Annotated in this window: 43 protein-coding genes and 3 pseudogenes (1 of these 46 running past the window's edge); 27 read left to right on the top strand and 19 right to left on the bottom strand. The window is 56.9% G+C overall.

Annotated elements, in window-relative coordinates; translation table 11 throughout:
• Positions 1-167: 167 nt before the first annotated feature.
• The 4 genes from RBH20_RS18480 to RBH20_RS18465 form a co-directional block, all read right to left on the bottom strand.
• On the bottom strand, positions 168-959 hold the full coding sequence (locus tag RBH20_RS18480; RefSeq protein ID WP_306711422.1) for an IclR family transcriptional regulator: 792 nt from the start codon (positions 957-959) through the stop codon (positions 168-170).
• 272 nt (positions 960-1231) lie between these two features.
• Positions 1232-2038, bottom strand: a complete 807-nt coding sequence (locus RBH20_RS18475) for an enoyl-CoA hydratase/isomerase family protein (RefSeq protein ID WP_306711419.1) — start codon at positions 2036-2038, stop codon at positions 1232-1234.
• A complete protein-coding gene (locus tag RBH20_RS18470) occupies positions 2035-2430 on the bottom strand; it encodes a 3-hydroxyacyl-CoA dehydrogenase NAD-binding domain-containing protein (RefSeq protein WP_306711417.1) in 396 nt (131 codons plus the stop codon). Before RBH20_RS18470 ends, RBH20_RS18475 begins: the two co-directional genes overlap by 4 nt.
• A gap of 155 nt (positions 2431-2585) precedes the next feature.
• Positions 2586-3764 carry a CaiB/BaiF CoA-transferase family protein gene (locus RBH20_RS18465; protein WP_306711415.1) on the bottom strand — a complete coding sequence of 393 codons (1179 nt, stop codon included), beginning with the start codon at positions 3762-3764 and terminating at the stop codon, positions 2586-2588.
• Positions 3765-3954: 190 nt separating this feature from the next.
• Here RBH20_RS18465 and RBH20_RS18460 point away from each other — a divergent pair, with 190 nt between their 5' ends.
• The 5 genes from RBH20_RS18460 (at position 3955) to RBH20_RS18440 (ending at position 9711) form a co-directional block, all read left to right on the top strand.
• Positions 3955-5061, top strand: coding sequence for a TAXI family TRAP transporter solute-binding subunit (locus tag RBH20_RS18460; RefSeq protein ID WP_306711413.1), 1107 nt, complete (start codon positions 3955-3957; stop codon positions 5059-5061).
• 29 nt (positions 5062-5090) lie between these two features.
• Complete coding sequence (locus RBH20_RS18455) at positions 5091-7097, top strand: TRAP transporter fused permease subunit (protein WP_306711411.1); 2007 nt, start codon at positions 5091-5093, stop codon at positions 7095-7097.
• A gap of 75 nt (positions 7098-7172) precedes the next feature.
• A complete protein-coding gene (locus tag RBH20_RS18450; RefSeq protein ID WP_306711409.1) occupies positions 7173-8342 on the top strand; it encodes a thiolase domain-containing protein in 1170 nt (389 codons plus the stop codon).
• Positions 8339-9289, top strand: a complete 951-nt coding sequence (locus RBH20_RS18445; protein ID WP_306711407.1) for a hypothetical protein — start codon at positions 8339-8341, stop codon at positions 9287-9289. Before RBH20_RS18450 ends, RBH20_RS18445 begins: the two co-directional genes overlap by 4 nt.
• A complete protein-coding gene (locus RBH20_RS18440; RefSeq protein WP_306711405.1) occupies positions 9289-9711 on the top strand; it encodes a Zn-ribbon domain-containing OB-fold protein in 423 nt (140 codons plus the stop codon). The genes RBH20_RS18445 and RBH20_RS18440 overlap by 1 nt, the downstream gene beginning before the upstream one ends.
• Here the strand turns inward: RBH20_RS18440 and RBH20_RS18435 are convergent.
• Both RBH20_RS18435 and RBH20_RS18430 read right to left on the bottom strand, forming a co-directional pair.
• Complete coding sequence (locus RBH20_RS18435) at positions 9708-10184, bottom strand: CoA-transferase (RefSeq protein ID WP_373567986.1); 477 nt, start codon at positions 10182-10184, stop codon at positions 9708-9710. The two genes, RBH20_RS18440 and RBH20_RS18435, sit on opposite strands and share 4 nt — an antisense overlap.
• A 212-nt stretch (positions 10185-10396) precedes the next feature.
• The gene (locus tag RBH20_RS18430; RefSeq protein WP_306711403.1) at positions 10397-11647 is read right to left on the bottom strand and encodes an MFS transporter; all 1251 of its coding nucleotides are present in this window, start codon (positions 11645-11647) and stop codon (positions 10397-10399) included.
• A gap of 429 nt (positions 11648-12076) precedes the next feature.
• On the opposite strand from RBH20_RS18430, the gene RBH20_RS18425 reads away from it, so the two are divergent.
• The 4 genes from RBH20_RS18425 (at position 12077) to RBH20_RS18410 (ending at position 18531) form a co-directional block, all read left to right on the top strand.
• The gene (locus RBH20_RS18425) at positions 12077-12979 is read left to right on the top strand and encodes a TAXI family TRAP transporter solute-binding subunit (RefSeq protein WP_306711401.1); all 903 of its coding nucleotides are present in this window, start codon (positions 12077-12079) and stop codon (positions 12977-12979) included.
• A gap of 30 nt (positions 12980-13009) precedes the next feature.
• Positions 13010-15376 (top strand): TRAP transporter fused permease subunit, encoded by a 2367-nt coding sequence (locus tag RBH20_RS18420; protein WP_306711399.1) that lies wholly within the window; start codon positions 13010-13012, stop codon positions 15374-15376.
• A gap of 343 nt (positions 15377-15719) precedes the next feature.
• Positions 15720-17288, top strand: a complete 1569-nt coding sequence (locus RBH20_RS18415) for a long-chain fatty acid--CoA ligase (RefSeq protein ID WP_306711397.1) — start codon at positions 15720-15722, stop codon at positions 17286-17288.
• A gap of 103 nt (positions 17289-17391) precedes the next feature.
• Complete coding sequence (locus tag RBH20_RS18410; protein WP_306711395.1) at positions 17392-18531, top strand: acyl-CoA dehydrogenase family protein; 1140 nt, start codon at positions 17392-17394, stop codon at positions 18529-18531.
• A 78-nt stretch (positions 18532-18609) separates the two neighbouring features.
• Here the strand turns inward: RBH20_RS18410 and RBH20_RS18405 are convergent, their stop codons facing one another.
• Both RBH20_RS18405 and RBH20_RS18400 read right to left on the bottom strand, forming a co-directional pair.
• Complete coding sequence (locus RBH20_RS18405; protein ID WP_306711393.1) at positions 18610-19764, bottom strand: thiolase family protein; 1155 nt, start codon at positions 19762-19764, stop codon at positions 18610-18612.
• Positions 19765-20928 (bottom strand): acyl-CoA dehydrogenase family protein, encoded by a 1164-nt coding sequence (locus tag RBH20_RS18400; protein WP_306711391.1) that lies wholly within the window; start codon positions 20926-20928, stop codon positions 19765-19767.
• Between the two features lie 183 nt (positions 20929-21111).
• Between RBH20_RS18400 and RBH20_RS18395 the strand changes: the two genes are divergently transcribed.
• On the top strand, positions 21112-22002 hold the full coding sequence (locus tag RBH20_RS18395) for a 3-hydroxyacyl-CoA dehydrogenase family protein (protein ID WP_306711389.1): 891 nt from the start codon (positions 21112-21114) through the stop codon (positions 22000-22002).
• Between the two features lie 662 nt (positions 22003-22664).
• Here the strand turns inward: RBH20_RS18395 and rdfA are convergent.
• From rdfA to RBH20_RS18380, 3 genes are all read right to left on the bottom strand, one after another.
• Positions 22665-23306 (bottom strand): rod-determining factor RdfA, encoded by a 642-nt coding sequence (gene rdfA, locus RBH20_RS18390; RefSeq protein WP_306711387.1) that lies wholly within the window; start codon positions 23304-23306, stop codon positions 22665-22667.
• A gap of 670 nt (positions 23307-23976) precedes the next feature.
• Complete coding sequence (locus RBH20_RS18385) at positions 23977-24711, bottom strand: CBS domain-containing protein (protein WP_306711386.1); 735 nt, start codon at positions 24709-24711, stop codon at positions 23977-23979.
• 548 nt (positions 24712-25259) lie between these two features.
• A complete protein-coding gene (locus RBH20_RS18380; RefSeq protein WP_306711385.1) occupies positions 25260-26792 on the bottom strand; it encodes an aldehyde dehydrogenase in 1533 nt (510 codons plus the stop codon).
• Positions 26793-27148: 356 nt separating this feature from the next.
• On the opposite strand from RBH20_RS18380, the gene RBH20_RS18375 reads away from it, so the two are divergent.
• A complete protein-coding gene (locus tag RBH20_RS18375) occupies positions 27149-27700 on the top strand; it encodes a helix-turn-helix domain-containing protein (protein ID WP_306711384.1) in 552 nt (183 codons plus the stop codon).
• A 71-nt stretch (positions 27701-27771) separates the two neighbouring features.
• Positions 27772-29292: an aldehyde dehydrogenase gene (locus tag RBH20_RS18370; RefSeq protein WP_306711383.1), complete on the top strand. Its 1521-nt coding sequence runs from the start codon at positions 27772-27774 to the stop codon at positions 29290-29292.
• Here RBH20_RS18370 and RBH20_RS18365 read toward each other — a convergent pair.
• Positions 29286-31133 (bottom strand): hypothetical protein, encoded by a 1848-nt coding sequence (locus RBH20_RS18365; protein WP_306711382.1) that lies wholly within the window; start codon positions 31131-31133, stop codon positions 29286-29288. The two genes, RBH20_RS18370 and RBH20_RS18365, sit on opposite strands and share 7 nt — an antisense overlap.
• Positions 31134-31538: 405 nt before the next feature.
• Between RBH20_RS18365 and RBH20_RS18360 the strand changes: the two genes are divergently transcribed.
• Together RBH20_RS18360 and RBH20_RS18355 are read left to right on the top strand one after the other, a co-directional pair.
• Positions 31539-32063 (top strand): halocyanin domain-containing protein, encoded by a 525-nt coding sequence (locus RBH20_RS18360; RefSeq protein ID WP_306711381.1) that lies wholly within the window; start codon positions 31539-31541, stop codon positions 32061-32063.
• A 181-nt stretch (positions 32064-32244) separates the two neighbouring features.
• Positions 32245-33015, top strand: a complete 771-nt coding sequence (locus tag RBH20_RS18355; RefSeq protein WP_306711380.1) for an SDR family NAD(P)-dependent oxidoreductase — start codon at positions 32245-32247, stop codon at positions 33013-33015.
• Between the two features lie 460 nt (positions 33016-33475).
• Here the strand turns inward: RBH20_RS18355 and RBH20_RS18350 are convergent, their stop codons facing one another.
• The 4 genes from RBH20_RS18350 to RBH20_RS18335 form a co-directional block, all read right to left on the bottom strand.
• The gene (locus RBH20_RS18350; protein ID WP_306711379.1) at positions 33476-34498 is read right to left on the bottom strand and encodes a site-specific integrase; all 1023 of its coding nucleotides are present in this window, start codon (positions 34496-34498) and stop codon (positions 33476-33478) included.
• 362 nt (positions 34499-34860) lie between these two features.
• Positions 34861-35208, bottom strand: coding sequence for a hypothetical protein (locus RBH20_RS18345; RefSeq protein WP_306711378.1), 348 nt, complete (start codon positions 35206-35208; stop codon positions 34861-34863).
• Between the two features lie 1557 nt (positions 35209-36765).
• Positions 36766-37596 (bottom strand): hydroxyethylthiazole kinase, encoded by an 831-nt coding sequence (gene thiM, locus RBH20_RS18340; protein WP_306711377.1) that lies wholly within the window; start codon positions 37594-37596, stop codon positions 36766-36768.
• A 43-nt stretch (positions 37597-37639) separates the two neighbouring features.
• Positions 37640-38617: an IS1595 family transposase gene (locus tag RBH20_RS18335; RefSeq protein ID WP_306711376.1), complete on the bottom strand. Its 978-nt coding sequence runs from the start codon at positions 38615-38617 to the stop codon at positions 37640-37642.
• 147 nt (positions 38618-38764) lie between these two features.
• Here RBH20_RS18335 and RBH20_RS18330 point away from each other — a divergent pair, with 147 nt between their 5' ends.
• The 8 genes and pseudogenes from RBH20_RS18330 to RBH20_RS18295 all read left to right on the top strand — a co-directional run bounded on the left by RBH20_RS18330 (position 38765) and on the right by RBH20_RS18295 (position 49061).
• A complete protein-coding gene (locus RBH20_RS18330) occupies positions 38765-39691 on the top strand; it encodes a MarR family transcriptional regulator (RefSeq protein ID WP_306711374.1) in 927 nt (308 codons plus the stop codon).
• The gene (locus RBH20_RS18325; protein WP_306711372.1) at positions 39688-40491 is read left to right on the top strand and encodes a DUF6036 family nucleotidyltransferase; all 804 of its coding nucleotides are present in this window, start codon (positions 39688-39690) and stop codon (positions 40489-40491) included. The genes RBH20_RS18330 and RBH20_RS18325 overlap by 4 nt, the downstream gene beginning before the upstream one ends.
• Positions 40492-40808: 317 nt before the next feature.
• A pseudogene (locus RBH20_RS18320) lies at positions 40809-41318 on the top strand (IS6 family transposase); the annotation flags it as partial.
• Between the two features lie 1874 nt (positions 41319-43192).
• A pseudogene (locus RBH20_RS18315) lies at positions 43193-43702 on the top strand (IS6 family transposase); the annotation flags it as partial.
• Positions 43703-43757: 55 nt separating this feature from the next.
• Positions 43758-44636: an ABC transporter ATP-binding protein gene (locus RBH20_RS18310; protein WP_306711369.1), complete on the top strand. Its 879-nt coding sequence runs from the start codon at positions 43758-43760 to the stop codon at positions 44634-44636.
• Positions 44636-45427 (top strand): ABC transporter permease subunit, encoded by a 792-nt coding sequence (locus RBH20_RS18305; RefSeq protein ID WP_306711367.1) that lies wholly within the window; start codon positions 44636-44638, stop codon positions 45425-45427. The genes RBH20_RS18310 and RBH20_RS18305 overlap by 1 nt, the downstream gene beginning before the upstream one ends.
• Before the next feature lie 108 nt (positions 45428-45535).
• Positions 45536-47476, top strand: a complete 1941-nt coding sequence (locus RBH20_RS18300; RefSeq protein WP_306711365.1) for a COG1361 S-layer family protein — start codon at positions 45536-45538, stop codon at positions 47474-47476.
• 340 nt (positions 47477-47816) lie between these two features.
• Positions 47817-49061: an inorganic phosphate transporter gene (locus tag RBH20_RS18295; protein ID WP_306711363.1), complete on the top strand. Its 1245-nt coding sequence runs from the start codon at positions 47817-47819 to the stop codon at positions 49059-49061.
• Between the two features lie 322 nt (positions 49062-49383).
• Here the strand turns inward: RBH20_RS18295 and RBH20_RS18290 are convergent, their stop codons facing one another.
• A complete protein-coding gene (locus RBH20_RS18290) occupies positions 49384-49956 on the bottom strand; it encodes a DoxX family membrane protein (protein ID WP_306711361.1) in 573 nt (190 codons plus the stop codon).
• A gap of 195 nt (positions 49957-50151) precedes the next feature.
• Positions 50152-50611: pseudogene (locus RBH20_RS21370) on the bottom strand (inorganic phosphate transporter); the annotation flags it as partial.
• A gap of 741 nt (positions 50612-51352) precedes the next feature.
• On the opposite strand from RBH20_RS21370, the gene trkA reads away from it, so the two are divergent.
• The 3 genes from trkA (at position 51353) to RBH20_RS18265 (ending at position 54746) form a co-directional block, all read left to right on the top strand.
• Positions 51353-52687, top strand: a complete 1335-nt coding sequence (trkA, locus tag RBH20_RS18275) for a Trk system potassium transporter TrkA (RefSeq protein WP_306711357.1) — start codon at positions 51353-51355, stop codon at positions 52685-52687.
• Positions 52688-52769: 82 nt separating this feature from the next.
• Entirely contained in the window at positions 52770-54338 is a 1569-nt protein-coding gene (locus tag RBH20_RS18270; RefSeq protein WP_306711355.1) for a TrkH family potassium uptake protein, read from the top strand.
• Between the two features lie 144 nt (positions 54339-54482).
• Positions 54483-54746: a hypothetical protein gene (locus tag RBH20_RS18265; protein WP_306711353.1), complete on the top strand. Its 264-nt coding sequence runs from the start codon at positions 54483-54485 to the stop codon at positions 54744-54746.
• Here RBH20_RS18265 and RBH20_RS18260 read toward each other — a convergent pair.
• On the bottom strand, positions 54743-55615 hold the full coding sequence (locus RBH20_RS18260) for a universal stress protein (RefSeq protein WP_306711351.1): 873 nt from the start codon (positions 55613-55615) through the stop codon (positions 54743-54745). The genes RBH20_RS18265 and RBH20_RS18260 overlap by 4 nt on opposite strands.
• A 210-nt stretch (positions 55616-55825) precedes the next feature.
• Between RBH20_RS18260 and RBH20_RS18255 the strand changes: the two genes are divergently transcribed.
• Positions 55826-56263 (top strand): universal stress protein, encoded by a 438-nt coding sequence (locus RBH20_RS18255; RefSeq protein WP_306711349.1) that lies wholly within the window; start codon positions 55826-55828, stop codon positions 56261-56263.
• On the top strand, positions 56256-57671 hold the 5' portion of the coding sequence (locus tag RBH20_RS18250; protein WP_306711346.1) for an amino acid permease. It continues 858 nt past the right edge of the window; 1416 of the gene's 2274 nt are visible here — the first part of the coding sequence; it begins with the start codon at positions 56256-56258; the stop codon falls past the right edge of the window. Before RBH20_RS18255 ends, RBH20_RS18250 begins: the two co-directional genes overlap by 8 nt.

The following is a 57671-nucleotide window of genomic DNA, read 5'->3' as shown; positions in this document are numbered from 1 at the left end:
TGCGATTGTCGCGATTGCGTCGGCCTGTGGACCGTACGTCAAACGCGTTTGAGAACCGTGCAACGCTGTATTCTCCACATTACCACACTAAGCTCGCTTGTTGAGAAAGGCAGCGTAGTATCTCAATGCAATTAAATCCGATACCCGAAGATAGGCCCGCTTTGGCACTATGAGTGGGCGATAGTGAGCTCTATCTCATTGACGAGGCTCAAAAGAAGATTAGGATACTCGTCATCCATCGGCGACCCGCGCATTCGGTGGTTCGGACCCGAAACGACGATTGCACCGAGTACTGTTCCATCGGGCTTAGTCATAGGTGCAGCGACAGCATAGAGCCCTTCAGTGCTTTCTCCGACGCTATAGGCGACACCGCGTTCCCGAATGGTTTCGAGTTCTTCGACCAGCGCATCACGGTCTGTGATCGTGGCTTCAGTCGCACGAGGAAGGCCGTGACGGCCGATTATTTCGTCAACACGCTCAATCGAGAGCTGTGATAGAATTGCTTTCCCAGACGCGGTTTGGTGTAAGTACATCTGTGTGCCTGGCCGCGTTCGTGAGGGGACTCCATTGGCCCCTGCTTCTCGATAAAGAACGACTGATTTGCCATGCTGTTCAGTCATACACTGTGCCACCTCCCCTGTTTCAACGGCGAGTTCTCGTACCTTCGTCTTGATAATGTTTGTACTCGGGAACTGATCTCGGACATAGCCCCCAAGATCCAGAAACTGAAGGGCCAACTGGTATCGGTCACCTTCCTTGACAACGTATCCATGTGCTGCCAAGGTCGTGAGATGCTTGTAGACCGCACTCTTCGACAGCCCTGTTTCTGCCGCAATTTCGGTGACTCGACCACCATCATTCTCCTTCAGCGCATCAATAACTGTAAACGCAGTTCCTAAACTCTTGATCGGGGCATCAATCTCGCCGCCCTCCGTCCGGTCTGGTGTATCGTTGCTCACACCTTAGCAGTAGTCTGCAGTCATGTGAGTGTTTCCTATTCAGAAACACCTGCCCAGACTGTCTACCTGTAACCCCCCTATCAGCTGTCTAAAATCAAACCAATTGTAGCGACGATGCCTCATATCAAAGAACCATCCGTAGTGTGTTGGCTCGTGTACTCAACTGAATTCAGTGCTACTACCTCTTAGTCGCCGCTAGCTGTCAGAGAGCGGGCTGTTTAAGACCCAATACGGTGAAACATGCGTATCACACCGCATCAGTTCCAGCGTAGCTACTCGCCGGTAAACTCGGGGTCTCGGTCCTCGTAGAACGCTTCAATCCCTTCCCGCATATCCTTAGTGGCGAACAAAGAGGTGAACAACTCCAATTCGTAGTCCAATCCTGCATCTAAATTCATCTCCGCACTCGCAGAGAGGGCACGCTTACCGTGTTCAAGTGCTTTCGGACTCTTTTCTGCGATAGTCCTCGCGAGTTCCGAGAGACGCGCTTCAAACTCGCCCTCAGGATGCGTTTCCTCAACGAGACCAATCTCTTCTGCTTCCGTAGCGTCTACCAGCTCTCCAGACAGTATAAGCTTCATCGCCTGCCCCATTCCAACCACTTGTGGCAGTCTTTGGGTACCGCCACCGCCTGGAATAAGACCAAGGCCAATTTCAGGCTGGCCAAGCTTTGCTCCCTCCTTGGCGACGCGAATATCACAGGCCAACGAGAGTTCACACCCCCCACCAAGTGCGTGCCCGTTGATCGCAGCGATAACGGGGAGTGGGAAGTCTGCAACACGCTCGTAAATCCGTGGCTGGGTGCTCGCTTCCCGCTGGTCGAACTGATCGCGGTCCCGGAATTCGCTAATGTCCGCACCCGCCACGAATGCACCTCCGTCGTCGTCGCCTGTAATCACTAGCACTCGGACGTCCCTCTCAGTCTCCTCCAATGCGTCGATCGCCATCTTAACCTCCGAGCGAACCGTCCCATTTAGCGCGTTCCGCGCGTTTGGCCGGCTAATCGTAAGCGTAGCGACGTGTTTAGCGATCGTACCGAACTCAACAGCCACCGTTTCGTACTCGTCAAACTCGCTCATCGGTAATCCTCCTCAGCAGGCCGGACAGCTGCACCGCCCTCCCAGACGTAGATCCCCTCCCCAGATTTCTTTCCAGATTTGCCGGCACGAACCTTTCGACGGGGAATCTGGGATGGGCGGAACCGCTCACCGAACTCCTCAGTCAAGTATTCTGCAATGTCTAGAACTTCGAAGTCTGCGGGACCCTCGATGTTCTCTAAGGTAGTTTTGCGCTCTTCCTCTGAACATTTTCCTCGTTCGACGCCTTCTGTGAGGTTGTTCCCAATAGAATCAAGCCCATTCTGTACACGCTGTTGATCCACGTCGTTCAACGTTACATCATGGCCAGGACCGGCCGGAACTTGCGCGAGACCGTGACTCATGTTCCCTGCACTAATAACTGTGCTACGCATGGATTTAGGAGAATTTGGGAAACAAATAAACGTTACGCTCATTCGCCATCTGACGGCGACGGATCAAATAGTGGCGTCCCAATGACACTAGGAATCGTGTAATGACCTGCTCGAGACCGTTCCTGTTGAGAGTTGTCGCTGGATATTTTACCTGCTCAGACGATTTCATCGCTTTGGAACCGAGAGATTTCCTCATCGCTGTATCCTAACTCTGCAAGTATTTCGTCGGTATGTTCTCCGAGCATCGGGGGGGCCTGACTCGTGTCTGTTTCGAGACCCTCAAAATTCACAGGGTTACCAGGCGATTGAAAGGTTCCAAGGTCAGGGTGTTCCATTTCCGTAATCATGTCGGTGGCCTCAATATGGGGGTCGTTGACGATGTCCTCGACGGTATTCAGGGGTGTCGAGGGAACCCCTTCGGCGTTAAGGCGATCCATCCATTCTTCAGTCGTTCGCTGGGCAAAAATTTCATCGAGAGCTTGGTCGAGTTCAGCCCGATTTGAGACGCGGTCGGTGAATGTGGCGTATTCCTTACGGTCCAGCCATTCCTCGCGGTCGATTGCGTGGCAGAAGGGCTCCCAGTGTCCCTCGCTGATGACGCCGACAACGAGGAACCCGTCTGCTGTCTCAAACGCTTGGTACGGCATCAAGTTTGGATGGCGAGTCCCCATCCGCTGAGGATTCTCCCCGGTGGCGAAGAGGGTTGTGACGTGATAGAGCAGAAACTGGAAACTCGAGTCAAGCATCGCCAACTGGATGTGTTCTCCTTCCCCGGTACGCTCACGGTGGTAGAGAGCAGTCGTAATCGCATACAGAGAAGTCATTGCCCCCGCGATATCTGATACTGAGATGCCCACGCGAGCGGGCTGGTTGTCGGTTCCAGTGACGCTCATAATACCGGATCGACCCTGCAGCACAATGTCAAACGCTTTCTGCTCGCTGTACGGACTGTCTTCGCCGTAGCCGGATACATCACAGTAGATAATCTCGTCGTTTAGTTCAGCGACGGTATCGTAGTCCGCATTGAACTTCTCGGCGTCTCCTGGACTGAAATTCTGTATGAATACGTCTGCTTTTTCGAGCAGTTCGTGGAGAATATCCTGCCCTTGGTCACTAGTCAAGTCGAGGGTGAGGCTTCGCTTGTTCCGATTAAGACTAACAAAGTAGGCCGACAGCTCGTTGTATTCGGGCGTGAATGAACGCGTCAGGTCGCCGTGGGTTGGATGTTCAATCTTGAGGACCTCGGCACCGAGATCACCGAGCGTCTGGGTGGCGAACGGTCCAACCAAGGCTTGTGTCGCATCAACGACAGTAATGCCCTCTAATGGCTGCATACTTGTGCGTAATTGCCGTTCTTCTTAGTCGTTACGACGGGTGCTATCTAACGTACCGAATTTGCGGGATAATGAACGCGTGCGCTCGAATGATGCACTGACCACCTTCTCTGGAATTCCCAGCCTCAACCGAAGAAGAAGCCAACCGGTGGACCAAACCTTTATGTTAATCATTGATGTGATGGTATGTATGCCCCCTGTTAGTAGACGGAATATGCTGAAGGCCACGGGCGGTTTAACAACATTCGCACTGGCCGGTTGCCTCGGAAACGGAGATAGCAGTGGCGACAGTGACGGCAATGGCGGCGACAGCAACGGCGGCGGAGGCGGGACAACCTCCATCGGGGTCGGAATTCCGAGCGCCACTACCACGAGCGGTTCCGCAAGTAACTCTCTCCAACGTGTTATTGAGGGCGTCTCAGGTGAAACCGAACCAGCCGGTGAAATCCGGTGGAATAATCAAGAGACCGGTGGGGACCCCCCGAGTCTTCGACAGTACAATCAGGGGAACGTACAAGCAATGACCAGCGGGAACTTCGTCATCGCGTCAGCGTTGCAGGACGCACCGCCTTTCTCGGAGCGTCCGGTAGAAGAAATCCCACATCAGCTGTTCTCCCTCGCAACGCTCCATATGCACATCCTCGCAATCGATGGGTCGGGAATAGAGACAACTGATGACCTCGTCGGGAAGAATCTCTGGCCACTTCCCCCCCAGTGGGGGCTTCGCTCGCAGGCAGAAGTAGTGCTTCAGAATGCCGGCCTCTGGAGTGAACTCCAAGATTCCGGCTCCATCGTCAACGCTGACACAGGGCAGGTCGCCGGTCGAATCGAGGAGGGAAGCGCCGACGCATTAATCAGCTATGGATCCGGATTCGCTAATCTCCCCGGCTGGGCAACTGAAGTCGACGCTAGGGCGGCTCTTCATCCCGTCGAGTGGACCGACTCATTCATTGAAGGTGCCAATTCAACCCGTGGCACCACTCACAGCGAAATCGAGGCCTACGGCTGGGAAAATCAGGACTTCAACGGAGACAACTTGGATGTCTACGGTGCCGACTTCCAGTTCTTCCTGAGTCCGTCGATTTCGCGAGACGTCGGCTACGAACTCGCGCGCATTAGCCACGAGAACACTGGATCCATCCAAGACGGACAGCCCGCATACCGTGACCACAGCGACCCGGAGACCATGGCTTCGCTTTTCCTCGAAGATCACCCGGTCCACGCAGGTCCGTATGACTTCCTTGAAGAGCAGGGCGTCGACATGAGCGCCTACACGCGTGGCGAAGTTCAGGGTTAAACTCCTCGACAAAATGTCCATAGCTTATAATGAGTCACAGAGAAAGTGAACCATCCGTATGGTCGCCGCTAGGGTTTGAGCGCAGGCATCTGCTAAACAACCTCCTCACAGCGGTTTCCCTGCTTTTCTGGGCGCGGATCATCTTATACGCCTGGAACCAAGAAGTACCTCGAGCGAAGTTTGCTGCCGTATTCCTCGGTGGCGGAATGCTGATTTACGTTGTTGAACAACTGCGTGACTTAGAGGCGGGAAGCCTACTTGAACGGCTCTGGCTATGGTTTTGTACAGCGATGAGCATTATCGGTCCCGGGTATGTGTGGTGGCACTACCAGGTACTGGAGACCCGTCGTATCGGGTATGCACTGCCACGAGAGTACGCCCTCGGTGCAGTGTTTTCGATAGTCGTGCTCTATTTGACCTATCGAGCGTTCGGTACAGCCTTCGTTGGCGTCGTCATCGCGACGATCGGTTACGCCTACTTCGGCTACGCAATCCCAGGAATATTCGGCCACAGTGGGATTGGAGAGCGCCAGATAATCAATCTACTAACGATGGAGTTCGACGGGTTCTTCGGGTCAATCACACAAACAGTCGCTGTCAAGGTCTCGATGTTCCTGCTGTATGCAGGCCTGATGCGCGGATACGGCGCGTTTGATCTGATCATGAAACTCTCATTTCGGACGGCGAAGTACCTGCAGTCTGGGGTCGCCCAATCGGCTGTTTTGTCAAGTCTCATCGTCGGATCAATTAACGGTGCACAGACAGCGAATGCTGCAATGACGGGCTCGTTCACCATTCCACTGATGAAGGAAAGTGGAATGAAAAGCGAAACTTCGGGTGGTATTGAAGCCGTTGCGTCATCTGGTGGACAAATTATGCCGCCGGTGATGGGCGCGGCGGCCTTCGTGATGGCGTCACTTGTTCCCTCCGTTGGGTACGTAGATGTCCTCGTCGCTGGAATTGTGCCCGCGCTTGTCTTCTACATCTCAGTCGCTATCGGTGTGCACTACATGGCGATCAAACAGCTCCCGCAGGATGGGATCAATCTCGAGAAGCGTATCGAGGAGGTCGCGGACGGGTATCATCCAGTAATTGAAGCGCTGCGCTTCGGTGTTCCATTTGCTGTGCTGCTTTACACTCTCGGTATTGCGCAGTGGACGGTTATTTCATCCGCGCTGTACACGTGCGTAGCGATGGTTCTGACAGGCTCTGGTCTTCCCATTCTTCTAAGCTTCGCACAGAACGGACTCAGCCCTGTCGAGACCGTTACAGATGCATTTAGCAGCACAGTCTCTGGGTTCAAGTTCGGTGCAATCGCGATTGCACCAATCACGGTTATCATCGCAGCAGTCAACGGCATTGTCGACTTGCTGAACGCAACTGGGATGCCGGGAAAACTGTCGATTGCACTGGTCAGTATCGCGGGTGGTGTTATGCTGTTCACTGTTATTCTGGCGATGATCATCTGCCTGATACTGGGACTAGGTATGCCGACAGTCGCAGCGTATACGATCGTTGCACTACTTATCGCCCCAACGATAATCACCAACTTCGCCGTACCGACGCTGGCCGCACACTTTTTTGTCTTCTATGCAGCAATCCTCTCAGGAATCACGCCACCAATAGCAATCGCGGTAGTTGTTACCGCTGGAATCGCGGAGGCAGACTTCTGGCGGACAGCTCTGGAAGCGCTCAAGCTCGGACTGCCCCTGTTTGTTCTCCCGTTCACGTTTATCTACAATTCTGAGATTGTAACCGGCGGATTCGGTCCTATGACTGCTGGCTCCGGACTTATCGTCTTGCTCGGTGCAGTCACGATTACTCACGGTCTGAACTGTGCACCGAAGCCGTTCGCTATCCCGTCGCCGTTCAGTTACGGTGTCCGAGCTATATTCGTGCTATTAGGCACGCTTGCGATGGTCTGGCCGGGGACGGCGCCGCGTATCGGTGTCGTTGTTGTCTCGGTGCTGCTCATCGTCGCACAGACTCATCTCCCCCGATTCCGATCCGTCGATTCCGTCTCGAGAAGCGGCTAAATCGAGAGTCATTTTCCTCAGTGGCTTCGATTTCCGACGATAAATTATTTACATAACGACTACATCCATTCCGGTATGCGAGATGTGTACGTAGTGGGGGCTGCCCAATCAAAATTCGGCACCTTTCCCAACGAATCTTATCGCTCGCTGTTCAGCTCAGCGTTCGAAAGTGCCGTCGAAAGCGTTGATGGCGATTTCGACCGCACCGAAGTAGATGAGGCATTTATTGGGACACTTGGCGTCGGCGGTCGTCAACTCGGACTTTCTGGCCCAGCTGTCACCGAGTACGTCGGACTTGACGGGACACCCTGTACCCGTGTCGAAAACGCTTGTGCAGCGAGCGGCGTTGCACTCCGCCAGGCGCTCACGTCTATCCGAGCCGGCGTTTCCGACATCGCAGTCGCAGGCGGAGTTGAAATCATGACTGACATGAGTGGCGAACAAACTCGCTACTGGCTTGGGGTTTCCGGAGAGACAGAATGGGAACGAATGGCCGGCACGACCTTCGCGGGGGTATATGCACAAATGGCGTCGGCACACATGGACGAGTATGGGACAACTCGTGAGCACCTCTCTCGGGTTGCTGCGAAAAACCACGGGAATGGCGCAAAGAATCCCCACGCACACCTTGGGTTCGATTGCTCGCTAGAAGACGCGATGGAAGCATCGACGATAGCTGATCCGCTGAATCTTTACGATTGTTGTCCGACATCAGATGGTGCGAGTGTTGCCATACTAGCATCCCGTGAAGCGGCAGAGAAGCTAACTAATTCTCCGGTCCGGCTCACTGGAAGCGGACAGGCCAGTGGAGCCGTCGGTCTGTTCCAACGTCCGACCATCACTGGTATTCCAGCTACGGAGGATGCAGCAGAACAGGCTTACGAGGAAGCAGGCGTCAGTCCTGAAGAAATTGATTTCGCGGAAGTTCATGACTGCTTCTCCATCGCTGAACTGATAGCCTACGAAGACTTAGGTTTCTGCGAGAAGGGAGAGGCTGGCCGGTACATCGCGTCCGGAGCGACTGAACCGGATGGTGAACGGCCAGTCAACCTATCCGGCGGGCTGAAATCCAAGGGCCATCCGATCGGCGCGACCGGGATCGGACAGTGCGCGGAAGTGTTCAAGCAGTTACGGGGTGAAGCCGGTGATCGGCAGGTTAACGGCCTCGAGCGAGGACTCTCGCATAACGTCGGAGGGTCAGGTGGCGCTGTCGCTGTTCATATCTACGAGGAGGGATGGGCATGAGTGCCATCGAAAGCGCCGGGACGTACGTTCCACGATATCGGATTACTGCCGACACCATCGCCGAAGCATGGGGCGGCTTCCAGGCTCGGGGTGTGGATGAGAAACGTGTGGCAGCCGGCGACGAGGACGCAGTAACCATGGCAATCGAAGCGGCAAAAGACGCGCTCGCTTCGTCAATCCACGGACGCGAGGACATCGAAACATTGGCGCTTGGCACGACCACGCCACCAGTAGAGGAAGGTGACATCGGAGTCCAAGTCGCTGAGATTCTCGGACTGGATAGCACAACCGAAGTGGTGGTTCATAGTCAGTCTACACGGGCAGGAACACGCGCACTGGTTACTGCACTCCGTGCGGACACACCTAGTCTGGTCGTTGCCGCCGACTATCCGCTGGGCGAGCCTGACGACGCTGTCGACCACGCAGCAGGTGCAGGTGCCGTAGCGTTCCTTATCGGAGACGACGGCGCGAACGTAGTCGAGACAGCGACATACACAAGCGAGTATCCTGGGACGCGGTTCCGGCGACGCGGAGCCGAAACGACTGAAAAGTATGATGCTACCGCTTACGAGCGCGATGCGTACACCACGGTAATCGGCGGCGCAGTCGAGAAATTGGCGGAACCACCGGCTGCGATTGCGCCAGCAGCACCCGATGGTTCTCTCCCTAATCGTGCAGCGAGCGTTGCTGACGGCGCTACTGTCTACCAGTATGCCGACAAGCTCGGCGATACCGGCGCGGCGAGTCCACTATTTGGCCTGATCTCAGCCTGGGAGAACAACGCGAGTCCCGTGACTGTCATCGGTTTCGGCGACGGCGCTGGGGCTGACGCCGTCACAATTGAGGGATCGCTGTCAGTCGAAATTGATCGGTCGGCGACTGATATCTCGTACGCGGAGTACCTTCGGAAACGTGGGCATATTCTCCCTGACGGAGGTGCTGAGTGATGGGAGCGTATATCAGCGTCCCGACGTGGTGGCAGAATCTCGACAGTCGCTATCGGTTGACGATTGGTGAGTGCGGAGAATGCGGTGCGACAAAGTTCCCGCCTGAAGGTGCCTGTATCAACTGTGCTGCCCCTGGCAGCGCGCTGGAACCGGCCGAACCGGAGGGAACTGGAGAAATCGTCGCTCACACAGTTATCGAGGGAGGACCACCGCCAGAGTTTTCGGAGCTAATTAACACCGAGGATGCCATCGGTGCGGTCCTTATCGAACTCGATGAGGGCGCACGCGTCCCTGGGATGCTTACCGACTGTGACCCGCACGAATGCGGTCGCGGCGACCGCGTGGAGGCGACGGTTCGACGCATCTACGATCAGGAAGGTATCGTCCGCTACGGTGCGAAGTTCCGACCGAAAACCGACTAGAGGTAGACCCCGTCTGGGTCCAACTCCTTGAGAATCAGTCGGAGTTCATCGTCAGTTGGCGGTTCCGTTTCGCCAACATCGTCCGCAAATTTGATCTCCCAGCCAGTCGCCTCCCGCACATCCTCTCGTCCAACGCCGGGATGAATCGATTCAACAACCATCTCCTCGTTTTGGAAGCCCATCACGGCCATATCCGTAATGACTGTTGTGAACCCTTCCGCTCGAAGACCATGCTTCTCACGGGCTCCCTCGCTGTCGATAAAGCCAGGGCTTGTGGCGAAGTCGGTTTTCTCATGGAAACGCTGGCGTTGGTAGGATGTGGTGATGGTGGTTCGTTCGACGTTGCCCGCGATTTCGCAGGCCCCGCCGCTCCCGGGAAGGCGAACGTCCGGGACGTCATAATCGCCGATGACAGTGGAGTTGCTGTCTCCGTCCCTGTCGACCTGTGCATCACTGAGAAATCTGGCATCAATCGGCCTGCTTGTAGGTAGTAATTGAAGCCGCCGTGTGGGGACTCGATGGATGCCGCACCTGAGGCCAGCACAGGGTCACCGATAGAGAGTGGGAAGCTGGAAGGGTTGGAGTCGATTGTTCCTGACTCGTAGATCAGTGAATCCTGCTAGATAGATACTATCGCTGTCGCTAATGGCCAGCGAGATGGCCTGTTTCATACTTGTGACTGTATTCAGCTATACTTTCCCACGTGGCAGTGAGAATGGCCATGAAGGTCAGAAACGAGCAAACAAACGAGGGCGATTGTTCCCCCAACGATGCTCAGCAAGACAATTGCGGTTTTGATCGCACCAGTAGTCCCGACGAGTGGACTCAGACGGCTGATCCCGCCGCCGATGAGAACCGGTGTGAACGTCGACCCGACGCGGCCAAGTGCCGACCCAATGCTCACAAGACCGGCGCGTAACGTCTCTGAGATACTCGTGATAACGCTTCTGTACAGAGATAGTGTCGTTCCGAATCCAAAGCCAACCAACGCACTCCCAAGGACCACGACCGGGTAGGAAGGCGCGACCCCCACGAACAAAAGCCCGACACTCATACCCAGTGTAGCACCAAGGAGTGGTTGAAAACGAGTGCTGAAGTACGCCGTCATCCGACCGCTTTGTGTCGCTGCAACCGTGTGAGCCAAACTTGCCGTCGCGACGAGCAACCCGGCCTGTCCCGGTGACCCATCAAGGACGCGTACGATGACTAGCGAGTTATACGTCAGAAACGCCGTATAGAACGCATTTGGGACCGCACGTGCGATCAACAACGCTGTAATCTGGGTGTCGAGATAGGCAATGAGATCCCGAAAGTTCGGCTGCTCGGTGGTATCTTTCGACGCCGCTCGCGTATGTGGCTCGTCAAGAAATAGGAGCAACACGAGTGCAATAGGTATCGAGATCCCGTAAAGGAAGAACGGGAGTTGCCACGCGATCGCCACTAGCGCTCCCGCGACGAGGGGAAACACCATCATCGTCACTCCAGACGTGGCAAACCGAATGCCCTGTGCTGTTGCTTCAGCACTATCTTGGAAGAGATCACCGGTACTAGTGACGATGACTGGCGTCAACCCTGCGAACCCGATCCCCTGTACGAACCGAAACACTAACGCGGTATGGAAATCCGTCGTCAATCCGACGGCCGCACCAGCAACACCGAACACTAGCAATCCAGTAACTAACACCGGTTTCCGGCCGTATCGGTCCGCGAGCGATCCGACGAGCGGAATCGAAACGATGCTCGGTGCGGAAAATGCAGTAACAAGCAGTCCGATCTTCGCACCTGAGACGGCAAACGGTCCTGTGAGAGTGTTTAACAGGGGCGAAATGAGCGCAACACCGAGCGGCGGGGTTAGGTTGGTCAGTAAGAGTAATTGGAAACTCCGATTGTAGAGGACACTAGCATCTCTCCCAAAAAGGGAAGCGAGCGAAACCACAGTACTACGCCATTTTACGCTAAGAGCATATAAGCCGTTGGTATCCGTTCAGTTTCTCGTCGAGTTCGCCTTTGGCAAAGCGTTTCGTGCGCGAAAGGTCAAGAATCATTCAGCTGCGTGACCATTGTATCGAGTGTGTGCAATACGTAATCACAAGACAGCAACTGGTTCTGTGCTTCATAGAAGCTTCAGATGTTAACTATAGCTGCGTGTATCATAACATATTTTTCATGGAAGACTATTTAATGTGTGACTGTTAATACAGATTCTATGTGTGGTAATCACAAATCCGATGGTGTCGTTAGACGGTCATTCCTCAAACGGTCAGTCGGTACTGCTGGGCTAATCGGCACGGCTGGACTCGCGGGGTGTTTCGGTAACTCTGGCGGAGCGAGTAAGACGGGTCCTGGCTCCGACGGCGAGATGATCATGAAGACAGCCTCGGAGACGACGGCGGCCTATTCAATGAGCCAGGTCCTCGCGTCGGCAGTCAGTCAGAACTCAGACATTTCCGTGGACGCGCGACCCAGTCAGGGAACGAACCGAAACGTTTCGGAAGTCATTCAGGGGAAAACGGAGATTGCGTACGTCCAGAACTGGGCGGCGAACAAGATCCGTCAGGGCGAGAAACCGTTCGGTGACCTAGACTATCAGCCCTATCAGGTGTTCCACCTGTACGACCTAGCGTGGTTCTTGGCGACGGCGAACGACGACTGGACCAGCGTCACGGACATCACGGCCGACTCGAGCGTCTCGCCTACACCGAGCGGATCTGGGACGGCCGAGATGCTCGAGCACGCGCTCAGTTTCGCCGTTGACGACTATAAGCGGACGAGTGTCGATTACGGTGACCAGGCCGGTGCCATGAGCGAGGGACGACTCGACGCCGGTGCCGCGACGTACGTCAACCTCTCTATCGAGCCAGGGTGGCTCCAGCAGATGAAAAGCACCGTTGATCTCCGCGTCCTCAACTGGCCCGACGAGATCGTCTCGGAACTGGAAGACGACCCGGCCGTCGTCATCTCCGACATCGACATGAGCCAGTTCGAGAAGTACGGCTACACGCCGGACACGCTCAGCACACCGACGCTGGCGTACAACTTCATCGTCCGCGAAGACCACGACTACGACACGCTGAGGTCGTTCCTCGAGACGCTCTGGGCACAGCGCGAAGGACTCCAAGAGCAAACCGGTCTCCTCGCGCCGATGGCAGAGGGCGACGCTTGGGTGAAGAACGCGTACCCCGGTATTCCGTTCCACCCTGCAGCAGCCGACTTCTATCAGGAGAAAGGCATTTGGTCTGACGAGTTCGAGCGCGGGAAAGAACAGTAGGGCCGAGGGCACCTCCGTTACAATTCAATTATGACCGAGACAACCGACGATCCAGCAACTTCACCGGCTGACCTGCTCGCAGTCCTCTCCGAGGGGTCGCTTTCGGAACGGTTGCTGTTACCTCTGGTGTCGCTCTTCGCGGTCGCGCTCACAGGCTATACGATCTACTACGCTTGGGCTCGCCCGTTCACACAGATCATCCACGGAATGGTCTTTCTCCACTTTGGACTCTCTCTGTACTACCTTCATCTTGCCTACGAGCGCGTCGCGAAGGGCCCGTCGGTGATCACCGGCCCGATTGTCGGCAGGTGGAGCGAGTCCATGCGGACCCTGTACGCTCGGGTCGATATAGTCCTGTGCCTCGCGACGGCAGTCACCTCGGCGATTGTCGGCTACTACTTCGTAGCTGGCTACGACCGACTCACCGGGGATGCGATCCTCCTCGGCTACTCGAACACGGACCTCACGCTGGGGCTGATCGTCGTCGTGATAGCTCTCGACGCCACGCGACGAGCCTACGGCTGGTCAATCGCGCTGGTCGGCGTCGGGTCGGTCCTGTACGCGCTGTTCGGCTCGGTGTTCCCTGGCTTCCTCCAGCACACCGGGTTGAGTCTTCGTGACGTCTCCCTGTACGGTGCGACACAGATTGAACGGTCCGGTCTATACGGATTTATCACCCAGGCTGGTGCGAAGTACGTGGCCATCTTCATCATGTTCGCCGGCCTGGCCAGGGCGTACGGTATCCTGGACATCATCCTCGATCTGAGTCAGCGTCTCGGCAAGCGGCTTCGGAGTGGGATCGTCCACGTCGCCGTCATTTCCTCGATGGCCATGGGATCGATCACCGGGAGTGCGGCGGCCAATGCGGCGACGACGGGTAGTTTCACCATCCCGATGATGAAACGCCAGGGCGTCCGCAAGGACTTCACCGCCGCCATCGAAGCCGTCGCGTCTAGTGGTGGCCAGATCATGCCACCCGTCATGGGCGTCGCCGCCTTCTTGATGGCCGACTTCATTGGTGTCCCGTACGTCCGCATCATCCAGGCTGGCTTCATTCCCGCGCTCCTGTTCTACTTCAGCGTGGGTGTCGCCGTTCAGTTCGCCGTGCTCCGATACGGCTGGACCAGCGACAAAGGAGAAGACATTGGCGGCATCCTCGAAGTCGTGTTCAGCAAGAGTGCGCTCGTCATCACGGCGTACTTCGGCCTCGCTGTCGGCGCGTTCTCCGCGGCACGCCAGATCGGCGGCCTGTCGCTCGTCCTCGCGGGCGTCGCGACGATCGTTGCACTTCTCATAGGCCGGTACGTCCACGGTGTCGCCACGACATCGGTCAGTGGTGGGAGGGCAGAACTCACTGGTGCAGTCGAACAGTTCTTCCAGGGCCGATACTTCCTCGTGCCGATGGCAGTGCTGGTCTACGCGCTCGCTGTAATGCAACTGTCCGCACTGGCAACCGGACTGTACGCGGTGGTGACTCTGGTCGCCGTCATGTACGTCCGTGACGTGACGCTCCTGTTCATCGGTGACGAATCAGCGGACGCATGGGTGGCAGGGACGCGCGATGCGACTGGTTCGACACCGTCCGTCGGCGTCACGGTCGGGAAGCAACTGTTCGTCACGACAGTCAAGACCCTGCGCGGGTTCAAGAAGGGTGCACTCGACATGGCACCCCTCGTCGGTGTCCTGGCTGCAATGGGTGTCATCATCAAGATGCTCACCCAGACCGGCCTCTCCGGGAAGATCAGTCTGCGGATGGTCGCACTGGCTGGCGGGGTCCTGCTGATCGCGCTGATCCTCGCGATGCTCACCAGCATTCTGTTCGGCCTCGGTATGCCGACGCCGGCAGCCTACGTGCTCGTGGCGGCACTGCTGACGGCACCGCTGCAGGAACTCGGTGTGGCCGAAATCACGGCGCACCTGTTCGTGTTCTACTTCGCGATGCTGTCGGCGATTACGCCACCAGTAGCCGTCGGGGTCGCTGTCGCCTCGCGTATCGCGGACAGCGGTTTCCTCATCTCGGCGAAACAGGCGCTCCGAATCGGGATCGCGGGCTTCTTTATTCCGTTCGCGCTGGTCGCAAACGATAGCTTAGTCACGTGGACCGTGACCGGAACGCCTGTGGCCGCGGTCAGCGTGTTCGTCGGCGTCATCGCGTTGACAGCCGTCACCATCGGCTTCGACGGCCGACATGTGCTCGGTATTCCCCACCGTCTCGTCTATCTTCTCCTCGCGTTCGGTGCGCTGTACGGACCCGCCTTGTCTGGGTTTATTGGTGGTACGACTGCGACGATACTCCAAATCGTGACCGCGGCGGTCGCACTCGTTGGCATGGCGCTGGCCCAACTCGACCGCCTCCCCAAAGCCGTTACACCATCAGCCGAGATTCGAGAACCGTAACACCTCTGACCCGACGCTTTTCGTCGCTTCTGATGCCAAACAAGCAGTGCACCTGCAAGCGGAAGTCAACTACTTTGAGGGAGGGCACCGCGGTTGGGATATTCACATGTCAGACAGATAGACGGGTATAGACCTACTTCTCGGCGTGCTCGAACAGACAGCGTCGAACACATGTTTCGCAATCCGGGAACAACCGAGTTACCGTTGCTCGACGCCATCAGTAGGGCCGACCTCGACTATGTCATCGTACACGATTAGCTCGGCCCGGTGCTCGTGACGCCCCATCGAGGGAGGCACAATCGAGAAAACTTTTGTGTCGAGGTAGCAACAACAGCACACTGTCATGACAAACCTCGTAACGGAAGTGGCTGATACTGTCTCGTCCACGCCAGACTCGGTGGCACTATCCTACGACGGAACCGAACAGACATACGAAACGTTCTGGGAACGCACCGGCCAGTTCGCGGCCGCACTCAACGACCGCGGGATCGGCGAGGATGACCGCATCGCCATCTATCTCCCGAACCTCCCCCAGTTCGTGACTGCCTTCTACGGGGCCCTCCGGACCGGAAGCATCGTCGTGCCGATGAACCCCCAGTACAAGGCTCGTGAAATCAGCCATCTCCTTTCCGATAGTGGCTCGAAAGCCGTCGTGACCCTCTCTGAAAACGCCGAAGCCGTCGCCGAGGTGCAACCGGAGACGGACGTCGAGACCGTCGTCAGCGTCGGGGCACCCGTCGAGAGCGCGACGGACTTCGAGGAGTTCCTGGCCGACGAGATGGTCCCCGTCGTCAAGCGCGCGGACGACGATGTGGCAGTCCAGCCGTACTCCTCCGGAACGACCGGCCAGCCAAAGGGCGTCCTCCTATCACATCACAACCTCGCATCGAACACGAGATCGAATACGGCGCTACTGGAACCGTCGATCAACCACGAGGACAACCTCATCGGTACGCTTCCGCTCTTTCACATCTACGGCATGTCGGCCGTGATGAACGCCGCGGTGTTCACCGGGGCAACCTATTATCCGGTAGCCGAGTGGGACCCGAAGGTCGTCTTCGACCTCATTGAGTCAGAGGCCATCACCGTGATGTACGGCGTCCCGGCCATGTTCAACGATATGATCAACCAGCCGAACGCCGACGAGGTCGACCTCACGTCGCTTCGGTTCGTCAACTCCGGGGGGTCCAGCCTCCCGATGGAAGTCCTAGAGCGGTTCGAGGAACTGTTCGAGATATCGTTGTTCGAGGGATACGGGCTCACTGAAACGAGTCCCGTCACGCACGCGAACCGACCCAGTGCACGCCGCAAAGGAAGCATCGGCCAGCCCGTCGAGAATGTCGACGCCAAGATCGTCGACCAGGACTTCGAGGAGATGCCCCGAGTCGAGGAGGGTCCCATCGACGAGTCGGAAGTCGACCTTGACGACGTGGTCGGTGAACTCGTCGTCGCCGGGCCGAACGTGATGCAGGGCTACTCCGGGCTGCCGGAGGCGAACGAACACGCGTTCACCCACGCGGACGGAAAGCGCTGGTTCCACACGGAAGACCTAGGGTACTGGGACGAGGACAACTTCGTCTACATCGTCGACCGGGAGAATCATATGATCATCACTGGCGGCTACAACGTCTACCCTCGGGAAGTCGAAGAACTCCTGTACGAGCACGACGCGGTCGCGGACGCAGCCGTTGTCGGCACCAACGATGACCGCCGTGGAGAGACCGTCAAAGCCTTCATCGTTCCTGCGCCGGGGTATGAACCCGGGGTAGACGTGCCCGAAGAAGCGATCAAACAGTACACACTCGACAACCTCGCGGAATACAAACACCCACGAATCGTCGAGTTCCGTGACGAACTGCCACGGACCACGACAGGGAAAGTCCAGAAGTACGAACTCCGAAACGACAGCTGAAGTCGGCCGTCTCGCTTTCCACAGGAATTCTATCTGACTGTCTTACCTAACGAAGGTTGGAGATATCAGAATATATTTTACACAGCACGTGTTAGTATCTGCCATGGCGTTCCAGCTATCGGACGAGCACCGTGCTATCCAGCAGGCCGTCCGTGAGTTTGGCGAAAACGAGATCAAACCGGTCGCAAAACAACATGACCAGGACGGATCCTATCCGATCGAACTCCGCAAGAAGGCTGCTGAGTTCGATTTTGTTGCCCCCCACATTCCCCTCGAATACGACGGCGCAGGCATGGACCTGTTCGAGGCAGTCCTCGTCACTGAGGAACTCTGGCGTGCCGACCCAGGTATCGGGAGTGCCGTCGGGAGTGCTGGGTTCGGGACGAACATGATCATCAAGTATGGTGACGAGTGGATGAAAGAGGAGTGGCTCCCCAAGATAGCCAATGGTGAGGCCGCCTCGTACTCGGCAATCTCCGAACCGGCCCACGGGTCGAACGTTGCGGGGATCGAAACCCGCGCAGAGAAGGACGACGACGGATACGTCCTCAACGGCACCAAGATGTGGATCACGAACGGCACTGTCGCCGACGTCGGCGTCATGATGGCCAAAACCTCGCCTGACGAGGGCCACCGTGGCATCACAGCGTTCCTCGTTCCGACCGACCTAGACGGCTTCAAGACCGAGAAAATCGACAACAAACTCGGAATCCGGGCGTCGGACCTCGCTGAGGTCATCGTTGACGACGTTCGCGTCCCCGAGGAGAACGTCATCGGCGAAGTCGACAAGGGCTTCTATCAGCTCATGGATTTCTTTGCATCCGGGCGCACCCGAGTGGCCTCCCAAGCTGTCGGGGCTGCCCAGGCCGCCCTTGACGCCGCCCTCGACTACGCGGACGAACGCGAGCAGTTCGGCCAGAAGATTGGCGAGTTCCAGGCCATCGAGCACAAACTCGCCGAGATGGCGACCAACATCGAGGCCGCCAGGTCGCTGACTTACCGCGCCGCCTCCCAAGTCGAGAACGGCGACGACGACCTAGCAGCCAAGTTCGCCAGCATGGCGAAGCTGTTCGCCGCCGAGCACGCCGTCGACGTGGCCGATGAGGCCATCCAGGTCCACGGCGGTGCAGGCTATGTCTCCGATCACCCGGTCGAGCGCTACTATCGGGACGCTCGCATCACGAAGATCTACGAAGGGACGAGCGAGATTCAGAAGAATATTATCGCTGACCGTCTCCTATAACGGAGAAGAAACGTCACCTCTCGTAGGACAAGTCGTGTCTGTCCCTTTTTGCGCGGCAAAAATCAGCGAGCCGCAGGCTCACGGAATCCGGAATTCGAGTGCGATCCCCTGGCCATAGCCGATACACATTGTCGAGAGCCCCCGGTGCGCGTTCCGTCGGTGCATTTCGTGAATCAAGGTTACGGGGAGTCGCGCCCCCGACGCACCGAGCGGGTGACCGATGGCGATGGCACCGCCGTTGACGTTGAACGTCGCGTCGTCGATTCCAAGCTCGCGTCGGCAGTACAGCGTCTGGCTGGCGAATGCCTCGTTCAGTTCGACCAGGTCATACTCGTCGATGGTTGTTCCAGTGCGGTCCATGAGCCCTCGGACGGCCGGGATCGGACCGATGCCCATAATCTCGGGATCGACGCCCGCCACGTTGTGGCCACCGACTTCGGCCATAACGTCCAGGCCGTGCTCCTCGGCAAACCGTCGGGAAGTGAGCATAACGGCGGCCGCGCCGTCGCTAATCTGCGACGCGTTCCCGGGCGTGACGGTTCCGTCCTCTTTGAAGACCGTAGGCAATTCGGCGAGTTTCGCGGTCGTCGTGCCCGGGCGGAGACCCTCGTCTTCAGTGGCAGTGATCGGATCACCGTCTTCGTCGTGGCCTTGGATGGGGACTATCTCCTCGTCGAAGCGGCCTTCCTCGGTGGCCTCAACGGCGCGCTGCTGGGAGCGAGCACCGTACTCGTCCTGTGCCTCTCGGCTGATGTCGAATCGTTCGGCGACGGCTTCGGCCGTCATTCCCATCTGGAGCGCGTGGGTGTCGTACTGCTCGCGGATGCCGGGGTAGGAGTCGATCCCGTGGTCACGGTGGACGCGCGACATGTTCTCGACGCCGCCGGCGATGATGCACTCGCGCTGGCCGGCACGAATGGCGTCCGAGGCAGCCGCGATGGTCTGGGCCGACGAGCCACAGAGCCGATCGACCGTCGTCGCGGGCACCCGCTCGCCCAGGTCCGAGAGGAGGGCGATAATGCGTGCGAGGTTGTTGCCTTGCTCTTTTACCTGCTTCGCACAGCCCCACTGCAAGTCGTCGACGTCCTCACCTGTGAGGTCTGTTTCGGCCAACAACTCGTTGACGAGTGGGACTGAGAGGTCTTCACTCCGAACGTCGGCGAACATGCCGTCGCGCTTGCCCTGTGGGGTTCGCCGGGCAGCGACGACAACTGGGTGAGAGTCTGCAGTCATCTATTCGAATGCGGGGATACCGGTGAGGTCGTGGCCGAGAATGAGCGAGTGGATGTCGTGGGTGCCCTCGTAGGTGTACACTGTCTCCAGATTAGTGACGTGCCGCATCGGCGAGTAGTCCGCCGTGATCCCGTTGCCGCCCAGCATCTCACGGGCGATGCGGGACTGTTCTCGGGCCATCCGGACGTTGTTGCGCTTGGCCATCGACACCTGTTCTGGCCGGAGGTCACCGCGCTCTTTGAGGTCGGCCAGCCGATGAGCGAGCAACTGTGCGTTCGTGATCTGCGTGGCCATCTCGGCGAGTTTGTCCTGCTGAAGTTGGAAGCCGCCGATGGGTTTGCCGAACTGTTCACGATCGGTCGCGTACTCGAGGGCCGTCTCGAAACAGTCCATCGCAGCCCCGACAGCGCCCCAAGCAATGCCGTAGCGGGCCTGGGTGAGGCAGGACAGCGGGCCCTTCATCCCCTCGACGCCCGGGAGGACGTTTTCCTCGGGGACGCGGGCGTGCTGCAGGCTGATCTCACCGGTAATCGACGCACGCAAGGAGAGCTTCTCGTCGATTTTGTTCGTGGTGACGCCGTCACGCTCCGTTTCGACGAGGAAGCCCCGGACCGGGGTTCCGTCTATCGAGCGGTCTTTCGCCCAGACGACGGCCACGTCACTGATCGGGGAGTTGGTGATCCAGGTCTTTGCCCCATTGAGCACGTACTCGTCGCCGTCCTTCTCGGCGTGTGTTTCCATGGCCGAGGCGTTCGAGCCGTGCTCGGGCTCGGTCAGGCCGAAACAGCCCACGGCTTCGCCGGTTCCGAGTTCAGGAAGCCACTTGTCTTTCTGTTCTTCCGATCCGAACGCGTGGATGGGATACATCACGAGCGCACCTTGGACGGAGGCCATCGAGCGTAGGCCCGAATCACCGGCTTCGAGTTCCTGCATGAGCAGCCCGTAGGCTGTCTCACTCAGATTCGGCAGGCCGTAGCCGTCCAGGTTCGGCGCGTAAAAGCCCATCTCCCCCATCTCGGGGATGAGATCCATCGGAAATGTGCCGTCGATCCAGTGTTGGCCGACGTCAGGTTTGATCTTCTCGGCGACGAACTCGCGGGCGGTGTCGCGTACCATCCGTTCTTCTTCCGACAGTTCGCTCTCTAGGTCAACATAGTCGAGCATACCATACAGGTTAGAAGCAATGACATTAATAGTTCGGTCCGGAGTCCGTCTGGGCGGCACCCACCAGATACACGTCTCGCCTTCGGACACGTAGCGAAACGGGGTTTGCCGCTTTCTCTTTGGCGCACTGTGTCACACTACCAGTAAGAAACGCTTTTGACCGCACTCTCTGAGTACGACAGTATGCAGGTCGCAGTACTCGGAGCCGGTAGTATGGGTCACGGAATCGCACAAGTCTCAGCGATGGCTGGACACGATGTCGTCCTCCGCGACATTGAAGATGATCTCGTGGCCGAGGGTATCGACGGTATCCGTCAAAACCTCGCTGAGGGCATCGAGCGCGACAAGGTGACCGAAGCAGAAATGGAGGCCACGCTCGATCGTATTTCCGGAACGACGGAGCTCGGCGACGCCGTCTCGGACGCCGACCTCGTTGTCGAGGCCGTTCCGGAGGACATGGATCTCAAACAGAACATTTTCCAGGACGTCGAAGCCTCGGCGCCGGACGACGCTCTCATTGCCTCCAACACCTCCTCGCTCTCGGTCACGGAGATGGCGTCCGTGCTGGAGCACCCAGACCGGACCGTCGGCCTTCACTTCTTTAACCCACCGCATATCATGGACCTAGTAGAGATCGTCGTCGCCGAGCAGACCAGCGACGAGACGGAGGCGCGTGCGATCGAATACGTCGAAGGGATCGAGAAAGAAGCCGTCGTCGTTCGGGACAGCGCCGGCTTCGCGACCTCGCGGCTTGGCCTCGCGCTCGGACTGGAAGCGATTCGCATGGTTGAACAGGGCGTCGCCAGTCCAGCGGACATCGACGCCGCCATGCGGAAGGGATACGGCTATCCCATGGGACCGATCGAACTCGGCGACCACGTCGGCCTCGACGTTCGGCTTCACATCGCCGAATACCTCCGCGAGGAACTCGGCGAGCGATTCAAGCCACCACAGGCGCTCCGTCGGAAGGTGCGCGCTGGCAACCTCGGAAAAAAGTCCGGCGAGGGCTTCTACGTCTGGGAAGACGGCGAGAAAGTCGGTATGAGTGGTCACTGGGGAGACGATGATGAGTAAATCCCTCGCCGACTGGTCCTCCGAACTGCTCTCGGTAACTCTCGGTACCCACGCCGAGCGCATGGCTACGGTCGCGATCGAACGCCCAGAAGCACGTTATGGACCCTGAGGGAGACAGTCGGGACAGTTGAGCTACTGGCAAACGTAACCGATCCATTGAACAGCAGGAGACGCTCCAGGATCTTCAGACGGAGATGTCAGAGAGCGTCGGGGGAGCGATGGACTATTTCGGCGGGGCTGCCGAGGATGCCTCGGCCGAGACACTCGACAGATTCAATCCATTTATTACAGGAGTGTCGTGTCCACGGTCATTAGTAGTCTGGACGCCTTGGAGCACGTCCAAGACGTCGACTTGTGAGTCCATCTGGAGTGATGGTGATAGGCACGCGTAGCGTCGCCGGCAACACAGCACTGAGATGGAGACGGCGGCCCTCTCTCTGCTGAAATCCATGGTGAATCGGATAGAATATCGCTAAGTGTGATATATTTGATGGTACCCCCTCAAGATATGTGTATGTTTGTGTTAATTCATTCTTTTTCTTATCGTATTAGACTAATATAGATCTATAAAGTATAGACCCACCACAAAGCCGCTAAGAACATAGCTCGTATTAGGGCACTCGGTCGTAAGTAAATGACGGATGTTTCGATATCTTGGCTACTCACTCGGCTCCGTTGGGACAGTCACACTCCCCCTCTAAAAGGAGGTCTCCAATGTTGTATCCCTGTCCACAGTCTGTACACGTCACACTAATATCAACGAAAACTTCCAACTCTCCTGTCGATAGCTGATCTGTTTTACTGAGGCGCGAGACCGTATTGTCCGTAACAGCAAGTGTTCGACTTTGAAGACGCCGGATCGTCTCAAGAGCTTTTTCAACCTTTTCAGCCCCCTCTGGTTTTTCAAGCTCAGCGTTATGATACTCAGTGAGATATGTGTGGACTGATTGGTGGGTAACAAAGTTGGATTGCAATTCATCCACATCCACGCCGCTGTGTTCTAACGCCGACCTAGCATCCGCTTTCACACCTGCACTAACGTCTCCAGTCATGTTTTCATACTTGCGTTCAACCTCGCTCTGGATCGGATTCTGGCCATTATTAACCAACATTTCACGCAGCAGACGTTTGTTGAAGAGGTCTGCGAGATCACGGAGGCTTGTTCGTTCACCTTCCTCTCCCGTCCAACGAGCTTTCAGTTCTTCACCAAGCCCATCTAAGTCATACTCTTCGATGATGCGACCGACTTTGAAACTAGTCGGGCTGCGCCCGGCATCACCGGTCTCGTTGTTTGTTTGGGGCATATATTCTAGTACTCCGATGCCATTCATACAGTTGTCGGCAAGGCAGTATCCAGTCTGACCCAGCAGTGGAAATGTATAGCTGCTGAGTTAGTCAGTACGTTGAGGTGCTTGTCGGACATCTCGTAGGTTGGCCATAGTTGCCCGATGCTTCAATTTCATTCTCACGAACTCAACGGGAAAGTCTTCACCAGCGACTATTCTCTCGCTATGTCAAAATCCCATCCATCGAGTCGACAGACAAAAATTGAGCAGGACAGTTCATATCACTGACAACCCGTACAGGTCGAACTGACTGGTGAGTGCGAACACTCGCCGATGGTGACGGCAGATAACACGCTGACGCTGTTGAAGAAGGAAACCAGAATCGGGTAGAGGAGTCGATCTGGGGTAGCGTGATGTCTGAGTGGCAACACTACAGAAAACCTTCGCAATCCGACGATATAGTCACCGATACAACATGAAGGGGTGGTTGAGAGCTAATCTTGAGTGATCGCCAGTCGACGATTCGGCCAAATACACGCATTACAGTCTTTTTAAACCCGCTATAGCCTCAACTCCCGGACACGAACAGTAGTTGAGACAGGCAGTCTCAATACATGAGCCCAGCCAGTTACTCTATACGTCGTCAAGCTGTATGGTTCTCAGGACAACCTGCTCGTGATTTCAGGAGTCACACTGAAGAAAAGTACGACTGGCCGAAACGGAGTAGATCTCGATCAAACTCGTCCGGATTGTCGACTCGAAAGTGGAAGAGCTGATTTCGCATATCCCCGATTTCAAGCACCAACTCACGAATCACATCCTGTTGATCATCGAAAAGCGATTCAAATTCCTCCCAGTGAATAGAAATGAACTGGGCATAGTGTGCGTAGCTACAATGTTCGACCGACGCCGGCGTTGGCAGTGGATGATCATCGTCAAATGTCTCTGCTAACTGCTCCGACAGCGAATCGCCAAACACTCGTATGAAAATCTCCCGCAACCGCATTTCGATCGACTCAATCAACAAAAACGGCTCGAGCATTTGTTTTAGCCGCGTTAGAAGATCGTAGTCAGTCAGAATACGCCACTCATCGTCTCGACTGATCACGATATACGTGTATTCCGCGAGTGCATCGAATATCCCGAGGAGGTTCTCATCCTCACTGATTGTGTGTGCATCTTCAACTGCTGCCCCGACTGATATCTTGTCCAGTGTTTTGTGCCCGACCTCTAGCTGGTGGAACGCAAGGAGTGTCCGGACGACTGACCGGTAGGTGACAATCCCAACTAATTCGCCATCCCGCTCAACACCGATTTGCGTGTAGCTATTCTCAAACATCCGACGAAGCGCCGATTCAAGCTCAAGATCGTATTCGACGGTCTGGAGTTGGTTATCGATAGGTAAATCTGCGACTGTGTACATCGGTGCGTAAAGAGTTGACGCGTAGATAACTATGTGTTTCCGTATGTATCAAAGGTACGCGCACTCCCGCAAGTCCTCTCGTGTAGGTATCTTTTGTGTCTTAGGTCTTCAACCGCCCACCTATCGAGTCGTTGAATCCTGCCTCCGGCTCAAACTCCGACTCCGAGTCTGGACACGAAGCACACTCAATGCTGGTCTGGACCTCGTCAGCTCGTGCATGGCAGACCGACCGGAGGGAGGCTCGGCTGAAACGAGGAACCAGGACACGAGACGAAGACACTGTAACGATCAAGGGGAGGGTGAGACTGTTGAGGAGACGATTGCAGAGTTCCACACGCTCTTAGAAGAGCACGAGCAGGAGGTTAGTGGTCAGCTTCGGGATGCTCAGCCCAAACAAGACGGGTAACTTCCTGTAATAATACATTTTTGCGTTTGTCGACAAGTAAGCACTTGTCAGGTTTCCGTGGTCGCAGGTCCCCCAGAATGGGTCAACTCGTCTGATTGGTTACTCGTACTCACTCTGTCGTGTATTGAATCATGGTAGAGAATCAACCGAGGTTGACGTTGATTGCCTTGGTTTGGGTAAACTCGTCGATGGCTTCCATGGCGTTCTCGCGGCCGGAACCGGACTGCTTGTAGCCGCCGAAGGGCTGGCCGGCAGAAACGTCGTTGTAGTGGTTTACCCAAACGACGCCAGCTTCGAGGCGGCGCGCGGTTCGGAGCGCCTTCGTGATGTCATTTGCAATGACACCGGCAGCCAGTCCGTAGTCGACGTCGTTGGCCAGTGCAACCACGTCGTCTTCGTCACTCCAGGAGAACGTCTCCATGACGGGGCCGAAGATTTCCTCCTGAACCGATGGGTGGTCGTGGTCGATGTCGTCGATGATGGTCGGTTCATAGAACGCACCGTCAGCGAGCGACTCGTCGTCAGGTTTGTGGCCGCCTGTTCGGATGGTCGCACCGCTTTCGCGGGCGGCTTCGACGAACTCGTTTGTTCGTTCGACCTGCTCGTCAGAGACTTTCGGTCCCATGTCTGTCTCTTCCAGTAGCGGGTCACCGACAGTCATGCCCGCTGCGGCGTTAGTGAACGCCTCGAGGAATTGCTCCTCGATGTCCTCGTGGACGAACAGTCGGGAGCCGGCGGCACAGCACTCGCCCTTGTTGAAGAAGATGGCCATCATGGCTGCCTCGACCGCCTCTTCGAGGTTGGCGTCCGGATAGACGATAATGGGGCTTTTCCCACCCAGTTCGAGCGTTGTTTTCTTGATGTCCTCTGCGGAGCTTCGGATAATCTCTTTTCCAACTTCCGTCGACCCTGTGAAAGAAATTTTGGGCACGTCCGCATGGGTTGAGAGGGGTTCACCGGCATCTTCACCGTAGCCGGTGACGACGTTGATAACACCGTCCGGAACCGTATCGTCGACAAGCTCCATCAGCTGCAGAATCGACAGCGGCGTCTCCTCGGACGGTTTGAGGACCACCGTGTTACCGGCGGCGATGGCAGGACCGAGTTTCCAGACCGCAATGAGCAGCGGGAAGTTCCACGGCACGATCGCGCCGACGACGCCGTATGGTTCCTTGACCGTGAGAACTTGTTTCTCACGATTGAAGAGGTCGTTCGTCTGGCGCGTCTCGCCATTGACGTTGCGGGCCGCGGCAGCGTAATAGGTGAGGTGGTCGATGACAAGCCCCATGTCACCCATCGCTTCGGTAATCGTCTTCCCAGTGTCGAGTACTTCGAGCGTCGCGAGCATCTCCTGGTTCTCTTCGACAGCTCGCGCCATATCCGAGAGTACTCGCTGGCGCTCACCCGGTGATGCATCCTTCCACCCTTCGTCGAACGCCTCCTGTGCCGCCTCAACAGCGCTGTCAATGTCGTTTGGGTTTCCTGCTGGCACCTCACCGAGCACTTCACCTGTCGTTGGGTCCTTGGTCTCGATTCTGTCGTCGCTGTCGCCACTGACAAACTCACCACCGATGTAGTGGTTGAGGGTGTCCGGGACCGCGTCTGAAGCGGCCTCCCGGTGACGTTGTTTGATTTTACTATTCGTCTCTGTGGAATCGTCACTGGCTGTACTCATGATAGGGCAGTGTCAATATTTGCCATGCGATAGTAAATAGTTAACTGAAAAGACATTATACTCCAACATCAATACGACGCAGAAATGAGACTATCACATTTTTCCCTCAGTGGGTGTGTTGTATAACTATTACAACCAAGGCGAGATATGATACTTTTGTTTACACTAGAGGCCGTAAAACGCTGCTAAATCCCTTCATGCTGGGATAAAAACGGAATGTAGTATTATATTCAATCATATAGATTCGCCTATAACATAGGTGGAGAACATTTATTGCGATTGCGGACCGTAAAAAGAGATAACAGAATACAATGATCAACGGGAACGATTTCGAATTCGATCTTTCACCCCGCGATGTGGCTATACTTAAGGCGAGGGTTAAATATCCCGAGAAGCCTGCCAGTAAACTTCGAGACATCTTGGAAGAAGAGTTCGATATCTCACTGTCACACAATCGGGTGAACGAAATTCTAAATGAGATGCACGACGAGAATGTGTTCTCGATGCGTGCAATCCCGAACCACAACATCTTCGAATACTATCTTTTCCAGGTTGCCTTTCATTATTCGAATTTTGATGAGAATTGGGAGAGATGCTACGAACGGTTACTTGACGACCCACACGTAATATTCTTCGTCAGCGCTGACGACTACCACGAGTGGCAGTTCGTCGCACAATTTCCCTCACCAGAGCAGAGTGAGGCGTGGCGTCACGACTTTGTCAAGGAATACGGTGACTTCATCGCGCAAATCGACAAGACGGCGCTCCCGGCAGTCCACAAGTTCGAAACGGCGGCAGCCATCTTTAACGACTTGCTACGTGACATGGGAGGTGAGGAGTATCTTGGGGACGTAGAACAGGACCCTGGCGAGCAGGAAGAAACTGACCGAGTCTCGGTAAACCAGTGAAACGCTTATTCTGGTTGCTTACCGAGTGTGTGTAAGGACACCACTGTATCCCATGTGTCAGCAGGGTTAGAATGGCATCACATACAGAGACAGATTCGGCGCGAATCAAAGACCGGCACGCAGCACTCGCTGATTCGTTGCTCCCGTCGGGGCCGCTCAAACACTTTGTCGGTGGCGAGTGGATTACTGGAAGCGGCGACAACACGTTTGAATCGATCAATCCGACCACGGGTGAGCCGCTCGTTCGGGTCTACGAGGGAACCAAAGAGGACGTCGACCGGGCGGTCAACGCCGCTTGGGAGGCCTACGAACAACGGTGGGCAGGAGCCACGCCAGCGGAGCGACAGCAGGTACTCCAGACACTGGCCGACCGACTCGACGCGCGCGCAGAGGACTTTGCACGTATCGAGGTCCTAGACAACGGAAAGCCGATTACAGAGGCCCGCGAGGATATTGAACTCGCTGTCGACCATCTCCGATATTTCGCCGGCGCTGCTCGAAATATTGAAGGCAAAACTGTCCCGAACGGTGAGTTACACGTTCAGACACGTCGAGAACCGTACGGTGTCGTCGGACAGATCGTGCCGTGGAACTTCCCGCTGTTACTGGCCACCTGGAAACTCGCGCCGGCACTCGCCGCCGGCAACACGGTTGTGCTTAAACCAGCTGAGCAGACCCCTACCTCCCTGCTGACGTACATGCGCGAAGTCGCGGATGTGTTACCTGATGGCGTGGTCAACGTCGTCACAGGGTCAGGCCCGGCGACCGGTGCGCCGCTGGTCTCTCACGAGCGGGTCCCGAAGGTGGCCTTCACCGGGTCGACTGAAGTGGGGCAAGGGGTAATGAAAGCCGCCGCGAACACGATCAGTGATATCACACTCGAACTTGGCGGCAAGAGTCCGCTCATCGTCGCGCCAGATGCAGCCCCGACCGACGCTGCGGAGATCGCTGTCGATGCGATGTTCTTCAACAGTGGCGAGTGCTGTAGTGCTGGGACCCGGCTGTTCGTCCACGAGAGCAGCGCGGACGAGTTCGTTGACGCGTTTCTCGATGCCATCGGACAGCTCCGGATGGGTGACCCGCTCAACGCGGCCACCGATATCGGTCCACAGGTCAGCCGTACGGAAGTCGAGAAGACACTCCATTACATCGGCTTGGCAAGAGATTCCGATGCGGACATTCTTCGGGGCGGCGGAACCGCTGAAGAGGGAATCCTAGCCGAGGGGTGTTTCGTCGAACCGACCGTCATCGCTGACATCGATGCCGACAACACAGTCGCGACACAGGAGATTTTCGGACCCGTCGAGGTTCTGCTCGAATGGGACGACTACGACGAGATGGTCGCACGCGCGAACAACGTCGATTACGGCCTGGCTGCCGGTGTAGTGACTGATGACCTTTCCTTTGCTCACCGCATCGCAGCGGACATTAAGGCCGGCAACATCTGGGTCAATACGTTCAATCGTCTGCCTGCCGGCCAGCCATTCGGTGGCTACAAACAATCCGGCATCGGCCGAGAAGGTGCGATGGAGACACTCCGGGAGTACACCCAGACGAAATCGATAACGATGGATCTAGGCGAAGATCAGTAGCCGCTGAGGTTGAATTCGCCCATCTGCGTGTAGGTCGTAATACCCGAGGCGTGTGGAACTTCATCAGTTGGGGCCTCCATCAGAAGCCAGAAGAGGACTTCCTCACCCTGGATCGGTTCGTCGTCAACGTACTGCGCGGGGTGGTAGAACCCAAGTTCTGCCTGCACGTCGTCGATAACGCGCAACGCCTCCCCGATTTCATCCTCTTTAGGCCGGACAACCACGACTTCCTTCAGGTTATCCAGCGGGATGTCAATAGTCTCCGGTCCGTCTGGGTTCGTAAACCGGAGTAAGTGCTCTTCGCTCACATCGTTACTGTCGAGGTAGAACTCGCTTTCGGGGATCTGCCACTCATTGCCGTCGAAGAGTTTCGTTTCGACACCGTCTGTGGTCCCGGGCGTCGGTTTGGTCAACCAGTTTTCTAGATAGTACTGCGCCGGGCCGTCGTTTTCGCGCTCGCGGTACTCGTAGAACTCGTTGACGTAGCCAGGGCCATGCCGTTGGAACACCGGCATGAAGACGCCGTCCTCGTAGAACTGGTAGTTGATGTAGTAGTTGTATGGTGCGAAGCGGTGGCCGGAGTGGAAGTCACGAGCGTTTTGGACGGCTCCAGTGTGATAGTGGGTGCGAATGTTGAATCCACCCGGACGGCTCTGCGTCGAGGGATACTCGGTCTTTCCGAGGATTCCGGGGCCGCCAAGGCTGAGGCTGTGGATGTCCCAGTAGAGGAGTTCACCGCTGATGGTCGGTTCATTGTCCGGGAACATCCACTCACGGGTATTTCGACCGTTGCGCTTGGGCATGTCATAACAGGTTGAGGTACTGAACGGCGCGGTCAACGAGAAGACCGGCTTGCCGTTAAAGTCCGCGCTCACCTCCGCACCGACCGTCCGAGGTCCGCTCCAGTTGATAGACCAGCTGTTCTGTTCGAACTCGTTCGGCGGCTCTTCGATGCGGTGGTAACCGTTGGGAGCCGTAATCTGTGGCCGTTGCATCATCGGCGGTTCCGGAACTTCGCCCAACACAGATTCGCCTACGGTCCCGGTGTTCTGGGCTATCCTGTATGCCGGGTGCTCAGCGAAGTCGTTGACTATGTGAACGTCAAGCAGCTCGGCTTCCTCGCCGGTTACGTCCATGAAGCCGCTGACAACCTTGAGCTCACCCTCGTCCATCACGAAGTACGCAAGGTTGGAGACTTCACCGTGGGCGTAGTCGCCGTAGCTGGTGATTATTTCGGCGGCCTTGACCATCGGGTACCACTCTTTCCCTTCGAGATGTTGCCAGATTTCCTCTTTCTCCAGCATCTTCTCGTGGCGTGACCGCTGGGTCTCGTCCCAGTCGCCTCTGGTCCAGGTCACATCGGTCGGTTCGTTAATTTTCAGCGCGACAAGCTCGTCGGTTACCCGATGGACGAGTCCGTAGGCAACCTGGCGGTTCTTTGCAGTTACCTCAAATGGCGTGTCGTCGGGACCCCCGTCGACGGTCATCCCCGTGGTTCCTTGCACGCTAACGGCATCTAGCCGGTTAGTCAAGGGATCGTACGCCTCGAAGGACGCGACCCAGTCGCTGGCAACGTCGTTGACCCGTGGGTCGGAGACGAGCGCCTCGACAGCCTGGCGCTTCCGGTATGCCCACAAATCTTCGAACCCGAAGTCACTCACATCGCGGGGACCGATTCGTCGCGCGGACGTGATCCGATCATCTGGTTCAGGCGGCTCGGAGGGTTCATCATCGGTGTCGTCCGTGGTCTGGCTTGATACCGATGCCTCCGTGGGCGTGCCGTCGTTACCGTCATCGCTCAAGCTACACCCAGCGAGTGAGACACCCGTTACGACACTCATCGCGGAAATAAATTTCCGGCGGCTCGACTGTCTAATTTTATCATGAAGGTCATCGCCTGTCATAGTCTAGCACATTATGGTATTAGCTGTCACTTATATATTGGGGTGATACTAATACCCCCGATCTCATGCTAGTGTTGACCAGACAGACAGGATCTTACGGCTCTTTTTGCCGACGGTATCCCTAACCTTGGCATGCAACCTCAGTTTCAGACGGGGATCTCACTACTCGGGCGAAGATACGACTGTCTGAAACTAGATTTTGTCGACAAGTACGCTACGTAACTGCAAAAACCTCGAAAAAACAAGTTCACACTCTAATACAGGGGCCCAATATCATCTCAGAGTATAATTCACTCACCATAACCTATATTTGGGTACTCTCGTTTGTGCACACTGTTGACAATGACAGGTCCATACAACCGACGAACACTGCTTCGGACCGCGGGGATCACAGTTGCTGGTACTATTGCCGGTTGTAGGGGCGATAGCTCGACGAGTAGTAACACGGACGAAGCCAGTGACGACACAGCGTCGCCAGAGCCAACATCCGCCGACACGCACGCCGAGTCAAACGATGCTCCGTCCGTCGACGAGTTTCTCTCCCAGACGAACAACTACGACGGGATCACCGACGAGACTGGCACCGATTCCGTCACGGTCGACGTCGGTGTCGAGGCAAACGGAGCGTATTACGGCTTCAACCCAGCAGCAATCCGTATCGACACCGGCACGACGGTCACATGGGAGTGGACCGGTCAGGGTGGCGTGCACAACGTCGAGGCACGGCACGGTGCCGACTTTGAGAGCGAGCAGAAGTCGTCGGCTGGCGAAACGTACACACAGACCTTCGAGGGACCCGAGATGGTCCTATACGTTTGTGTTCCCCACGAAGGAGTCGGAATGAAAGGCGCCATCGTCGTCGAGTAGACCCCACTTTCCCTGAGATCGACCCAAGCACGTCGACACTGGGGCTTCAGGCCGTGATGGGGTCTTTCCAGTGAATGAGTCGTTCGCCTGAAACAACTATTCGGTAAGCGTCCAAATTCAACAGAACCAGCAGGTCAGAACATACCTATATTGATTGTTTATACCTGGCGGAGGTTCACTTATGAACCGATTTACCGACAAGACAGCGCTCGTAACGGGAGCCGGATCAGGAATTGGACGTGCAACAACTGAGCGCCTCGCCAGCGAGGGTGCGAACGTCGTGGTCTCTGATATCGATGACGATCGAGGAGAGGACGTGGTTGCATCCATCGAGGCCGACGGTGGGTCTGCCACTTTCGTATCAGCCAACGTTGCTGACCCTGAAGCGGTCCAGCGGGTAGTTGAGGTCGCTATCGATACGTACGGAAGTCTCGACATCGCCCACAATAACGCTGGTATCCTCACCGGCTTTCAGGATATTACTGATATCGATGAAGACGACTGGGAACAGCTCATAGGTATCAATCTAAAGGGGGTCTGGGCGGGGATGAAAGCTCAGTTGCCCGTGATGGAAGAGCAGGGCGGAGGAGTTATCGTGAATACAGCCTCCGAAGCAGGACTCGTCGGGATGGGTGGACTCGGCAACTACGTCGCCAGTAAACACGGCGTCGTGGGTCTCACGAAGACGGCCGCCATCGAATATGCCAACCGAGACGTCCGTGTCAATGCGATTGCACCTGGGCCAACGGAGACGAATATCCAGGAGACAATGGCAGGCGGATCGGACCCTCGTGAGTTACCGTTCGATACGAGTGCCATGTCGGACGTACCGATGGGTCGCAACGCTGATCCGGCCGAAATGGCCAGTGTAGTGGCGTTCCTCTGCTCTGAGGATGCCTCCTTCGTGACTGGCGTCACGATACCAGTTGACGGTGGCCAGGCGGCTGATTAAACTCTCTTCGGCTGATTTCGTCGGGCGAGACACATATATCCTGTATGCACTGGTGTAACAGTCTCGATAGGCGGAGTACGAAACCTATTGCACGGTACATTGATGAATATCACTGAGCAAGTGAGTGAGCGGCGGGTCGCTGAAAGAAATCAAATTGTTGTGCTGACTATATTCCCTGTATCGATTATGGACCGTTCTGCCAGTACAAAACAGTACTATATCTTGGTTCCATGCCTGATCACACACAACGTCTCGGCCGCTGCCCTAACTGCGACGAATGGATCACAAGTCCGTGGGTTTTGGTTGAATACGAGCGAGACGACGGTACAGAGGGTATCTGGGCAGAGTGTCCCATGTGCGGAGGCGTCGTTGCGCCGGAGTAGTCATGATGTTCGTCCTGCACATCCTCCTGATTGTGCTACTAACAGCATGGGGATTTTAGATATCTGAGTTGGCTAGTCTACTCGCCGGAGATGATGTCGTTTGCTTCGTCGCGTGTCCGTTTCGCGGCCTCCTGTGCATAGCCCTCGTGTGTTGTCTCGATGGACTTGTGCCGCAGTATGTCTTGAGCCAGCTGTGGATTCTCGCGATAGATTTCTCGCCCGAGGCCACGGCGAGCGCCGTGTGGTTTCAGCGGTTCCTCGAAGTCATACTCAGACCACTCACAGAGGTCGGCGAGGATGTTTCGGGCTGACTGGGTTGTGATCGACGGCGTTGGGTCCAGTGCTTTCGCCGCGTTGTCGAGTCTGGGGAACACGGCCTCGTTCTCGTCAGGCTCTCGGAGTTGCTTCCAGCGCCGGAGTGGGCGAAGTGCATCGTCAAGGATGGGTGCAGACTCACGAGTCCGGTTCTTGCCGAACACCTGCATCGTGCCAGCATCAAGATTGACGTGACGCCACCGTAGACCGTTCCGTTCCTCGTCATCGGAGACGGCCACGAGTTCAGCGCTACGGGCTCCAGAGTAGGCGAGCAAGAAGACGAGTGCCTGGTCGCGGTAGGCCGCCGTGCGGTCGACACCGTCGCTTTCACCGGCGTCGTCGACACGAGCGGTCGCAGTGGCACAGATGGCTTCACGGTCCCGTGCAGTCCAGTACTGTTGGTCAGTTTCTGTCTCGTCGGTCGGAAGCGGACCTTCGGCGTGGTTGGTCTTGGCCGGATTCGTCGGTATCAGGCCCTCATAGACGGCCCAGGTGAGAAACGAGCGGACGTAGGCGAAGTACCGCCGTGCTGTTTCCGGCGAGATATCGTCCCGATCGTCGGCTCGGGCTAGATCACGAGCGTACTGCCGGCAGAGATCATCGTCAATGTCCTTGGGGTCAGTGACGCCATGCTGGGCTCGACTCCACGCTGCGAACTTCCGCAGCACGCTCGCGACGTTCGTTCGGTAGCGTCCGGAGTCGATATCGACCAGTCGCTTTTCGATGGCTGCTTCGAGGGCATCATCCCCGGGAGTAGCGTCGTACTCAGGCGGAAGCCGATTCATGCTTCCCATACAGCGACGGTGCGGGTAAAACTGGTGGTGCTTACTGTCGTAATACAAACCCAACCTACAAAACCGAATATCGCCGTTTCAGGGACTAAACGACCTGAGAACTGTACATTCTGGACTTGGTAAACTGCATAATGCTATACTAAAACCGCGGGATGCGTAGTTGAGACTACAGCGGGTTTAGCGGGGGCTGTGATGCATAGTTTCGGTTGGCAATCAGTTCCTTGATACGGCCGGTTTCCGCGTCGACGTCCGTAGGAGCAGAATATCTCCCCCGTATGCATTGAGACAACCAGTCTCAACTACTGTTCGCAACATACGGTCTCATCACTCTCGCGCTGCTCAGTACAGCCAGCTTACTGAGTCTTCTCGGGCACAATTCCGCGGGCAGCCAAGTAAGGCCGAACCCTGCCCTGATAATTATTCAGCCAAAGGATAGTAAGCGGAGGGCCAACGGCGACGACCAGCAGCCAACGAGCACTCAACCCGCCGGTACACACGGACTCGGTGCCGGTCAAGGTACAGTTGATGAGACTTCCTGAAAACGCAGGGACGATGGAGGCCAGAATTGGCCCGATCACCAACTCAACGAGGAGGAATGTGAGAAACACCGTCAGCAGAAAGCCTGACATCAGGATGACCACGTCATTCATATAGCCGCTAATTTCCTCATCGCTGAACTCGGAGTCGCCTCCATTGGCCATGGGATTTCATATATGCCCGACAAAATAAACTACCGGGTCGTGGGCAATTAAATGCCCTCTTAGCGGCTGCTACCCGCACAGAGACCCATCGAGGTCTGCTGTTCATCTAACAGTCCTTCTTCGGTGGTCTGGCTCACCTGTACCGTAGCTCCACCCCAACCGCCCGATGACGGGACACCCGAGAAACTCACCGTGATCGGAATCGATTCTACCTAGCGAACGAAGTATTCAACATAATCAACAAGCCGATTAACCGACTCTGGCTTACTGAGGAGTTGGGGCTTGAGCCGTATGCATTGAGAGCGCCAGTCTCAACTACTGCACGCCGGGGGAAGTTGAGACTACAGCGGGTGTAGCGGGGCTGTAATGTATGTATTTGGACGATCCAGTGAACGGAAACTGACTCAGATTGCTCTCCAAACGCTCAATCATGTTGAACCACCAACTATACACGCGAATTTTGACGACTTCCGGCAGCGTAGCCACTCAAAGTCGCTCAACTAGACATGCCAGCCCCCACGGTGTGAGACCTCTTTTATAACACCCTATTTTCCTACATCTATATTGTGGAAAATAACACTCGTTACGCCTGTGCTTGTTTCTTATCGCGAATTTTCTATTTATTGGCGTACAACAAAAGTAGGAGCAATATGGATGTACAAATGACATTTACGCCGACAGTGACGAATCGATAAGCCTGGGTAAGAAAGAATAGCCCGGCGACAAAGATGGTTATAAGTACTACTAACATGCCCCATTGGTGGTTGGCACGCTGCTTCAGCGAGTCTGTGGAGGGGGCAAACGTTGCGCCATAGAGTCCAAAAACACCGAATGCACCCCAGAGAAAAGCTAGTGTTATTGACGGAACCCACTCAGCGGAGGGGGAACCCGCGAGCAAGGCTTCCCACCCTGGTAAGCCGCGGATGAACAGGACAAAGATGGTGTATATAATCCAATTGCCTTGCCGACGGGAACGCTGAACCATTTGTTATTGGGAAGACATGTAGCGGAAGGGATATCTTCTATGAATGCACCCGGCACGGTGTAGTTCTCGGCAATATAAAGATTAATTATAACTCCGCATTCGTTGTTTCCGATTTCAAGCCAAGTGATATGCTTCTTTTCGCAGGGATACTGATTTCAGGAGTAACCATTGGGATCGGTATAGATCGTAACTTCTCCAACGAAAGAGCCGATAAGTAACAATAGTATCTCTGTTGAAATCCTATATTTCCACAAGCCGCTCGACCGACTCTGATGTACTGAGCAGACGAGGCTTGAGGCGTATGCATTGAGAGCGCCAATCTCAACTATTGTTAATCCTACCTACTCGCCTTCACAGAGTGAGTCGGCGTGGTCGGCATCGCTAATCTGGATCTGAATCTCGCCGAGCGGGTCCTAAGTTCGCTCTTTGCCGAAAGTCCGGTAGAGGTTGCCTTTCTCCAAGCCCACATCTGGGTCCCAGACGGTGAACTTGCGGGCAACCTTGTCCATTCACTTGGGCCGCTTACGACGGGCTGATACCAACGGATCCAGGAGTGACAAGCGAACCGAGGCTCATGCCTCAGTAGTCGAGAGTACTTCCTTGATTCGGCTCCTAGCGTCGGCAGTGTCGACGCCGGCGAGACCAGCGATGGCGTCTTTGAATGAGACGTTGAAACTCGCTGGTCCGTGGACCTTACCGAAGTCACCGTTTGCGGCGGCTTCCCCAGCCAAACTGAAGGCGGCGGTTCCGGCCAGTGCGGCGTGTGCGGTGTCGTCGATAGCCCCTGCAAACGCTGCGACTGTCGCTCCGAGCATACACCCTGTGCCGACGATAGTTCCCATCTTGGAGTGGCCGGCGCTGACTTGGTAGGCGACGTCCTCAGTCGCAACGATGTCTGTCTCGCCGGAGGCGACGACAACAGTGTTGAACGTTTGCGCAGCGGCGACGGCCGTCGTCGCGATATTGGAGTACTCGCCAATGGACTCGACGCCTCTAACTTCGGCTTCGTCGCCGACTAAGGCTGTGATCTCGCCGTAGTTTCCCTTGACTATCGCGACATCGAGTTCTGTGACGAGACGCTCGGCGACTCGGTTCCGTGTCGGCGTCGCACCGACACCGACGGGATCAACGACGACCGGGACACTGTGGTCGTTGGCAGACTCGCCGGCTTCAAGCATTGTCGCCTCGCCTGTCTCGCTGACAGTGCCCATGTTCAGCAGGCAGGCCTGAGCACCAGCAACCATGTCCCCAACTTCTCGCTCGTCGTCGGACATCACTGGCAGACCGCCCCAGTGAAGGATGGTCTGTGCCACGTCGTTGACGGTGACATCGTTCGTGACGGCGTTGACCAACGGCGATTCTTCAGCGACCGTTTCCATATCAGCGTCAAGTTCGACTGGCATACATTCGTAAAAACGGATGGTGCTACCTCATTCTTCGGCACTCTTATGTAAAACTGTGGAAAGCCCCGATAACGACACAGTCAATGATTGACTCGGTGGATTCACCAGCTAGGTTGAGTGAACGAACGATACCGAAGGTGTGAGCGGCCTGTTCCAAGCCCTGCTTGGACAGGCCGCGGAACTTCCGCAGCCACGGCTGGACGAGCGAAAACAGGCACTCTGCTTGGTTAATGTGGACGCCGTCGGGCGATACGTACTGCTCTTTGTGGACGACTGTTCGGTGGTCACGCTCCATTTCTCGGTACGCTTGGAGTCCGTCGGTCCAGACCTCTCCCAGCGGCTGGGAGAGGTCTCCAGCCTCCTGAATCACTGGTTCAAGATCGCCACTGTAGTCGATGCCGAGCTGGCCGCGAATCACGCGAAGCGAGTCGCGGCATGCCGCGACGAGCGTCAACTGATCACCGTGGCGGCCTCGCCAGCGTGATCGGCCTGTCTGGGATGAGCCGCCGCGAGAACGGCTGTTCCGCGGCGGCTCTTGCCCTTTGTAGCCCGAGCAGACCTTGCCAGATTCGTCGACTTGTGTCGGTCCATCGATGGTCTGGTCGAGGAGCCCCCAGACAACGGGGAAGCCGCGCTGAACCGCGGCTTCCACCTCTCGAATCGCCGTGTGAACGGTTTTGTAGGCCCGACCGAGCAATGGCGCGATCTGGTTGATACTGAGCAACGTGTCCGCGTAGAGCGTGAATGCGAGAAGCACCTCGCCGCAGGAGAGGTGCTTCTCGTGAAACGGCGTTCCGTAGGTGTAGACCGGCTTGAAGTTACAGTCACGGCAGTGAACGCGGTCGAGATGTGGCCACGTTCGAACGGAGTTGTGTCCGCACCGTGGACAGGACGTATTCTCCCAGAATTCCTTGAGTCGCCGCTCGATGCCCGCATCGAGCGGCTCAGCGTCGATCTCGACGATGCCCAGCTCAATCAGCTCTCGAAACATCGCGCCGAACGCCGGCTGAGCAGAAGACATACTCCTAGATTATGGCTGTTTCAGTGTAACTATACGGTCTTTCCACAGTTCTACATAAGAGCGAGCCGGTGGAGACGGTTCTCGCGCCTGCTGGCTGTAACACTACTCGAAACTTCTTTATATATTAGTTTCGTACTGTGTTACACTGTGCTCCGGCGCATCGAACTCGAGGTCCTCGCTACGGTTGACCGCGGCGACACAATCTCCGATCTCGCGACGAAGCTCGACCACAGCGAAAGCTACCTCTCCCGTGCCGTCGGCAACCTCGTCGAGAAGGGGATCGTCTACACGGAACGAGACGGTCGGCGAAAACGAGTCGTCCCGTCGGATGCTCGCGCCGTCGAACTCTATCGGAACCTCGTCCGTCAACACTCCCACATCGAGTTCCCCGAGCTGCTGACCGGGAAGGCACTCGAGGTGCTGTACCACCTCGACCAGCCGCGAACCGTCTCCGAGATCGCTGACCGAAGCGACAACTACCGCAACACGGTCAACCGCGTCCTCAAGCAGCTTCGCGACCGCGGTCTCGTCAGCACGGACAACGGCAGCTATGACTTCAACGCCGACTTCGACCGCCTTCACGAGTTCGCTCAAGAACTCGCACACCATCTGCACCGCCAACGCCTCGAATCCGTCGCCCCGAAGGGCACGATTCTCTGGGAGGACTACGACGAATTCCTCGCCCAGGCTGAGACGGAGATCGACGCGGAGAGGTTCCACGAAACCGGCCTCGCTCGATTTGCGGCCTTCGACCTCCAGTTCCTGCTCACCGGCCATCGATACTATGTCTACTCGGAGGAGCTCGACGCAGTCTCGCCGACGGAGCTGTGTTGTCATACGCTGTTAATCGATGACGGTAGCCGCCACCGCTCGTACTGTCTCCTTCTCCTCAGCCACGTCGACGTCGACGAGGATGACCTCCGAGAGCAGGCGGCGAAGTATGGCCTCGAAGACGATATCGACGCCTTGCTCCGCTACCTCGAGACACACGGCGAGGTCGACGATTCCCGGCTCCCGGAGTGGGGCGAGTTCCAAGAGCTGGCGGCTGACTACGAGGTGACACTACCACAATGAGACCAACCTTTGGACGTGAGTACATCGAGCGCAAATTCCAGCGAATCGCTGATGGCCTCTCAGCCCCGCTCACGGTCTACCTGATCGGTGGTGGCGCGATGTCGCTGCGCGGCCTCAAGGGGGCGACGAAAGATATCGACTTGGTCGTTCCAGATGGCGACGCGTACGGCCAGCTGTGGGCCGTCCTGATGGACCTCGGGTATGCAGAGGTTCAATCGCTGGATCCAGATTATCGGGCACTGGGGGCGACGAGCTGCGTCGAAAACGACGATGGGTGTCGCCTCGACATCTTCAACCAGCAGGTCGCGAACAAGCTCGTCCTCACCGACGGCATGCAAGAGCGTAGCGAGCCGTTCCTCAAAACGGATCGACTGACAGTCCGGCTGGTCAGCAACGAGGATATCTTCCTGTTCAAGGCGATCGCAGGCCGCGACGACGACATCGAGGACATGAATATGCTCGTGCAGGCCGGCCTCGATTACGACGTCGTCCGAGAAGAACTCGAAGCCCAGATCGAACGCCTGGTGGACGATCAGTTCGCCACGTTTGCGAACGAGGCCTTGGTCGAACTCGATGAGCGGTACGGGGTGACCACGCCGATTGAGGCCCGCATCCAAGAGCTCACGAATAGGTACTACCGGGGGCTCGAAGTCCTCCAGGCACTCGATGAACCGATGACCGTTGACGAACTGGCCCCGAAACTGAAGCTGGATGCCGAGGAGGTTCGGGACCGGCTCGCGTATCTCTCAACGTTCGACCGGGTCCGTCGGGATGGCGACACAGTCCGTCCAGTGGAATAGTCCGGCCACGACTACGGGAAGGGAAGGCGGCCCCGTTTGATCCCGTAATCGACGCGACGCAGGTGCTTACAGCCGCCTTCGGGTGAACGCTGCTGCCAGTCGGGACAGGTACACGATTCGTTGATGACGTCGACCTGTCGAGCTCTTTTTACCGAATAGAGACTGATCCGATCGAATTCTGGGATATTAGTGGGTTGACGTGGCGGGGTGGTACAATCTTCCCTCCGGGCAAGGTTGTTGTTGAGCGCTACGGGTCGCCGCTCACTCTTCCCACTCGATGGGCTGTCGGATGATCGGGTCCGCGTCGAAGTCGAAGGTTGTCGAATACAGTCGAATTACTATTCTTGCTGGGTGTCCAACGCAGTGGTAAAGCCGTCCACGATTGGGTTCAGAAAGCCGATCTACAGCCCGAATCTGGGAAATCTCCGAATCAGATTGCGCTCGGCGAAACAGTGATTCCCATCAACAATCAGCAATTCTGGCTGTACGCCGCCGGTCCGCAGTCGAACGAACTGCTTCACGTCCGGCTGTTTGCGACGACTACGACCATCCTCACGGAAACTTTCCTGCGCGAACTTCGGCAAAAACACGATGTCGAAACTGCTGTATTTCTCGTCGATAGCGCTCAACACCTCCAAACTGCACTGCAACGAACTGGACTCGGATTTCAGATATGTCACCACGGAAATCGGAATGCTGTCGAACGGAGTTTTCGAGAACTGAAGCGTCAAACCTCGTCGTTTTCAAACTGCTTCAGTCACGTCAACCCGAAAACGGCCGAAAACTGGTTGCAGAGTTTCGCTTGCTGGCATAATGCTACAAACTAAACACTCCCATTGTGAGTAGGCACACTTACGGAACAGTTGATCCGTCCTAATCCCTTTGGGATCTCTCTGACCTGCTCACGCCATATGCATTGAGAGAGTCAGTCTCAACTACTGATACGCTCTTTGCATTCAGCAACCCTAACACAATTTCAGCCGCTACTGATAGAATTCGTAGTGCTAACTACGCACGTCTACTGAGTTGTTGTTTCAGGCGGATGGCCGAACAGCGAGCGACGGTCAGAAAGCGAATCGAGAGTTGGCTAATCAAAAGTCGTTGGCGTTATCCAACAATCGTTGGCCCATACCGAGTTCTTCCCGTTCCTTGCTTTACCAGAACCGGAGCTACAGCATTGTAGATTGACGATCTCGTCGGAATTGAAAGATGCCGCTGAAGGAACTCTCTGTCAACTCGTAAGGAAACCTTGCGGACCCTGCCGTAGTCTGGCGTTTACTACGGCTCAGGCTGTTACCACGAGGTGGTTCCGGTGACCGACTCGGAGCACCGAGAGGCGGCGCAATCAGTTTCGAGTCCGTCGACACGCGGCTCCGGTCGTGAGAACCTGCCGCAGGAACACAAGCCGGAGCTTCCCGGTTCTATCGACTGGTCCGAGTACACCGCGTACCGGTTCTGCATCTGTCAAGACAACTGCATCAACAAGATCGACTCGGACTACGCGCGAGCGCGGGAGTGTCCGCCACTGCTACGCGGTCCCCACGCTCGACCGGCACAGTGCCGACGGTCCCGCGCGTGGCCGGGAACTCTTCTGTCCGACGATGTGCCGAGGAGAGGACAGGGGAGTATCCGCCATAGGTAGCCGACCCACCGTCCGACCAACCCAGTGTGTCGGCGGCTCGACCCCATGTTCGCGTTCCGGGAGAGGGGGTTGGCCTGTATGTTCCATAGCCCCATCTACAATTGAGAGACAGCAACTTCACTTACCTGAGGGGTTGGGTCAAAATCTTGGCTTTCGTGATCAAGAATTCTTGGCCATTAAATATTGGTTCGCGGTGTCATCACACTCTTGTAGCTAATCTCGTAGTGATGCTCCGGAAACACAGGCCCCGCTAAACTAGTCTTTCTATCGAATAACGGTTCTCTGCTACACTGCTGTTCCTGTAATATATATTATAAGAAATCAAGTACCGGGTGTCGATATAGGACCACTATCGGTTAGTGTCAGCTACTCACCCCTAACCCGGTGGGGCGTCTTGTGAAGTTGACGCACTTCCTTCCCCTAATGGGGGAAGCTTTCGCGCTGTTGCCACTGTAATAGGCACCTCGTCCACTCCAGCTTGCGTTCCCACACCAGCCACCCAACCTACTTGATCTACCTTAGGTGACTAAGTAACAACAGCTAAGTCACCTAAGGTAGCTTAGCCTGTTATGGGTGGTGAGTCAACCTCTCGCGTAGTCAGTGTCAGCGTCCTCAAGGGCAGCCTCGGGAAGACTACGACCGCAATCAATCTTGGCCGCGAACCTGCACATCGGAACGAGCGCGATTACTGGTTGACCTTGATAACAATGGCCACATGACGCTCATCCTCGGTCACGACGATGCATACCAGGGCGAGCGCTGGAACACCAACCACGCCGCTGATGTCCTGCTTGACGGCGCGGACCCACACGATTACATTACGCAGGTGAGCGATGGGCTCGATTTGTTCCTGCCCACGTCGACTTGGAGGATGTCCAGTCCGGGCTCAAAGAGGCAACGAGTTAGACGGCCATATTCATGTGCAAAGGGCAAATCAGTTTATCACGCTGAGCACTATGCCCGCTATCTCGTAACCAAAACAGAGCTTGAAAGACTATCCAGAGAGACAATTAAGCCGTGTTAATTTATGTTCCTGTTAACGTCGTGATTTCGGAATAGTTGTCGAATACGGTCAAATCACTTCATATACTGGGTGTTCAGCGCAGTCGAAGCCCTCTCCGATTGAGTGCAGAAAGCTGATCTACAGCCAGACTCAGGTAAGTCACCGAATAAGATTGTGCTCGATGAAACAGTGGTTCGCATTAACGATCAGCAATTCTGGCTGTACACTACCGGTATCCGAAGTCGAACGAACCGCTTCACGACCGGCTATTTGCGACGACTACGACCACCTTCACAGAAATTTTCCTGCGAGAACTTCGGCAACAACACTATGTCGAAACTGCCGTCTTTCTCATTGATGGCGCTCAATACCACCAAACTACCTCTCAACAAGTTGGACTTCGATTTCAGACACAACGCCACGGAAATCGAAACGCTACCGAACAGGCTTTTTGAGAGCTGAAACGTCGAAGCTCGTCGTTTTCGAACTGCTTCAGCCACGTCAAGCCGGAAACAGCCGAAAATTGGCTCCAGAGTTTCGCTTGCTGGCACAATGCCCCAAACTAAACACGACCGCAAAAAGCATACAAAATGTTATATTCTCTTGCCGTCATATCCGGCCATGGCGGCGATTGAGGTTTCGGGGCTGAGCAAGCAGTACGGTGATGTTCGGGCCAACGACGACCTGACGTTCACTGTTCAAGAGGGCGAGATTTTCGGCTACCTCGGGCCGAACGGCGCGGGGAAGACGACGACAATCCGCAATCTGCTTGGCTTCCAGTCGCCGACCGAGGGAACCGCGACGGTGCTCGGCCGTGACATTCGTGACGAGGATGAACTCCTCAAGGCAAAGGCCGACATCGGGTATCTCCCAGGCGATCCAGCTCTTGACGAGCAGGTCACGGGCCGCGAGTACCTTGACTACCAGGCGTCGCTGAAGAGCGACGAGCGCCGCGAGGAGCTGTTGGAGCTGTTCGATCCGCCGCTCGACCGGAAGATCCGGAAGTACTCCCGTGGCAACAAACAGATGGTCGGTATCGTTCAGGCGTTCATGCACGATCCGGACCTAGTCATTATGGACGAACCGACTTCGGGGCTGGACCCACTGAAACAGGAGGCGTTCAACGAGTTCATTAGAGGAGAACGAGCGAAAAGCAAGACGGTGTTCTTCTCGTCGCACGTCCTCGGGGAGGTCCGACGAGTCTGTGACCGAGTGGGAATTATCCGTGAGGGGAAGCTCGTGACGCTCGAAGAGATTGATACACTGCTCCGACGCGGCGGGAAGCGCGTCCGGGTCCACACGCGGTCAAACGTCGACCTCGCCAGTCTCAATGGAGACGGCATCGTCGATCGAGAGACGTTCGACGACGGCGTCCAGTTCATGTTCACTGGCGATTACAACGCCCTCGTGTCTCTGCTTGCAGACTATGACATCGTCGATCTCGAAGTCGAGGAACCCCCCCTGGAGGACGTGTTTATGCACTTCTATGGAGAGGGCTGATGTTCGAAGTGACCCGCTACGAGGGCCGCCGACGGGTGCGAGGAACGGCCGTCCTCACCGTCTTGCTCGCGGTTTACGCGTTGTTGATCATCTTCCTGTATCCGTCGATTGCAGAATCGAGTGTCGACTTTGAGGAGTACGTCGAGAATCTCCCACCGGCGTTCCAGGAGGGGTTTGTCGGGTCGGCGAGCTTCTCCACTGTCGAAGGGTTTCTCTCAGTCGAGATGTACCAGTTCCTCTGGCTCCTGCTGCTCGGCCTGTACATCGCGTACAGCGGGGGCGCGCTCGTGGCGGCGGACATCGAGAAAGGGAAACTGGACATGTTACTCGCGACGCCGATATCACGCTCACGGGTCGCGGTCGAGAAGTACCTCTCGCTGCTGGTCCCCATCCTCGGCGTCAACTTGGTGACACCGTTCGTGGTTTACGCTGGCCTCCTTGCTATCGACGAGACGATCGACCCGGTGTCGCTGTTCGCGCTCCACCTGCTCTCGGTCCCATATCTATTGACCTGTGCCGGTGTCGGCCTGCTGCTGTCGGTCCGTCTGAACCGTGCCGACATCGCTCAGCGCGGCGGGATCGGTGCGGTGTTCGGCCTGTTCTTGCTGGACACGGTGAGCACCGATACCGACTTCGAGTGGCTCGGGGCCGTCAGCCCGACGCGGTACTACAGCCCTGTAGACATCCTCAGCGAAGGGACCTACGACATGGCCGGCGCGTTGTTCCTGCTCGCGGGGGCCATCGCCTGTGTCGGCATAAGCGTCGTCCTGTTCGAACGACGGGACATCTGATAGTGTGACCGATGCCACCGACTTCGATTCCTCGACACCAATGCATAACCATACCACACCTCGCGACGGCGGAACTGCCACTGAGACGGACCGGCTGACGGAGGGCGCATGAGCCGACTCGCCGCCGGAGCGAAGCTGCTCACTGTCGTGATCGTCTGCTCGCTGCTGGCCTCGACCGTCGCTCTCGGGTTCGTCGAGGGTTCGCCGGAACTCTCTGCCTCGCTCGCCGAGAATCGCATCGTCGCGGGCGAGGAGGCGACCCTCGAAGTGATGATCACGAACGCGGGCGAACTCGAAACCATGTCGACGACGAACCCGGAGTTGAACCAGCGCGTCCTCACAGCGACCGGCATCAGCACCCGGCTCCGGGCCGACGATGCGCCGCTTTCAGTCACTACCCGCCGGCAGAGCGTCGGGAGCATTGCCGACGGCGGCGAGCAGGTCGTCCCATTCACCATCTCGGTCGACGAGGACGCCTCACCGGGGACCTATCGCCTCCCCCTCCGGGTGACGTACACGCACACGGCGGAGATCGATGAGGGAGGGGGCTTCTCCCGGACGCGGACTGTCGAGGAGACGTTGTCCGTGACGGTCCGGGTCGTCGAGCGGGCCCGCTTCAGCGTCGTCGACACCGAGGGGGACCTGGGGCCAGCGAGCGTCGGCACGGTCTCCGTGACCCTTGAAAACGTGGGCAGCGAGGTGGCCAACGAGACCTCCGTGTCGCTCGCCTCCCTTGACCCCGACGTCCAAGTCGGGTCGTCTGGATCGTCGAGCCAGTACGCTGGCGCGTGGGAGCCCGGCCAGCGCCGGACGCTCACCTACGTGGTCGCGGCAGCCGACACGGCGACGAATGCGACGTACCCCTTCCGGGTGACGACGGCGTTCGACGACGACCGCGGCGTCCGGCGGACCGACGAGTCTGGCGTCGTCGGCGTCGAGCCACAGACCGGTCGCCGGTTCGTCGTCACCGACGTGAACAGCGACGTGGCAGCCGGCGGATCGGGAACACTCGCCGTCACGCTCCGGAACGACGGGCCGCGAACGAGCGATGCCACGCTCGCCCTCCGGTCGACCGCCGGGACGCTCACCATCGACGGCGGCGGCGCGACCACCCGGTTCGTCGGGGACTGGCCGGCCGGGGCCGAGCGAACCGTCACCGTCGGCGTGACTACGCCATCCGGCACGGAGGGCGGGACCTACACGCTTGACGCGACCGTCGACTACCGGACCGACGGGGGCGTCGACGCATCGGCCAGGCCCGCGAATGTCGGTGTGACCGTCGTGCCCGATCCCGATTTCTCCGTCCGCGACGCCGGCGTCTCGCTGGCCGTCGGCGAGGAAGGGAAGGTGCGTGGGACCGTCGTCAATAACGGCACCACGCCGGCGCGCAACGCCGTGGTCGTCATCTCCGCTCCGTCTTCGACCGTCAGGTTCGCGGAGACGACGTACGCCGTCGGCGACCTGGATGCGGGTTCGTCGGCCGACTTCGCGTTCGACGCTGCGGTCGCGCCGACGGGCGAGGCCGGTCCCCGTCCGTTCGACGTGACCGTCCGCTACGAAGGGCCGAGCGGCGACGACAGACAGAGCGCGCCGCTCCAGGTCCGGGGCGAGGTCGCGCCCCAGCCCGACCGCCTTGCGTTCGAAGCGGTGAACGCTAGCTACGGCATCGATACGAGCAACCGACTCCGCGTCCGCGCCACGAACGTCGGCGACACGCGCCTCGAAGACGTGCGGGTCACCCTCGTGACGGCCCCGCCGTTCACCAGCGAGTCTCCGGGCGCGTTCGTCAGCGCGCTTAACCCTGGCGAGACCGCGACGCTTGGCTTCGAACTCACCGTCTCGGAGGACGCGGTCGAGAGCACGCACGCCGTCGCGTTCAACGCGACCGCCAAGACAGCCGACGGCGACGTGGTCCGGACGGAACCGTCGCTCGTGCCAGTAGCTATCGCGGAACCGACGGGTCCGGGCGGTGACACCGCTATTGTCGCCGGCGCGGCCGTACTCGCGGCGGTCGTGATCGTGAGCGGATGGTGGTGGCTTCGTCAATGACCGCCGCTCCCGTCGTCTCCTTTCATCAGCCGTCGGAATACCCAACGGGATGATATCGGTTTCTGCTTCGACTGCTATTCAGAACGATATGTTCCGGGGAAGCCTTCTACTCCGTCTCGAAGCCTGTTGCTTGGATGCTACTCCCGGTGGAGACTCGTATATTAGGGTAAATTGACACTTCTCATCCCTTGAACGTGCGGAGTTACGAGGGGCTAATCGTACCCGTTGAGCACGGCACTGAGGAGGAACGCTTGTAACTCTGGTTAGATGACAAAATCGAGACACCACCTCAGAAAAACGTCGGGGATTATTTGAAGGTCCGCAGTCGTTGACCCACACAATGGTGTCACTGCTAACCGTCGCCGGCATCGCTGTCGCCGTGTTCGTCGGCTTCAACATCGGCGGCTCGTCGACAGGCGTGGCGTTCGGGCCGGCGGTGGGCTCACGCCTCGTTCGAAAGGCGACTGCGGGAGTTCTGTTCGTCGGCTTCGGCTTCCTCGGGGCATGGACCGTAGGGCGCAACGTCATCGCAACAATGAGCAGCAGTATCGTGCCGGCAGCCCAGTTCACGCCCATTGCAAGCGTCGGGGTTCTGTTTTTTACGGGCGCGTCGCTGTTGATATCGAATCTCTACGGCGTTCCCGCCTCCACATCGATGACGGCTGTCGGTGCCATTGTGGGGTTGGGTCTCGCCTCGGGCACGCTCAATCAGGCGCTGATGTTCGTCATCGTCTCGGCGTGGATCGTCGCTCCACTGGTGAGCCTCGCCATTGGGCTCGTGGTCGGGCGCTATGTCTACCCGTATCTCGACCGCTACGTCGCCTTCACGAAGTTCGATCTCCACTTCGTCCAGATTGACCGATCAGGGACAATTCCACGCCCATATCTGAACCAGAACGCGTCGCCACAGGACGTTGTCGGGTCACTTTCGGTGGTCCTCATCGGCTGTTATATGGCGTTCTCGGCGGGCGCGTCGAACGCAGCGAACGCCGTTGCGCCCCTCGTCGGGGAAGGTGGCGCCCTTACCGTCGACCAAGGAGTCCTGCTCGCGGTGGTAGCTTTCGGACTGGGGAGTTTCACCATCGCTCGGCGTACACTAGAGACGGTCGGAGACGACATCACGGAACTCCCGATTCTCGCGTCGCTGATCGTCTCTGTCGTTGGTGGGACGGTCATCACGATCCTCTCATACTTGGGAATCCCTGCGAGTCTCGCGGTCAGCACTACCTCTGCGATTATCGGGCTTGGCTGGGGGCGGGCGAGTCGGGCTGCAACGCTTTCGGAACTAGCCACCCCGACGCCCGAACAGTCGGAGCTCGATGTCGCCACAGGGGCGCTGGTTACGTCACGCGCCGAGGAGGCGCCTACGAGTCCGACCATCGGAGACATCGCCCGACACGAAGAGCCCGCGGAGGGGTCAGAGGCGGTCCCGGATGTTCCGGATATCGGTGCAGAGGGGCCGGCCGATCTCGACGAGCGGAGCCTCTTCGACCCAGCGGCAGCCAAGCGGATCGTCACGATGTGGGTCCTGACACCCTCGCTGGCAGTTGCCGTTTCCTACCCGGTGTTCGCAGTGCTGCTGTGAGCGGTGGTCAAACGCTAAACGGGCGGTGATACACACCTGGATTGGTCGATCGCGAGCGAAGCCGGGTCAGACTGGAAAAATGTCGAAGCTCACCAGGTGCGATAACTCAGACGAAACGAAAGACTCGGCACGAAAAGACCACGCCGAATACTGCATGAAGAGCTTGTATTTGCAACAGCTGGTAGTACCCCTCCAAACTACTCGATGCTGTATCTGTAGTGGCTGTGCCCGCGGTGCGAAGCGTCGCTCTCTAGGCGGTACAAAAAGCGAAATGGGTACTGAAATCGCCTTTTTGCTTGTGAATGGCCCGGTACCCTCCGGGTCAGCCCAGCAGGAGTTTGAGCCACTTGTTGTTCTGTACGAGCGACAAATCTTCGATGTAACTGTCCAGGCCCAGGATGCGGCCCGAGCCGAACGCACCCAATCCGAACAGCAACACAGCATAGACCATGTGGTCGTCGACGACCCAGCCGTGGGCAACCGGAAGGCCAGCTAGCAGTCCGCCCTGTAACGCGGCGAGCCAGTAGAACAGCATCATCACTGCGCCCCAGAACGCGCTGAACCGAACGAACACGCCCAGCAAGAGGGCAAGGCCGGTCAAGGTCAGTCCGAGCATGTTCAACCAGTCAATAATCGGCATCCCCGCCATCGAGGCAAAAAAGCCGGTAAATGGGTTCCCTGCCGGCACTGCGTTCTGCAAGAACCCTGCCGCAGTCCAGTTGTTCGCGGGGTCGCCGTCGATGTACGTGACGAGTTTCGTGATTCCGCCTTGGAACAGCGTCCATCCCATCACGATACGCATGAAGAACAGGGAGTAACCGACCCACGTCTCCGAGTAATCGAACGTGACACTGCGCCCGAGCATCTCCGACTGTAGAGTCTGTTTGGTTCTCATACCCAAATGTTATATAATTGACTATATATTTGTTTGGGGATTTTTAAATCCTATATTCCGTGGATAAAAGGTTATACGGGTGTTGAAATGGCTTTTTGTCCGGTTTCGGTCGCTACCATCATTGTGCTGACTAAGTTGAAAACCAATCTACAGCGCTATCCAACCAAAACGGCTATTGACAGACATTGTTGGTTAGCCACGCGCGAGTCCGTAGGCAAGGACACCCTCAACGACGGGAATCGCAAACCAGAATCCGAGGATGACGACGTACTCGTCGACAGCGAATCCCCACCGAGTGCAATGCCCGCGCCGATCATTGCCCCCGCGGCGGTAAACGCCGATGGAATCGGATATCCGTAGGTGTTCCCGATCGTGATGAGCGTTGCCGCGGTGAGTAAGGCTGCTGCGGCGGCGAGCGGCGTGATCGTTACACCGGTCACGAGGTCTTTCCCAATGGTCTCGGAGATACTGCCTCCTTGGAGGATTGCTCCGAGCCCAGCCACGATTCCGACCAAGAGGGCCGCTCGAAGAACCGAGATGCGTTTGCTCCGACGGCGGGAGCAACGGGAGCCGAGTTACTGTTCGCCCCGACTGTGAACGACATGAACAGCGCCGCGAGCGGCGCAATCCCGAGAACGAGAATCACAGATGCCATGTATTCAGCACCACCCACACTGTCGCTGGTAGTGAGCCAATCTTCTGCATAAGTAATGTGATTCATAGCAATGCTATAGCCAGATGACGGCAACGTAGACGTCACGTCGCGATGTGTTTCTCGATTACAAAGGTTCAATATATCGACTGGCCTGCATATCGATCGACACCGCTGTACGATTTGAGCTATCAACGAGCGGTTTTTGATTGACAATTCGGCCGAATTACGCATTGTAGCCCCGCTAAACCCGCCGTAGTCTCAACTACCAAACACGAACAATAGTTGAGACTAGCCAGCTCAATGCATGTCAGGATTCTAGCGTAGTTCATAAATAGTATGAAGAATTCCCATATCGAATTTTTGCCTACATCGATCGGCTACGGGTGGTTATCGGACTCTCTGGAATCTGTGCTGTGTCGGTCGTTCCCGAGGATTCGGGAATGACGTTGATCACCATTCGGATCTTCAGTCTACGCCTGCTTCAAAAGGTGCATAACTTGTATGATCGACCGATACCGCAGGAAGTGTGAGTGAAATCGACGAACTTGGAGGTTAACGAAGAGATATACGATGAACCAGAGGTTACGTTTCCTCATACATCATTCCTAAGGCCGATGCTTGAAATGTTACGTAGTCAACGTCAAACCACCAATTTCTATGTAGTCTGACAGCTTGTTGATATCGGTGGAATCAGAAGGGAGGAGTCAAATCAATGTATCCGGATATGAATCAAATACACGAATGCGGGTCATAATAGCTGGCGCTGGTCAGGTGGGAACGAGGGTCGCAGCAGCACTCGATGCAAATCACGACGTCGTAATGATCGACGTGAACACCGACCGGATTGACAGGCTCAGATATGACCTCGATGTGCTCACGGTACCTGGTGACAGTTCGGCCATTGAAACCCTCCGAGAGGCCGGCATCAAGGATGCCGATATTCTAATCGCTATTACCGACAGCGACGAGATCAACATCATCACCTGTGGCACAGCGAGGGCACTCACTGACGTTACGACGGTTGCACGCGTCAAGGATCTGAAATATATCGACACCTGGGATCAGGCTGAGAACGTCTTCGATGTCGATTTCATGGTCGGGAGTAACCTGCTGACAGTCGCCGCAGCAGCCGGAGGGATTGGCCTACCAGCTGCACAGAACTTCGATGTTTTCGCAGGCGGGACGGTTCAGATGGCCGAGTTCGAAATCAAGCCGGACAGTCCAATTCTCGGCCAAACGATCAGTGAAGCCGATGCGTACGACGCGCTCACGTTCGCTGTCATCTTCCGGAACGGAGCGACAATCTTTCCGACCGGGAAGACACGTATCCAACCGGGAGATAACGTGGTCGTCACGGGCCGACCCGATTCGGTCCACTCGTTCGGCACCGAACTGGCCCCACGAGAGACAGGTCCCCAGAACGTGCTGATCATCGGCGGGAGCGACACCGGCTACCATACGGCCCAGCTGCTTGAAGAGCGTGGTCTCCGTCCTCATCTCATCGAGACAGACGCTGACCGTGCCAGGGAACTCTCCGAACGGTTATCCGCCACCAGGGTTCGAAACAAGGACCCGACCGACCGGGACTTCCTCGAAGATGAACGGATGGCTGATGTCGATGTCGTGGTGGCAGCGCTCGCACACGACAGCGAAGAGAATCTGCTGGCTGCCCTGCGGGCCAAGCGAGAGGGCGCAGACCAGTCGGTCGCTATTGTAGACCACGGCGAGTACGTCGATCTGTTCGAAGATGCAGGGGTCGATATCGCTGTGAACCCGCGTCGAGCGACGGCTCGAGAGATCATCGAGTTCGTTCGTGACCAAGACACCCAGAACGTCGCTCTGCTGGAAGACAATCAAGCCGAGGTGATCGAGATCCGTATTGACACAGACAGCGTACTCGCAGGACGACCGATTAGCGAGGCGATCGGTGACCTTCCGGAGGATGTCGTCATTGGAGCGCTCACGCGCAACGGGAGCTACCGTATGCCCCGTGGCGATACCGTCATCGAACCGGGCGATCATGCTGTGATACTCGCTGATAGCGACGTCGTCGAGGACACGATCGAACAGCTGTAATGATGCACAGGAATCGCCATTCCACTGCCCAAGTCAGCAACGCGGCGGGGCACACCTCGATTTCCAAGGCTGGTGTTACTGAATGCAGGTAAGCATCAATTGGCGACAGAGCGTCGCGCTCGTCGGGACAGTTCTGAAGTACCTCGCCGTGACGATGGCGCTCCCGTTGTCCGTCGCGATTATCTACGGGAGTGATCGCTTGGTCTTTCTCGTGTCGATCGCCATGACAGCCGCCCTCGGACTTGCACTCGAACGTCTTGAGGATGATTCTGACCTCGGACTTGAGGAAGCGCTGTTGTTTGTCACTCTGGCTTGGGTCGGTGTCTCTGTGGGCGGGACGATACCGTACCTGCTCGCTGGTATGGGCACTCAATCGACGGTCGGGCTCGCACTCGGCTCGCCGAGTACCCTATTCAACTCGTTCGTCAACGCGTTGTTCGAATCCACTTCGGGATTCACTACGACGGGGGCAACCGTTTTGGGCGAAATCTCGTTCGAACGGCATTCTCATGCCCTGTTGATGTACCGCCAGCTGACGCAATGGCTCGGTGGGATGGGGATAATCGTGCTCATGGTGGCCATTCTCCCCGAGCTAGCGGTCAACGGTGCGCAACTCATCAGCGCCGAAGCACCTGGCCCAGAACTACAGAAGCTGACGCCCAAGATTGCCGAAACCGCCCGCATCCTGTGGCTTGTCTACACCGGATTCACTGTCCTGTTGATCTGTCTCCTGTACGGCCTCCACCTGCTGGGGCGGGCGCCCAACATGAACCTGTACAACGCGATCGCTCACGGCTTCACGACGCTTCCAACCGGCGGGTTCTCTCCCCAAGCTGAGAGTATCGCTGCCTTCTCACCAGCAGTCCAATGGCTCGTGATTCCCTTCATCATCGTTGCGGGGACGAACTTTGCGCTCTTTTATTTCATTCTCCACGGGCAGTATCTCGATGTGTTTCGGAATCGAGAGTTTCAGGGATATATTGGGGCCATCGGTGGGGTCACGCTTCTCCTCTGGGGACTCTTGTTCACTGGAGCGGCTCCGCCGCTAGAACTGGGAGGTGTCACCCGAGGTATCGCTGAGAACTCGCTCCGGCAGGCGTTGTTTCAGACAGTCACACTGCTCAACTCGACGGGATACGCGACGAGCGATTTCGCACAGTGGAGCGAATGGGCGCAAGTGCTGTTATTGGGAGTGATGTTCATCGGTGGGTCAGCAGGATCGACTGGTGGCGGCATCAAGATCATCCGATGGCTCGTCCTTCTCAAGGCCGCTCGGCGGCAACTGTCCACAACAGTCTACCCAGACGTCGTCGAACCAGTCAAACTCGGCGGGCGCATTGTCGACGAGGATGTCGTCAGAGGTGTCTTCTCGTTCACGTTTCTCTATCTATTTATTTTCGGGGTGTCAACCGTGGTAATTGCACTCGATGCCAGTCGCGTTGGCCTCAGCCTCACGACGATCGAAGCACTCAGCGCCAGCATCGCGACCATCGGAAACATCGGTCCAGGGTTCGGTCTGCTCGGTCCGTTTGGGAGTTATCTCTCCTTCCCAGCGACCTCGAAACTCCTGATGATAGTTCTGATGTGGCTTGGCCGACTCGAAGTGATCCCTATGCTGGTGCTCTTCACCCGGTCGTTCTGGGAGTGGTAGTGCCAATACACCGGGACGAATCTACCTCACGGCTTTGGACTTGGACTGCCCGTAGACTCAAGGGAATCAGCAATCCTGTCCTAAAATAGATGGGAATACGCATTCAACATAGCCTTTTTATCTGCGCTTATGTATCCATAACCAATGACCGATGATACTACTGAAGAGCAGATAGAAGACGCTATTCGTGACTATTACTCCGCGCTGTTTGTCTATGCACAGGCCAATGGTGACAGGGGCGTCCGAATTTCGTCACTTGAGGCTGTGACCGACCAGGATTACGAGTACGAGGTGGTCGAACAGGACAGCGATGCTATTGAACAGTCGTACACCGGCACGGTGGTACAGAACGGTACCAAGTGGGTCGTCGAACCAGACCACGAGGAGACTCCCACGCGCAAAGATTAGCGTCCCTCAAAACTGAACCCATCGTCATCGCCACGCTGGACTGTAAGAACCGCGTTTTCTGAAGCTTCGGTTACGGATTTGGTTACCGAGCCAGTAATAAATTCTATGAGACGGCTCTGAGTTGGTTTGCCTATTACAGTTACGTCGTAGTGGGCAGACTCATCGATGATTGCCTCCGCTGCGTCAGGCGCTTCAAGATGGTGCGTATCCAGTTCGACCGACTCGGGGAGCCGTGCCCGTGCCGTGTCGAACAGTTCCGTGGCCTGTGCGGCCTCGGTCTCATCTTTGTCCTGTGTTACATGAAAGAGCTCGACAACAGCGTTCGCGCCTGCTGCCAGCGCTCCGCCGACGACGACTGCGAGACCAGAATGTTCTCCACCAGCAAGTGGGACGAGCACCGAAGAGATACTTGTCTCACTCAGGGGATGCGTGACTGATACTACGTCACATGCTGCTTTTTTTCGCATCTGGTCGGCCGCGTCACCGCGAAGCCCTTCGCCCAGCAACTCGGGCGTGTGTTCGTCGAACACGACGAGCTGGACGTTCCGTTGCTGTGCGACGGTAATCGCAGTCGAGAGTGGACTGTCTGTCTCTTCGACGATTAAATGAGCGTCGACAGTGTGGTCCTCGTCTAGATGTGCCTGCAGTAATTTTCGGCCAACTGATGTCACCTCAGCGCTACGGAGGCTGTTGTCGGTGAGTAAATCAAGGACGAGTAGTTCGCCCTCGACACCCTCAGCGATATTCATCGCTGTCTCGAACGTGAAGTTGTCGTGGGAACTGAATATCGGGTAGAGAATACGGGGTGGCGAATCAGGAGTCTCGGACCGCTCTAGAAACTCTCGGAGACTACCCTCATCATGACTCATGTAAGCGAGTGGTGGCCCATCAGTATTAAACGCAGGTGCTGATTCCGCATTCCGTAGCAAATCGACCGTGCAATAGTTGGATGACCAATGGATAGCGGCAAAGACAAATAATTCATATACAGTCCGTGAGACTAGTTACTATGATTCTCACTACGACCGCGGGATATCAGCGACATCAATACTCCGACAGCCGGCTTCGGAGGGGATAGTATGCCGGAGTCGCTGTTCAGACACGCGCTGGTACCTGTTGCGTCACCGGAAGACGCAGAATCGACCATGCGAGCGCTGCGACCATATGTAGAGTCGGCGGGAGGAGATGTAACCGTTATTAACGTCATCGAGAAGGCGGGTGGCGCCCCGGACAAAGCGTCAGTCGAGCAGCGAGAGGATTACGCATCCAAAATTTTCAGCGTTGCTCGTGACGAGATGGCCGATACCGACCGCACGCTCACGACCGAAATCCGGTATGGCACTGACGTTGCAGAGACGATTATTGAAACCGCAGATGAAATCGACGCGAGCGCGATTGTTTTCACTCCACGAGGTGGCAACCGGTGGGTTCGCCTGCTGACCGGTGACGTGGGACTGTCACTCGTCTCTGAGAGCGATATACCCGTTATTACACTACCTGAATCTAACAATGACTGATCAAGAACTCGCACGCGACCTCGGCTTTCTCGAAGCGTACACGATTGGCCTTGGGACGATGATCGGTGCCGGGATATTCGTCCTCCCGAGTATCGCTGCCGAGCAGGCAGGACCCGCGAGCATGATTTCCTTCTTTGCTGGCGGCTTAGTATCGCTGCTCGCTGCTGTTTCACTGTCGGAATTAGCCACGGGGATGCCCAAAGCCGGTGGAAGCTACTATTACGTTAACCGCGCGCTCGGTCCATTCTTCGGCAGTATCGTCGGCTGGGGGATGTGGGCCGGGCTGACTTTCGCCAGTGCGTTCTACATGATCGGTTTCGGTCAATATCTGCTCCCCGGGCTTGGACAGTACATCGGGTTACTAGCCGGATGGGGTGACATCGGAATAACTGTGGCAGCACTCGTCATGGCAGCACTGCTGACCGGTGTTAATTACTACGGCGTCAAAGAGACCGGGGCACTCCAGAACGTCATCGTCCTCACTCTGGTCGGCCTCATCGTGGCGTTCCTTGGGCTGGGAGCCGCGAGTGGGCCAACTATCGGAACGTTCCTCCCACCAGAGGGCTGGCCGGCCGTTGCAGCGACGATCGGGACCGTCTACGTGACCTTCATCGGCTTCGAAGTGATTGCGACCAGCGCCGAGGAGATCAAGAACCCGAGTCGCAATCTTCCGCTGGCGATGATTGCGGCCGTCGTGACGCCGACGCTGATGTACGTCGGGGTGATGTTCGTCTCGACCGGGACGCTCTCAATCGAGGCGCTTGCAGACTCTCAGATACCCGTCGCCGACGTAGCGACGGAGATCATGGGGCCAATCGGAGCGTTAGCGATGATCGTGGGAGCCGTTCTAGCGACAGTGTCGAGTGCGAACGCGAGTATCCTCTCGGCGGCCCGCGTGAACTTCGCCATGGGTCGGGACAAGATTCTCATCAACTGGCTCAATGAGGTCCACGACCGGTTCCGGACGCCATATCGTGCCATCTCCGCGACCGGTATTATCACGCTTGTGCTCATCGCAATCGGGGTCGGCATCGGGACACTCGCAGAAGTGGCGAGCTTCATGTACCTCGTCACGTACGCGCTCGTCCATATCGCCGTCATCGTCCTCCGTCGTGCCGATCCTGACGCCTACGACCCGGCGTTCCAGATTCCGAGCGTGCTGTACCCAATTGTCCCGATTCTCGGTTTTGTCGCCTCTATCGCCATTCTTCTCCAGATGAACCTCATCGTGCAGGCCATCGGCGGTGTCATCGTCGCCTTTGGGATTCTCTGGTACTTTGTGTACGCCCGCGACCGAGCACTCAGCCAGAGTCTAGTTGGGGAGGCCATCGCGCCAGAACCGACCACAGTAGCTGACGGACAGGGACGGTATCGGGTTGTTGTTCCCGTGGCAAATCCCGAAACGGAA

The organism is Haloarcula sp. H-GB4 (genome assembly GCF_030848575.1).
Taxonomy (GTDB): domain Archaea; phylum Halobacteriota; class Halobacteria; order Halobacteriales; family Haloarculaceae; genus Haloarcula.
The sequence above is the reverse complement of the archived record's forward strand: the minus strand, read 5'-3'. Positions and strand labels throughout refer to the sequence as shown.

What these genes read in the sequence shown, in the direction of transcription:
- RBH20_RS18475 (WP_306711419.1), bottom strand. Translation starts at nt 2,038, where the DNA reads ATGAGCGAGTTTGACGAGTACGAAACGGTGGCTGTTGAGTTCGGTACG.
- RBH20_RS18470 (WP_306711417.1), bottom strand. Translation starts at nt 2,430, where the DNA reads ATGCGTAGCACAGTTATTAGTGCAGGGAACATGAGTCACGGTCTCGCG.
- RBH20_RS18465 (WP_306711415.1), bottom strand. Translation starts at nt 3,764, where the DNA reads ATGCAGCCATTAGAGGGCATTACTGTCGTTGATGCGACACAAGCCTTG.
- RBH20_RS18460 (WP_306711413.1), top strand. Translation starts at nt 3,955, where the DNA reads ATGCCCCCTGTTAGTAGACGGAATATGCTGAAGGCCACGGGCGGTTTA.
- RBH20_RS18455 (WP_306711411.1), top strand. Translation starts at nt 5,091, where the DNA reads ATGAGTCACAGAGAAAGTGAACCATCCGTATGGTCGCCGCTAGGGTTT.
- RBH20_RS18450 (WP_306711409.1), top strand. Translation starts at nt 7,173, where the DNA reads ATGCGAGATGTGTACGTAGTGGGGGCTGCCCAATCAAAATTCGGCACC.
- RBH20_RS18445 (WP_306711407.1), top strand. Translation starts at nt 8,339, where the DNA reads ATGAGTGCCATCGAAAGCGCCGGGACGTACGTTCCACGATATCGGATT.
- RBH20_RS18440 (WP_306711405.1), top strand. Translation starts at nt 9,289, where the DNA reads ATGGGAGCGTATATCAGCGTCCCGACGTGGTGGCAGAATCTCGACAGT.
- RBH20_RS18425 (WP_306711401.1), top strand. Translation starts at nt 12,077, where the DNA reads ATGAAGACAGCCTCGGAGACGACGGCGGCCTATTCAATGAGCCAGGTC.
- RBH20_RS18420 (WP_306711399.1), top strand. Translation starts at nt 13,010, where the DNA reads ATGACCGAGACAACCGACGATCCAGCAACTTCACCGGCTGACCTGCTC.
- RBH20_RS18415 (WP_306711397.1), top strand. Translation starts at nt 15,720, where the DNA reads ATGACAAACCTCGTAACGGAAGTGGCTGATACTGTCTCGTCCACGCCA.
- RBH20_RS18410 (WP_306711395.1), top strand. Translation starts at nt 17,392, where the DNA reads ATGGCGTTCCAGCTATCGGACGAGCACCGTGCTATCCAGCAGGCCGTC.
- RBH20_RS18405 (WP_306711393.1), bottom strand. Translation starts at nt 19,764, where the DNA reads ATGACTGCAGACTCTCACCCAGTTGTCGTCGCTGCCCGGCGAACCCCA.
- RBH20_RS18400 (WP_306711391.1), bottom strand. Translation starts at nt 20,928, where the DNA reads ATGCTCGACTATGTTGACCTAGAGAGCGAACTGTCGGAAGAAGAACGG.
- RBH20_RS18395 (WP_306711389.1), top strand. Translation starts at nt 21,112, where the DNA reads ATGCAGGTCGCAGTACTCGGAGCCGGTAGTATGGGTCACGGAATCGCA.
- rdfA (WP_306711387.1), bottom strand. Translation starts at nt 23,306, where the DNA reads ATGCCCCAAACAAACAACGAGACCGGTGATGCCGGGCGCAGCCCGACT.
- RBH20_RS18385 (WP_306711386.1), bottom strand. Translation starts at nt 24,711, where the DNA reads ATGTACACAGTCGCAGATTTACCTATCGATAACCAACTCCAGACCGTC.
- RBH20_RS18380 (WP_306711385.1), bottom strand. Translation starts at nt 26,792, where the DNA reads ATGAGTACAGCCAGTGACGATTCCACAGAGACGAATAGTAAAATCAAA.
- RBH20_RS18370 (WP_306711383.1), top strand. Translation starts at nt 27,772, where the DNA reads ATGGCATCACATACAGAGACAGATTCGGCGCGAATCAAAGACCGGCAC.
- RBH20_RS18365 (WP_306711382.1), bottom strand. Translation starts at nt 31,133, where the DNA reads ATGAGTGTCGTAACGGGTGTCTCACTCGCTGGGTGTAGCTTGAGCGAT.
- RBH20_RS18360 (WP_306711381.1), top strand. Translation starts at nt 31,539, where the DNA reads ATGACAGGTCCATACAACCGACGAACACTGCTTCGGACCGCGGGGATC.
- RBH20_RS18355 (WP_306711380.1), top strand. Translation starts at nt 32,245, where the DNA reads ATGAACCGATTTACCGACAAGACAGCGCTCGTAACGGGAGCCGGATCA.
- RBH20_RS18350 (WP_306711379.1), bottom strand. Translation starts at nt 34,498, where the DNA reads ATGAATCGGCTTCCGCCTGAGTACGACGCTACTCCCGGGGATGATGCC.
- RBH20_RS18345 (WP_306711378.1), bottom strand. Translation starts at nt 35,208, where the DNA reads ATGGCCAATGGAGGCGACTCCGAGTTCAGCGATGAGGAAATTAGCGGC.
- thiM (WP_306711377.1), bottom strand. Translation starts at nt 37,596, where the DNA reads ATGCCAGTCGAACTTGACGCTGATATGGAAACGGTCGCTGAAGAATCG.
- RBH20_RS18335 (WP_306711376.1), bottom strand. Translation starts at nt 38,617, where the DNA reads ATGTCTTCTGCTCAGCCGGCGTTCGGCGCGATGTTTCGAGAGCTGATT.
- RBH20_RS18325 (WP_306711372.1), top strand. Translation starts at nt 39,688, where the DNA reads ATGAGACCAACCTTTGGACGTGAGTACATCGAGCGCAAATTCCAGCGA.
- RBH20_RS18310 (WP_306711369.1), top strand. Translation starts at nt 43,758, where the DNA reads ATGGCGGCGATTGAGGTTTCGGGGCTGAGCAAGCAGTACGGTGATGTT.
- RBH20_RS18305 (WP_306711367.1), top strand. Translation starts at nt 44,636, where the DNA reads ATGTTCGAAGTGACCCGCTACGAGGGCCGCCGACGGGTGCGAGGAACG.
- RBH20_RS18300 (WP_306711365.1), top strand. Translation starts at nt 45,536, where the DNA reads ATGAGCCGACTCGCCGCCGGAGCGAAGCTGCTCACTGTCGTGATCGTC.
- RBH20_RS18295 (WP_306711363.1), top strand. Translation starts at nt 47,817, where the DNA reads ATGGTGTCACTGCTAACCGTCGCCGGCATCGCTGTCGCCGTGTTCGTC.
- RBH20_RS18290 (WP_306711361.1), bottom strand. Translation starts at nt 49,956, where the DNA reads ATGAGAACCAAACAGACTCTACAGTCGGAGATGCTCGGGCGCAGTGTC.
- trkA (WP_306711357.1), top strand. Translation starts at nt 51,353, where the DNA reads ATGCGGGTCATAATAGCTGGCGCTGGTCAGGTGGGAACGAGGGTCGCA.
- RBH20_RS18270 (WP_306711355.1), top strand. Translation starts at nt 52,770, where the DNA reads ATGCAGGTAAGCATCAATTGGCGACAGAGCGTCGCGCTCGTCGGGACA.
- RBH20_RS18265 (WP_306711353.1), top strand. Translation starts at nt 54,483, where the DNA reads ATGACCGATGATACTACTGAAGAGCAGATAGAAGACGCTATTCGTGAC.
- RBH20_RS18260 (WP_306711351.1), bottom strand. Translation starts at nt 55,615, where the DNA reads ATGAGTCATGATGAGGGTAGTCTCCGAGAGTTTCTAGAGCGGTCCGAG.
- RBH20_RS18255 (WP_306711349.1), top strand. Translation starts at nt 55,826, where the DNA reads ATGCCGGAGTCGCTGTTCAGACACGCGCTGGTACCTGTTGCGTCACCG.